At 72.4% G+C, this 45037-nt stretch carries 42 protein-coding genes and 1 other RNA gene; 22 read left to right on the forward strand and 21 right to left on the reverse strand.

The features are described 5' to 3' along the window. Positions 1-175 precede the first annotated feature (175 nt). The 7 genes from E1212_RS19775 to E1212_RS19805 all read left to right on the forward strand — a co-directional run bounded on the left by E1212_RS19775 (position 176) and on the right by E1212_RS19805 (position 9696). Positions 176-445: a (2Fe-2S)-binding protein gene (locus E1212_RS19775; protein WP_131985603.1), complete on the forward strand. Its 270-nt coding sequence runs from the start codon at positions 176-178 to the stop codon at positions 443-445. Continuing rightward, positions 426-1853 carry a (2Fe-2S)-binding protein gene (locus E1212_RS19780; RefSeq protein ID WP_131985605.1) on the forward strand — a complete coding sequence of 476 codons (1428 nt, stop codon included), beginning with the start codon at positions 426-428 and terminating at the stop codon, positions 1851-1853. Before E1212_RS19775 ends, E1212_RS19780 begins: the two co-directional genes overlap by 20 nt. A gap of 108 nt (positions 1854-1961) precedes the next feature. Continuing rightward, positions 1962-3398: an aldehyde dehydrogenase (NADP(+)) gene (locus E1212_RS19785; RefSeq protein WP_238992417.1), complete on the forward strand. Its 1437-nt coding sequence runs from the start codon at positions 1962-1964 to the stop codon at positions 3396-3398. 77 nt (positions 3399-3475) lie between these two features. After that, positions 3476-4384, forward strand: coding sequence for a dihydrodipicolinate synthase family protein (locus tag E1212_RS19790; protein WP_131985609.1), 909 nt, complete (start codon positions 3476-3478; stop codon positions 4382-4384). A 27-nt stretch (positions 4385-4411) separates the two neighbouring features. Continuing rightward, on the forward strand, positions 4412-5413 hold the full coding sequence (locus E1212_RS19795; RefSeq protein WP_131985611.1) for a proline racemase family protein: 1002 nt from the start codon (positions 4412-4414) through the stop codon (positions 5411-5413). A gap of 80 nt (positions 5414-5493) precedes the next feature. After that, positions 5494-6168 carry a GntR family transcriptional regulator gene (locus E1212_RS19800; protein ID WP_131985613.1) on the forward strand — a complete coding sequence of 225 codons (675 nt, stop codon included), beginning with the start codon at positions 5494-5496 and terminating at the stop codon, positions 6166-6168. A 510-nt stretch (positions 6169-6678) separates the two neighbouring features. Then, positions 6679-9696: a beta-L-arabinofuranosidase domain-containing protein gene (locus E1212_RS19805; protein WP_162605552.1), complete on the forward strand. Its 3018-nt coding sequence runs from the start codon at positions 6679-6681 to the stop codon at positions 9694-9696. 66 nt (positions 9697-9762) lie between these two features. Here the strand turns inward: E1212_RS19805 and E1212_RS19810 are convergent, their stop codons facing one another. Beyond that, positions 9763-10407 (reverse strand): TetR/AcrR family transcriptional regulator, encoded by a 645-nt coding sequence (locus E1212_RS19810; RefSeq protein ID WP_203417022.1) that lies wholly within the window; start codon positions 10405-10407, stop codon positions 9763-9765. A gap of 115 nt (positions 10408-10522) precedes the next feature. Between E1212_RS19810 and E1212_RS19815 the strand changes: the two genes are divergently transcribed. From E1212_RS19815 to E1212_RS19825, 3 genes are read left to right on the forward strand one after another with little or no spacing between them, the layout of a single operon-like run. Next, positions 10523-11332 (forward strand): alpha/beta fold hydrolase, encoded by an 810-nt coding sequence (locus tag E1212_RS19815; protein ID WP_131985617.1) that lies wholly within the window; start codon positions 10523-10525, stop codon positions 11330-11332. A gap of 2 nt (positions 11333-11334) precedes the next feature. Beyond that, positions 11335-11901: a dihydrofolate reductase family protein gene (locus E1212_RS19820; protein ID WP_131985619.1), complete on the forward strand. Its 567-nt coding sequence runs from the start codon at positions 11335-11337 to the stop codon at positions 11899-11901. A 9-nt stretch (positions 11902-11910) separates the two neighbouring features. Beyond that, positions 11911-12105 carry a hypothetical protein gene (locus E1212_RS19825; RefSeq protein ID WP_131985621.1) on the forward strand — a complete coding sequence of 65 codons (195 nt, stop codon included), beginning with the start codon at positions 11911-11913 and terminating at the stop codon, positions 12103-12105. Here the strand turns inward: E1212_RS19825 and E1212_RS19830 are convergent. The 5 genes from E1212_RS19830 to E1212_RS19850 form a co-directional block, all read right to left on the reverse strand. Continuing rightward, positions 12102-12845, reverse strand: coding sequence for a nucleotidyltransferase domain-containing protein (locus E1212_RS19830; RefSeq protein ID WP_131985623.1), 744 nt, complete (start codon positions 12843-12845; stop codon positions 12102-12104). The genes E1212_RS19825 and E1212_RS19830 overlap by 4 nt on opposite strands. A 16-nt stretch (positions 12846-12861) precedes the next feature. Continuing rightward, the gene (locus tag E1212_RS19835) at positions 12862-13635 is read right to left on the reverse strand and encodes an SDR family NAD(P)-dependent oxidoreductase (RefSeq protein ID WP_131985625.1); all 774 of its coding nucleotides are present in this window, start codon (positions 13633-13635) and stop codon (positions 12862-12864) included. 105 nt (positions 13636-13740) lie between these two features. Further along, entirely contained in the window at positions 13741-14226 is a 486-nt protein-coding gene (locus E1212_RS19840; RefSeq protein ID WP_131985627.1) for a hypothetical protein, read from the reverse strand. A gap of 9 nt (positions 14227-14235) precedes the next feature. Then, entirely contained in the window at positions 14236-15585 is a 1350-nt protein-coding gene (locus E1212_RS19845; RefSeq protein WP_131985629.1) for an aminotransferase class V-fold PLP-dependent enzyme, read from the reverse strand. A gap of 38 nt (positions 15586-15623) precedes the next feature. Beyond that, positions 15624-16076 carry a YbhB/YbcL family Raf kinase inhibitor-like protein gene (locus E1212_RS19850; RefSeq protein WP_131985631.1) on the reverse strand — a complete coding sequence of 151 codons (453 nt, stop codon included), beginning with the start codon at positions 16074-16076 and terminating at the stop codon, positions 15624-15626. A 278-nt stretch (positions 16077-16354) separates the two neighbouring features. Between E1212_RS19850 and E1212_RS30070 the strand changes: the two genes are divergently transcribed. The 11 genes from E1212_RS30070 (at position 16355) to E1212_RS19900 (ending at position 28560) form a co-directional block, all read left to right on the forward strand. Then, on the forward strand, positions 16355-16771 hold the full coding sequence (locus E1212_RS30070) for a hypothetical protein (RefSeq protein WP_203417023.1): 417 nt from the start codon (positions 16355-16357) through the stop codon (positions 16769-16771). Between the two features lie 11 nt (positions 16772-16782). Beyond that, positions 16783-17022, forward strand: a complete 240-nt coding sequence (locus E1212_RS30075; protein ID WP_203417024.1) for a hypothetical protein — start codon at positions 16783-16785, stop codon at positions 17020-17022. A gap of 700 nt (positions 17023-17722) precedes the next feature. Continuing rightward, positions 17723-18745: a LacI family DNA-binding transcriptional regulator gene (locus E1212_RS19860; protein WP_131985633.1), complete on the forward strand. Its 1023-nt coding sequence runs from the start codon at positions 17723-17725 to the stop codon at positions 18743-18745. Between the two features lie 133 nt (positions 18746-18878). After that, positions 18879-19886, forward strand: coding sequence for an ABC transporter substrate-binding protein (locus E1212_RS19865; protein WP_131985635.1), 1008 nt, complete (start codon positions 18879-18881; stop codon positions 19884-19886). Between the two features lie 100 nt (positions 19887-19986). Continuing rightward, on the forward strand, positions 19987-21531 hold the full coding sequence (locus E1212_RS19870) for a sugar ABC transporter ATP-binding protein (RefSeq protein ID WP_131985637.1): 1545 nt from the start codon (positions 19987-19989) through the stop codon (positions 21529-21531). Beyond that, on the forward strand, positions 21528-22592 hold the full coding sequence (locus E1212_RS19875) for an ABC transporter permease (protein ID WP_131985639.1): 1065 nt from the start codon (positions 21528-21530) through the stop codon (positions 22590-22592). The genes E1212_RS19870 and E1212_RS19875 overlap by 4 nt, the downstream gene beginning before the upstream one ends. Beyond that, entirely contained in the window at positions 22589-23644 is a 1056-nt protein-coding gene (locus E1212_RS19880; protein WP_131985641.1) for an ABC transporter permease, read from the forward strand. Before E1212_RS19875 ends, E1212_RS19880 begins: the two co-directional genes overlap by 4 nt. A gap of 221 nt (positions 23645-23865) precedes the next feature. Next, complete coding sequence (locus tag E1212_RS19885; RefSeq protein WP_131985643.1) at positions 23866-25755, forward strand: TPM domain-containing protein; 1890 nt, start codon at positions 23866-23868, stop codon at positions 25753-25755. Between the two features lie 62 nt (positions 25756-25817). Further along, positions 25818-26555: a PspA/IM30 family protein gene (locus E1212_RS19890; RefSeq protein WP_131985645.1), complete on the forward strand. Its 738-nt coding sequence runs from the start codon at positions 25818-25820 to the stop codon at positions 26553-26555. 212 nt (positions 26556-26767) lie between these two features. Then, positions 26768-27577, forward strand: a complete 810-nt coding sequence (locus tag E1212_RS19895) for an SDR family NAD(P)-dependent oxidoreductase (RefSeq protein ID WP_131985647.1) — start codon at positions 26768-26770, stop codon at positions 27575-27577. Positions 27578-27606: 29 nt separating this feature from the next. Next, the gene (locus tag E1212_RS19900) at positions 27607-28560 is read left to right on the forward strand and encodes an NAD(P)-dependent alcohol dehydrogenase (RefSeq protein WP_131985649.1); all 954 of its coding nucleotides are present in this window, start codon (positions 27607-27609) and stop codon (positions 28558-28560) included. A gap of 79 nt (positions 28561-28639) precedes the next feature. Here the strand turns inward: E1212_RS19900 and E1212_RS19905 are convergent, their stop codons facing one another. The 11 genes from E1212_RS19905 to ssrA all read right to left on the reverse strand — a co-directional run bounded on the left by E1212_RS19905 (position 28640) and on the right by ssrA (position 40394). Continuing rightward, the gene (locus E1212_RS19905; protein ID WP_131985651.1) at positions 28640-29452 is read right to left on the reverse strand and encodes a bifunctional allantoicase/(S)-ureidoglycine aminohydrolase; all 813 of its coding nucleotides are present in this window, start codon (positions 29450-29452) and stop codon (positions 28640-28642) included. Then, positions 29449-30783: an allantoinase AllB gene (gene allB, locus E1212_RS19910; RefSeq protein ID WP_131985653.1), complete on the reverse strand. Its 1335-nt coding sequence runs from the start codon at positions 30781-30783 to the stop codon at positions 29449-29451. Before allB ends, E1212_RS19905 begins: the two co-directional genes overlap by 4 nt. After that, positions 30773-31075 (reverse strand): hydroxyisourate hydrolase, encoded by a 303-nt coding sequence (gene uraH, locus E1212_RS19915; RefSeq protein ID WP_131985655.1) that lies wholly within the window; start codon positions 31073-31075, stop codon positions 30773-30775. Before uraH ends, allB begins: the two co-directional genes overlap by 11 nt. Next, positions 31072-31515 (reverse strand): 2-oxo-4-hydroxy-4-carboxy-5-ureidoimidazoline decarboxylase, encoded by a 444-nt coding sequence (gene uraD / locus E1212_RS19920; protein ID WP_238992418.1) that lies wholly within the window; start codon positions 31513-31515, stop codon positions 31072-31074. The genes uraH and uraD overlap by 4 nt, the downstream gene beginning before the upstream one ends. An 8-nt stretch (positions 31516-31523) precedes the next feature. Next, positions 31524-32417, reverse strand: a complete 894-nt coding sequence (pucL, locus tag E1212_RS19925; RefSeq protein WP_131985659.1) for a factor-independent urate hydroxylase — start codon at positions 32415-32417, stop codon at positions 31524-31526. Between the two features lie 9 nt (positions 32418-32426). Continuing rightward, positions 32427-33731, reverse strand: coding sequence for a DUF6986 family protein (locus tag E1212_RS19930; RefSeq protein ID WP_131985661.1), 1305 nt, complete (start codon positions 33729-33731; stop codon positions 32427-32429). After that, on the reverse strand, positions 33718-34518 hold the full coding sequence (gene xdhC, locus E1212_RS19935; RefSeq protein WP_131985681.1) for a xanthine dehydrogenase accessory protein XdhC: 801 nt from the start codon (positions 34516-34518) through the stop codon (positions 33718-33720). The genes E1212_RS19930 and xdhC overlap by 14 nt, the downstream gene beginning before the upstream one ends. 17 nt (positions 34519-34535) lie before the next feature. After that, positions 34536-36836 (reverse strand): xanthine dehydrogenase molybdopterin binding subunit, encoded by a 2301-nt coding sequence (gene xdhB, locus E1212_RS19940; protein WP_131985663.1) that lies wholly within the window; start codon positions 36834-36836, stop codon positions 34536-34538. Continuing rightward, positions 36833-38263: a xanthine dehydrogenase small subunit gene (locus E1212_RS19945; protein ID WP_131985665.1), complete on the reverse strand. Its 1431-nt coding sequence runs from the start codon at positions 38261-38263 to the stop codon at positions 36833-36835. The genes xdhB and E1212_RS19945 overlap by 4 nt, the downstream gene beginning before the upstream one ends. 56 nt (positions 38264-38319) lie before the next feature. Then, the gene (locus tag E1212_RS19950; RefSeq protein ID WP_131985667.1) at positions 38320-39600 is read right to left on the reverse strand and encodes a guanine deaminase; all 1281 of its coding nucleotides are present in this window, start codon (positions 39598-39600) and stop codon (positions 38320-38322) included. A 423-nt stretch (positions 39601-40023) separates the two neighbouring features. Continuing rightward, positions 40024-40394, reverse strand: a transfer-messenger RNA (tmRNA) gene (gene ssrA, locus E1212_RS19955). Between the two features lie 218 nt (positions 40395-40612). Here ssrA and E1212_RS19960 point away from each other — a divergent pair. Further along, complete coding sequence (locus E1212_RS19960) at positions 40613-42541, forward strand: acyl-CoA dehydrogenase family protein (RefSeq protein ID WP_203417026.1); 1929 nt, start codon at positions 40613-40615, stop codon at positions 42539-42541. Positions 42542-42554: 13 nt separating this feature from the next. Here E1212_RS19960 and E1212_RS19965 read toward each other — a convergent pair whose 3' ends face one another. The 4 genes from E1212_RS19965 to E1212_RS19980 all read right to left on the reverse strand — a co-directional run. Beyond that, the gene (locus tag E1212_RS19965; protein WP_131985671.1) at positions 42555-43052 is read right to left on the reverse strand and encodes a tetratricopeptide repeat protein; all 498 of its coding nucleotides are present in this window, start codon (positions 43050-43052) and stop codon (positions 42555-42557) included. Positions 43053-43083: 31 nt separating this feature from the next. Further along, the gene (locus tag E1212_RS19970) at positions 43084-44103 is read right to left on the reverse strand and encodes a DUF3048 domain-containing protein (RefSeq protein ID WP_131985673.1); all 1020 of its coding nucleotides are present in this window, start codon (positions 44101-44103) and stop codon (positions 43084-43086) included. Positions 44104-44110: 7 nt separating this feature from the next. Next, the gene (gene smpB, locus E1212_RS19975) at positions 44111-44584 is read right to left on the reverse strand and encodes an SsrA-binding protein SmpB (RefSeq protein ID WP_131985675.1); all 474 of its coding nucleotides are present in this window, start codon (positions 44582-44584) and stop codon (positions 44111-44113) included. Positions 44585-44626: 42 nt separating this feature from the next. Further along, positions 44627-45037, reverse strand: a 411-nt coding sequence (locus tag E1212_RS19980; RefSeq protein WP_131985677.1) for a M23 family metallopeptidase, incomplete at its 5' end; no start/stop codon positions are given.

Raw genomic sequence — 45037 nt, forward strand, 5'->3', positions numbered from 1 at the left:
GCCCCCGCCCCCGCTGCCCCCGCCTCGGCGGGAGCGGGGCGATGGGTCGCGGCCGGCGCGACTGCGGCCGCGGGCCGCGTTCCCCACCTGGGCGGTGCGTATCGGTGCTCATCGCCACGTGCCCAGTACCACCGCCTCCGCAGCGCGTTCGTGCCTCACCCACGAGGGGCCGCCGATGAGTGAGTTCGAGTTCGACGGCCGGACCGTCCCGTTCACCGACGGGCAGAGCGTCGGCGCGGCCTTGGTCGCGGCCGGCGTGCGCTCGTGGCGGACCACGCGCCGCGAGGGCCGCCCGCGCGGCGTCTTCTGCGGCATCGGCATCTGTTTCGACTGCCTGCTGGTGGTCGACGACGTGCCCAACCAGCGCGCCTGCCTGGTCCCGGCGACGCCGGCCATGGTCGTGCGCACGCAGGAGGGAGACGGCCGTGGCCACCTCGCCGTATGACGTCGCCGTCGTCGGGGCCGGGCCCGCCGGGCTGGCCGCGGCGGGAGCCGCCCTCGCCCACGGGGGGCGGGTCGCGTTGATCGACGCCGGGCGGCAGCCCGGCGGCCAGTACTGGCGGCACCGGCCCGGCGATCTGGGAGCGGTCGCCGACCTCCACCACGACCTGGGCGCCTTCCGTGCGCTGGTCGCCGGTGTGGCCGGTGCCGTCAGGTACTTCGGCCATCACGTGTGGAACGTCTCCGGCTCGGTGGCCGACGGCTTCACCGTCCGGTCCGTGGCCGGTGACTCCGAGCAGTCCGAGCAGGAGATCGCCGCCACCAGCCTGGTGCTCGCCCCCGGCGCGTACGACCGGCAGGTCCCGTTCCGCAGCTGGGACCTGCCGGGCGTGTACACCGCCGGGGGCGCTCAGGCCCTGCTCAAGGGGAACGAGGTCGTCGTGGGCCGGCGCGTCGTGGTCGGCGGCACCGGGCCGTTCCTGCTGCCGGTCGCGGCCGGCCTGGCCGCACGCGGCGCCCGGGTCGTGGGCGTGTACGAGGCCAACGGGCCCCTGGGCTGGGTCCGGCACACCGGCGCGGTCCTGCCCGTCGCGGCCAAGCTGACCGAGGGCGCCGGGTACGCCGCCGCGCTGGTCCGCCACCGGGTGCCGTTCCGGTCGCGCCGAGCGATCGTCGCCGCGCACGGCGACGGCGCGCTCGAGGCGGTCACCGTCGCCCGGCTCGACGCCGAGTGGCGCATCGTCGCAGGAACGGAGCGCGTCGTCGAGTGCGACGCCGCCGCCGTCGGCTGGGGGTTCACGCCGCAGCTCGAGCTGCCGCTGGCACTCGGCGTCGCCACCCGGGTCGACGCCGACGGCTCGCTCGTCGTCGCCGTCGACGAGCACCAGCTCACGTCCGTGCCGGGCGTGTTCGTGGCCGGCGAGGCCTGCGGCGTGGGCGGCGCGGCGCTCGCCGTCGCCGAGGGCGAGATCGCCGGAGCGGCCGCGGCGGTCACCGCGACCGGGGGCACGCCCGCCCCGGCACCACCGCGCCTGCACCGCCGGCGCCGGGCGTTGCGCCGGTTCGCGACCGCCATGCACACGGTGCACCCGGTGCGCGACGGCTGGCAGACGTGGCTGCGCGACGACACGCTCGTGTGCCGCTGCGAGGAGGTGACGGCCGGCGAGGTGAAGGCGGCCGTCGACGACCTCGGCGCCACCGACGCGCGCACGGCCAAGCTGTTGAGTCGGGCCGGCATGGGATGGTGTCAAGGACGGGTGTGCGGGTACGCCACCGCATGCCTCACCGCGTCGGCCCGTGAGTCAGCCTCTGCGTCGGCGCCCGATTTACAGGGGGTGAGCGAACGGCCGATCGCCGCACCGATCTCGCTCGGCCGGCTGGCTGGCGACGCCGGTCACATCGGACAACAGTGACATTTCACATGTCACTAAGATATTCTGCAGGAAGCACTCGACGACGGCGTCCGGCGCCCGGCGTCCGATCGTCCACGACTCACCCCGTCCCGGATGGAAGGCTCACGCATGTCTGACGTCGATCACGCCGTCGGCGCGGCCGTCGAGGCGGCCGCGCCATTCGAGCAGGCCGGCCGCGACCGCCGGGCCGCGGGCCTCGACGCCGTCGCCGACGCGCTCGAGGACGACCGCGACGCCATCGTCTCCACCGCCGACACCGAGACCGGCCTGGGTGCCACGCGCCTCAACGGCGAGCTCACCCGCACCACGTACCAGCTGCGGCTGTTCGGCGAGGTGCTGCGCGAGGGCTCGTACATCGAGGCCACCATCGACCACGCCGGCGACACCCCCATGGGCCCCAGGCCCGACCTGCGCCGCATGCTCGTGCCGATCGGCGTCGTGGGCGTCTTCGGCGCCAGCAACTTCCCGCTCGCGTTCAGTGTGCCCGGCGGCGACACCGCGTCGGCCCTCGCTGCCGGCTGCCCCACCGTCGTCAAGGCGCACCCGTCGCACCCCGAGACCAGCCGGCGCGCGTTCGCCGCCATGCGGGCCGGGCTGGCCGAGGCGAAGCTGCCCGAGGGCGCGCTCGGCCTCATCGAGGGCCTCGAGGCCGGCGCCGACCTGGTGCGCCACCCCGACGTGCGCGCGGTCGGCTTCACCGGCTCCACCCGGGGCGGCCGGGCACTGGCCGACATCGCCGCCGCGCGGCCGCAGCCCATCCCGTTCTACGGTGAGCTCGGCAGCCTGAACCCCCTGGTCGTGACGCCCCAGGTGGCCGCCGGCCGGGCCGACGAGTTCGCCGCCGGCTACATCGGCTCCGTCACCATGGGCGTCGGCCAGTTCTGCACCAAGCCGGGCCTGCTGTTCGCCCCCGCCGGCGCCGACGGCGACGATCTGCGCGCCGCTCTGGGCAGCAAGGTCGCCGAGGTCCCGGCCGGGCGCATGCTCAACGACGGCATCCGCGACGCCTTCCAGAGCGAGATCGAGCGCCGACGGTCCGACTCCCGGCTGCGGCTCCTCGGCGACGGCCGGGGCGACGACCCCGCGCTCGGCCGCCCGGCGCTGTTCGCCGTCGACGCCGCCGACCTCGACGCCGAGCTGCTCGAAGAGACCTTCGGCCCCGCTGCCCTGGTCATCGAGTACCGCGACACCGACGAGCTGCTGAGCGCGCTCGACCGCCTCGACGGGCAGCTGACCGCCACCGTCCACGCCGGCGACGGCGAGACCGAGCTGGTCGACCGGCTGCATGCGGTGCTGCGCCGGCGCGCCGGCCGGCTGCTGTTCGGCGGCTTTCCCACCGGCGTGGCCGTCACCTGGGCCATGCAGCACGGCGGGCCGTACCCGTCGGCCAGCCTCAGCGCACACACCTCCGTCGGGCCGACGTCGATCCGCCGGTGGCTGCGCCCCGTCTCGTACCAGAACGCACCAGAACACGTTCTCCCCGAGGAGCTTCGCGATGCCGATCCCGGTATTCCGCGGCGAGTGGACGGCATTCTGCAGACCTGAGATTCGGCCATTCGCCCCAGTTGTCCAGTTCTTCACACATAAGTGAAATGTTATATAGTATAGAAATGGAGCCCCGCATGAACCGTCGTGAAAAGCCCTGGCACGGCGTTCTGGTTGCTACTCCCACATTCTTCCGTGACGACCTGTCGGTCGACTTCGACCGGTACGCCGACCACGTGCGCTGGCTCGCCGACGGCGGCTGCCACGGCGTGTGCGTCAACGGGTCGCTCGGCGAGTACCAGGTCCTCACGGACGACGAGCGGGCCAAGATGGTCGAGGTCGCCGTCGAGGCGGCACCCGAGGGCTTCACCGTCATGGCCGGCGTCGGCGCGTACGGCGCCCGCGAGTCGCGCCAGTGGGCCGAGCAGGCCGGCGAGGCCGGCGCCGAGGTCGTCCTCGCGCTGCCGCCCAACTCCTACCGGGCCGACGATCGCTCGGTCGTCGACCACTACCGCGAGGTCGCCAAGGCCGGCCTGCCGGTGTCGGCCTACAACAACCCCATCGACACCAAGGTCGACCTCACCCCCGCATTGCTGGCCGAGCTCTACCACGAGGGTCTCATCGTCGGTGTCAAGGAGTTCACGGGCGAGTCGCGGCGCTCGTACGAGATCGGCGAGCTCGCCCCCGGCCTCGACGTCCTCATCGGCACCGACGACTCCGTCGTCGAGGTCGGCCTGGCCGGCGCCAAGGGCTGGATCTCCGGCTTCACCAGCGTCTTCCCGCGCGAGAGCGTCCGGCTGTACGACGCCACGCTGGCACACGACCTCGACACCGCGCTGCCGCTGTACCGCACGCTGCACCCGCTGCTGCGCTGGGACTTCCACACCGAGTTCGTGCAGGCCATCAAGCTGTCCATGGACGTCCTCGACCTCGGCGGCGGCCCCGTCCGGCAGCCGCGGCAGCCTATGCTCCCCGAGAGCGCGGCCGTCGTGCGCGACCTCACGCGGCGCATCGCCGCGGAGTTCTCCACGGCGAACGTCGCCTGAGAGCCGGACCACCGAGGAGCTCCGACGATGCGGTCCAAGCGGATCTTCCACACCGTGGAATCGCACACCGAGGGCATGCCGACGCGCGTCGTCACGGGCGGCGTCGGCACCCTCCCAGGCGCCACCATGGAGGAGCGGCGCCAGTGGTTCATCGAGCACTCCGACCACCTGCGCCGGCTGCTGATGTTCGAGCCGCGCGGGCACTCCGCGATGAGCGGTGCGATCCTCCAGCCCCCCACCCGGCCCGACGCCGACTGGGGGGTCGTCTACATCGAGGTGTCCGGATGCCTGCCGATGTGCGGGCACGGCACCATCGGCGTGGCGACGGTGCTGGTCGAGACCGGCATGGTCGAGGTCACCGAGCCCGTCACCACCATCCGGCTGGACGCCCCGGCCGGGCTGGTGGTCTGCGACGTCGCCGTCCGCGACGGCGCCGCGGAGTCGGTGACCATCCGCAACGTCCCCTCCTACACCGACCGGCTCGACGCGAAGGTCGACGTCCCCGGCTGGGGCACCGTCACGTACGACCTCGCCTACGGCGGCAACTTCTACGCGATCCTCGACGCCGGCCAGCTCGACCTGCGGGTCGACGTCGCCCAGAAGGACCGGCTGCTCGAAGCCGGGCTGGCGATCATGGACGCCATCAACGAGCACGACGCGCCGGTGCATCCGGAGAACCCGGACATCAACGTCTGCCATCACGTCCAGCTGGTCGACCCCGGCTCGGACGCTCGCAGGTCACGGCACGCCATGGCCATCCACCCCGGCTGGTTCGACCGGTCACCGTGCGGCACAGGGACCTCGGCCCGCATGGCCCAGCTCTTCGCCCGCGGCGAGCTCCCGCTCGACACCGATTTCGTCAACGAGTCGCTGATCGGCAGCCGATTCGTCGGACGGCTCGTCGGCGAGTCGAGCGTGGGGGATCATCCCGCGGTGATACCCACAGTCACCGGGCGCGCCTGGGTGACCGGAACGGCACAGTACTTCCTCGACCCCACGGATCCCTTTCCCGAGGGCTTTCTCCTTTAGGGTTGAAGAGGTGGGATATCTCGCACGAACGCGACGTCGCAGTGGCGCTCGGCCGCCGTGCTGCACCGGAAGGACCACAGATGGCTGAACTGCGGCAGTTGGCTCTGCCGTCATTCGCACGGCGGATGAGCGTCAGAGAAGAGGTCGCCGACGCATTGCGTGGCGCCATCGTGTCCGGCGAGATGAAGCCCGGGGAGCTCTATTCCGCCCCAGGGCTGGCCGAGCGCTTCGGCATCTCCGCCACCCCGGTGCGCGAGGCGATGCTCGACCTCGTCAAGCAGGGGCTGGTCGAGGTCGTCCGCAACAAGGGCTTCAAGGTCACCGACATGTCGGAGACCGACCTCGACCAGATCACCCAGATCCGCGAGCTGCTCGAGCCGCCCATCGCGGCCCAGGCGGTCGCGCTGATCTCCGAGCAGGAGCTCACGCACCTGCGCAACCTCGCCTCGGCCATCGTCGACGCCGCGGCCGACGGCGACCTCATCAGTTACATCGGCGCCGACCGCGAGTTCCACGTCCGGTTGTTGACGGCCAGCGGCAACCAGCGGCTGGTCCGCATCGTCGAGGAGCTGCGCGCGCAGACGCGCCTCTACGGTCTGTCGTCGCTCGCCACCTCGGGCCGGCTGGTGGCCAGCGCGCGCGAACACCTGCAGATGTGCGACCTCATCGAGGCCGGCGAGGCGCAGAAGCTGCAGGAGCTCATGCGCACCCACATCGGCCACATACGCCGCGAATGGGCCGGCCGCGAGGGCTGACGTCCCGTGGCGGGTCCGTGAGAGCGCTCTCACCGCACCCTTACCGAAGACTCAGACGCCGGCGCAATGCTGGTGTCAGCGCAGGGGGTGACACGACTCCCCCCAGCGTCGGGTGCCCCCCGGGCACGAGGCCCGACGCCGCCGGCCGAGCCCCCCTCCGCCGTGCGGCGCGGGCCTCGTGGCGTTCCGGCGACCTCGTAGCGCTCCCCACCCAAGTCGATCTTGGAGTGACTGCGGGTTCATCGGGCATTTCGGCCCCCGCTTCCGCGGTTACTCCAAGATCAACATCGGCGTGGGGTGAGGGCCCCTGCCCTTGACGGCCCCTCGAACCGCTCAGTACCATGCCACATCACACACGGTTGTTACCGGTAACCGCATTCACGGCGCGCAGATCGCCGCCCGGACGGCGGCCGCGGCGTCCCGAACCAGCCGGGCGCGACACCGACCGCATGCACCGAACTCCGTCGCGCCTCGACGGAGAACCGCTCCTCCTCGGACAAGGAGAACCACATGAAGAAGGACCTGTCCCGGCGCTCCGTCCTGCGCCTGGGGGCCCTGGCGGCCGCAGCCCCGGCAGTCGGCACCGTGGCGGCCGGGGCTGCCGGCGCCGCGACCGGCGGTGCCGCAGCGGCCGCCGGCGTGGCGGCCGGCCCGCTCGAGACCAGCCTGCCCAGCCTCCCCGTGGCGGACAGCTGGCAGGTGCGGCCGTTCACGCTGAGCCAGGTGACCCTGGGCGACGGCGTCTTCAAGGAGAAGCGGAACCGGCTGCTCAACTACGCCCGCGAGTACGGCCCCAGCGTCGTCAACGGCGTTCGCGACGACAAGCGCGGTCCCGACCGCATGCTGCGCAGCTTCCGCGTGACGGCCGGCCTGGACCACAAGGGCGTCAACCCGATCGGCAGCTGGGAGTCCCCCGACGGCAACCTGCGCGGCCACTTCAGCGGCCACTTCCTCACGCTGCTCGCGCAGTCGTGGGCGTCGACCGGTGAGCAGATCTTCAAGGACAAGCTCGACTACATGGTCAATGGGCTCGGCGAGTGCCAGGACGCGTTGGCCGCGCAGGCCGCGCAGCCGACCCCGCGGGTGGCGGGGCGCAACGGCACGGCCATCCGGTTCTCCGGCACCCCGAACGGCCACATCACCGGCGACGCCGACGTCATCAAGCTGCCGGCCGGGATCGTCGCCGGGCTGAGCGACTTCACCGTCGCCGCCTGGGTCAACCTGGCCGTCCGCGACGACAACGCGCGGCTGTTCGACTTCGGCCACCCCGGCGACGCGGCCTCGGACACGCTGTCGCGGATGTACCTGTCCGTGCACAACGGCGGTGGCCCGCGGTTCGGCATCACCACCAGCGGCTCGGCCGGCGAGCAGCGCATCGAGGCGACGACGGCGCTCACGGCGGGCCAGTGGGCGCACGTGGCGATCGTGAAGTCCGGCGGCACCGGCACCATCTACGTCAACGGGGTCGCGGCCGGGACGAGCGCGCTGAGCCTGTCGCCGTCGGACCTGGGCAGCACCTCGGACAACTGGATCGGCCGGGCGCAGTACCCGCAGGTCAACATCAAGTTCCTGAACGGCCTGGTGGACGACTTCCAGATCTTCGGCCGCGGCCTGAGCCCCGAGGAGATCACCGCCGTCGTCGCCGACGCCGCGTCCGCCGGGGCCGACTCGCGGGTCGCCTGGTACCGCTTCGACGAGGCCCCGGGCCCGACGATCACCGACTCGTCCGGCAACGGCCGGCACGGCGAGTTCTTCGGCGCCACCGACGGCCGCCGCCACCCCGGCTTCCTGTCTGCCTACACCGAGGCGCAGTTCATCAGGCTCGAGGAGTTCACCACTTACAGTGGCACCGGCATCTGGGCGCCGTACTACACGCTGCACAAGATCATGCGCGGACTCATCGACGCGCACCACCTGACCGGCAACGAGCGCGCCCTCGAGATCGTCAAGAAGATGGGCGACTGGGTGCACAGCCGGCTGTCCACGGTCTCGCGCGACCGCCTCAACCGCATGTGGTCGCTGCACATCGCCGGCGAGTACGGCGGGTCGAACGAGAACCTGGCGCACCTCGCCGCCATCGAGACCGACCCCGAGCGGTCGGCCCGGTATCTCGTCGCCGCCAAGGCGTTCGACAACCGGCGCACCGTCCTGCCGGCCGCCATCGAGGACCGCGACGTCCTGACCGGCATCCACGTCAACCAGCACGTGCCGCAGTTCACCGGCTACCTGCGCATCTACGAGCAGGACACCGAGGCCAACGCCGAGTACTACACCGCGGCCCAGAACTTCTGGAACATGATCATCCCGCAGCGGATGTTCAGCCACGGCTCGGCCGGCGGCCAGTACGGCGCCGCGCCCGGCCGTCCGGCGAACACCAACCCGGAGCTGTTCCAGCCGCGCGGCGACATCTCCGAGTCGCTGCACTACCAGAGCGCCACCTCGGGCTCCTCGAGCGGCGGCGGCGAGACCTGCTCGACGTACAACCTGCTCAAGCTGACCCGCAACCTGTACTTCCACGACCCGGACCCGGCGTTCATGGACTACTACGAGCGCGGGCTCACCAATCACATCCTGGGCTCGCGCCGCGACAACGACAGCGCCAGCGACCCGCAGGTGACGTACTTCCTGCCGGCCCACCCCGGCGCCACCCGCGGCTTCGGCAACAACGGCACCTGCTGCGGCGGCACCGGCATGGAGAACCACACGAAGTACCAGGAGACCATCTACGCGCAGTCGGCCGACGGCTCGACGCTGTACGTGAACCTCTACATCGCCTCGACCCTGACCTGGGCGGAGAAGGGCTTCACCGTCACCCAGGTGACGGACTTCCCGCGCCAGGACTCGACGTCGGTCACGATCGACGGCAGCGGCCCGCTGAAGGTGCTGCTACGGGTGCCGTTCTGGGCGACGCGCGGCTTCACGATCAAGGTCAACGGCGCCGCAGTGGCAGGCACGCCCGAGCCGGGGACGTACTTCGCCCTGGACCGCACCTGGGCGGCCGGCGACCGCATCGACATCTCGATGCCGTTCGGCCTGCGTACCGAGCGCGCGCTGGACGACCCTCAGGTCGAGAGCATCTTCAACGGCCCGGTGGTGCTGCCGGCGCTCAACGCCCAGCGGGCGTGGCGGACCTTCTCGTTCTACTCCCGGCTCAAGCTCGACGGCGACCTCACTGCCGCCGTCACGCCCCTGGAGGAGCCGAACTTCTTCGCCACGCACGGCCACACGCTGCGCCCGCTCTACGTCGGCATCAACGAGGCGCACCACGTGTACTACAAGCGGGTCGAGCCGAAGGTCGTGTTCGGCTCGATCGACTCGGGCGTCTCCAACGAGGCCCGCGACGACGACGGCGACAGCTTCCTGGACAAGGTCTGGGCGGCGGCGCCCTTCCAGGGCCACGGCGAGTTCGTCGCCCGCGTCGAGGCGGTCGCGTCGGACTGGCAGGCGGCCGGCCGGTTCACCCGCCGCGAGCGGCAGAACGTCATCGTCGCGGCCTCGAAGGCGCAGTCGGAGCTCCGCGTGGAGTGACCGCGCCCACCTGATCAGGCGGAGGTGCGCCGGCCCGGGACCGCAGCCCGGGCCGGGGTACCTCCGTCACTCCTTCCGGGGTCCGTAGGCCGCCAGGAAGACGTCGGCGGCGCTGTCGGCGAGGTGCTCCAGCTCGTCCGGGGGCGTCACCGCGGAGGAGCCGGCGAACATCATCCGGTTCATCGGCTTGTACATGACGAGCCCGGCGAAGTGGTAGGCCGCCAGGGTGGGGTCGGGCAGCTCGCGCAGCAGGCCGCGGCCGGCCATGCGCTCCATCGCCTCGCCCAGCAGCACCAGCGACGGGTGGAAGGCCTGCTGCCACCAGGTGCCGGACACGTCGGGGAACCGGTCGGCCTCGGCGATGACCAGCCGCCGGAGCTGGAGCACCTCGGGCCGGCTGAGGCTCTGCAGGAGCTGGCGGCCGACGTCGCGGAGCGCGGGCAGCGGATCGGTGGCGTCGTCGAGCGTCGCGTACGCGCGGGCGAGCTGGTCGCCCAGCACCGACGTGCGGCCGAGGATGATCTCGGCGAACAGGTGCTCCTTGTCGGCGAACTGCTTGTAGACCGTCTGCTTGGACACCGCCGCCTTGGCGGCCACCTGGTCCATGCTGGCCCCGATGTAGCCGTGCTGCAGGAACACCTCGGCCGCCGCCTCGATGATGGCCCGCCGTTTGCGCGCTGTGCGGCCTTCCTCGACGTCCTCCAGAACCACGGTTCCTCCTCGGTCGCTGCCAACAGAGTACTAGACAGTTCCGTACTCGTGTGAGTACTGTACCGTCTAGTTCTAATCCACCGCATCGCACACCCCGAGATCGAGGAGTACGGACATGAGCACGGTCACCTCCAAGGACGGCACCACCATCGCCTTCGACGCCGTCGGCAGCGGCCGGCCGCTGATCATGATCGACGGCGCCACGGCCTACCGCGCCGTGAACCCGCTGAACGCCCAGACCGGAGAGCTGCTGGCCGACGAGTTCCGCACCTACGCCTACGACCGCCGCGGCCGCGGCGAGAGCACCGACACCGCGCCGTACGCGATCGAGCGTGAGATCGAGGACGTCGCCGCGCTGGTCGAGGACGCCGGCGGCGGCCCGGCCGTCATCTTCGGCTGGTCCTCCGGCGGCGTCCTGGCCCTGGACGTGGCCGCATCCGGCCTGGTGCCGGTCAGCCACGTCGCGGTGTTCGAGCCGCCGTTCGTCGTCGACGACACCCGCCCGCCGCTGCCGTCCGACTACGTCGAGAAGCTCGACGCCGCCGTCGCCGCCGGGGACCCGGGCGAGGCGGTCGCGATCTTCATGACCGACGCCTCCGGCGGCAGCCGCGAGGACGTCGAGGGTCTGAAGCAGAGCGACTTCTGGCCGATCATGCTGGGCATCGCGCCCACCATCGCCTACGACGGCCGCATCATGGGCACGACGATGTCCGGCAACCCGCTGCCGGCCGACCGCTGGGCGTCGATCACCGTTCCCGTCCTGGCCATGCACGGCATCGACACCTGGCCGACGCTGATCCCGGGCCCGAAGGCGCTGGCCGAGCTGCTGCCGACGGCGACGCTGAAGCCGGTGCCGGGCGAGAACCACGCCACCACCCCCGAGGTGCTCGCGCCCACGCTGCGCGAGTTCGTGCGGGAGGCCTGACCGTGGGCCGCATCGTCGTCACCGAGTTCATCAGCCTCGACGGAGTCGTGCAGGCGCCCGGCGGCGAGGACTTCGAGTACCAGAACTGGAGCTTCGAGTTCGACCGCGGAGACGAGGGCGAGCAGTTCAAGACCGACGAGGCGCTCGCCGGCGAGGCGCTGTTGCTCGGCCGCGTGACGTACGAGGGCTTCGCCGACGCCTGGCCCAAGGAGGAGGGCGTCCTGGCCGACAAGCTGAACGGCATGCGCAAGTACGTCGTCTCCAGCACGCTCACCGACCCGATGTGGAACAACACCCAGGTGATCAGCGGCGACGTCGCCACCGAGGTCGCGAGGCTCAAGGACGAGGTCGACGGCGAGCTGCAGGTCGCCGGCAGCATCCGGCTGGCGCAGGAGCTCCTCGAGCGCGACCTCGTCGACGGGCTGCACCTCATGACGTATCCGGTGCTGCTCGGCCACGGCCGCAAGCTGTTCGGCGAGACCCCCGACCGGACGCGGTGGCGGCTGACGGAGTCGCGTCCCGTCGGCGAGGGCGTCCTCATCACCCTGTTCGAGCGGGACCGTGCCTAGAGTGGTCGCATGAGTGACGATCCTGTCGGCGTGGTGATCCGCTGGGAGGACGCGGGTGGCGAGTGGCGTGTCGTCGCCCGCACGGCGACCACGGCCACCGTCGCCCTCTGCCGCTGCGACGGCGGAGAGGAGGTCGACCGGTTCACCTCCGCCGACCCGGCGCTGCTGGACTTCCTGGCCGCCCGCCGCAGCGGCTCGGACTAACCCCGGTTCAGCGCGCGGAGCGGGCCGGAGAGCCGGTCGGCGAGGGCGGGATCGACGTGGGTGGCCTCGGTGAGCAGGGCCTCGGTCGCGGCGGCGAACGCGCGGCGCAGGGTGGCGTCGTCGAGCCCGCCGACGAGGGAACCCAGCAGAGGCTCGAGTACGGCCGGCGGCAACCGGTCGACGCCGCGGCCCTGCCAGGCGGGGAGGTCGTGATGGAGGCAGGCCAGTGCGATCACCTGCTCGCGCAGCCCGTCGATCATGTGCACCGCCTGCCAGGCCCGGCCGCGCTCGATGCTCGACCGCGCGTGCAGGGCGTACAGCCAGCCCATGCTGACCAGCCCGGCGGCCTCGGGCGGCGCGGCCGCCGGCTGCTCGCGGGCGGTGCCGAACAGCAGCCGGAACGTGGGGGCGATGGCGCCGAACTCCGCGGCCGGCGCGAACGCGACATCCACCTGCAACGTGTTGGCCAGCAGGAACACCCGATAGATCGTGCCGTCGCGCGGGACGTCGTGGTGGGCGACGGCGCCGTGCGCGTCGTACATCGCCGCGGTCCAGCCGGCGATGACCGCGGCCTGGTCGGCGCCCTCGGCGAGGCCGAACGCGAGATCGATGTCGGACCAGCGGTCCTCGGCACCCGCGGCGGCGGACCCCGTCAGTGCAACGCCCTCGATGCGGTCGTCGGCACGAGCGGCGGCGATCAGCGTGTCGCGCAGCGCCGAGCGCTCGTCCGGAGTGAACACGACTGGTCAGACTACGTCAGCCGAACACCCAGCCACCGTCGACGGTGAGCACCTGGCCGGTGACGAACGCGCTCTCGTCGCTCGCGAGGTAGACGAAGGTGCCGGTGAGGTCGTCGGCGTTCCCTCGGCGTTTGAGCGCCTGTACGGCGGTGATCTGCGCGAACACGGCGTCGGCGTCGGGATCGAGCTCCTGTTCGTGCTCGGTGCGGATGGCGCCGGGCATGACGGCGTTGACGCGGACGCCGTCGGGCCCGGCCTCGCGGGCGAGTGCCCGGGTGAGGCCGATGATGCCGGCCTTGCTGGCGGTGTAGTGCAGCGCGCCGGTCTGTCCGGTGCGGGCCATGACGCTGCTGACGGTGATGATCGAGCCGCGGCCGCCGGCGACGAGGTCGGGGTAGGCGGCGCGGGCGAGCAGCCAGCTCGCCCGCAGGTTGACGGCGAACACGCGGTCCCAGTCGGCGACGGTGATGTCTCGCCACGGCGTGCGAGCCGAGAGCGCGGCGTTCGCCACCACGATGTCGAGCGGGCCGAGGTGGGCGCGGGTGCCGGACACGAGGTCGTCGACGGCGGCGGGGTCGGCGAGGTCGGCGCCGAGGGCGACGGCCTTCGTGCCGGCCGTGCGCAGCTGCGCGGCGAGGTCCTCGGCCGGTCCGGACATGGCGGCCACGGGCTCGTGCGCCAGCGCGAGGGAGGCGCCCTCGGCGGCGAACGCCCGGGCCACGGCCGCGCCGATGCCCCGGGAGGCGCCGGTGACCAGTGCCACCCGCCCCGCCAACCGGCCGTGGTCCATTCCTCGCGCTCCGTTTCAGCAGACGCAACGGTCGGTTCGAATTGTCCGCAGCGCGACTATCCGGTGTCAACCGGAACGGCCTCGGAGCGCCGGAGGCGTGCGGAGCTAGCGGGGCGTGCGGTCGGCCAGCAGCGCCGCCACGCCGGGCGCGACCGGCCGCCACGCTCCGTCGCTCCAGCTCAGGGTGCCGGTGTGCACCCAGACGACCGGGTGGTCGCCGTCGCCGTCGCCGTCGCCGGCTCGGGCGCCGGCTCGGGCGTCGGCTCGGGCGTCGAGGCACCACGCTCCGCCACCGCCGTCGAGCGCGATCGGGACGGCGGCGGGCATGTAGCTGTCGAACGCGTAGCCCTCGTAGTGCGCCGGCATCCGGCTGCCGAGCCACTCGAACTCGACCTCGGCGCCGTCGACGGTCCGGACACAGGACTCGACACCGGCGGACAGCAGGGCGGCCAGCGCCGGCGGCAGCCGGAACGGCCCGCCACGGCCGAGCAACCGACCCAGCTCGCGCTCGACGGCGGCCAGCGCGTCCGCGGGCACGGCGGCCCCCGTGTCGACGACGTCGAAGCCGGCCGCCCAGGGTCGCCCGCTCATGCCACCACGCTAACGGGCCAGTCCCGCGACCGCCTCGACGGCCGCGTCGACCTGCTCGGGCGTCGTGACGATGCTGGCGCCGAACCGCACGTACGGCTCGCGGTACGGCGTCACTGTGGCGACGATGCGCTGGTCACGCAGGCGATCGACGACCTCGAACGGGTCCTGGCCGGCGACCTCGACGCAGACCAGCCCGGCGGACAGTTCGGGGTCGCGGGGCGTGACCACCCGCACGCCGCTGGTCTCGGCGAGGCCGTCCTTGAGCCTGGTCGCCAGCTCCTGTGTGCGGGCGGCGACGCGGTCCGGGCCGATCTCGCGGTGGAACGCGAACGCCTCGGTGACGGCCCAGCGGTGTTCGAACGCCTGGTAGCCGCCGGGTGTGTTGCCGACGCCGAACGGGCTGGGCTGGTCGTCGCCGGTGAGCCAGTTGACGAAACTGGGCGCGGTGAACGACGGGATGGCCGGCGCGACGCCGGCACCGGTGGCCGCCGCCGCCCAGACGATGCCGGTGCCCCGCGGCCCGAACAGCCATTTGTGGGTGCCCGACACGAACACGTCGCAGCCCAGGCCGCCGGGCGACGCGGCATCGGCGCCCAGGCCGTGGACGGCGTCGAGCACGACGATCGCGCGGTCCTCCTCGGCCCGCCCGGCGTTGGCGGCCGCGACGGCGTCGGCGATCGCGCGCACCGGGATCTTCACCCCGGTGCCCGAGTGCACCCAGGTCAGCGCGACGACCCTGGTCTGCGGGCGGATCGCGGCGGCGACCCGGCCGGCCATCTCGTCCGCGCCGGTCGCGGCGGGGTCGTCGTAGAGCGGGACCTGCTCGACCTCGGCACCGGTGCGCGCGGCGGACAGGCGGAGCGCCTCGTGGGTGGCGTAGAAGTCGTGCGTGGTGGTGAGCACGTGGTCGCCGGGATTCAGGGCGAGCCCGTGGTAGACCAGGCCGAGGCCCATGGTCGTGCTGTCGGTCAGCGCCACGTCGGCCGGTTCCACGCCGAGGTAGCCGGCCGCTGCGGCCCGAACCTCCTCGTCGCGGGCGACCTCGTCGGCGACCGCTGCGGCAGGGTCGGTGTCCAGTGCCTCACGCCACCGCTCGACGGCCGCTCGCACGGGCGCCGGGTGGCTCGCCAGCACGTAGGCGGCGAAGTGGGCGAGCTCGGGGTCGAGCGCGAACTGGGCGCGAACGGCGTCCCAGTCGCCCAGATCGGACTGGGGTGCCTGGCTCTCGCCGGCCGGCGACGAGGCGCCCTCGGCCGGGTCGTCGCGCGACGAGCACCCGGCGAGCAGTGCCGGAGCACCGGCGGCCAGGAGCGCGCCTCCGGCCAGCACCGTCCTGCGGTTCACCTGCGCAAGCGCCATGACGCGACGCTACACGCCCGGCGGACGCGCGGACGCCCTCAGCGCTGGTAGAGCCCGACCAGCGTGCCGCGCGCGAGCATGGCGCCGTCCGCAGCGCGATACACGTCGTCGACGGAGGGATCGGCCGGCAGCTCCGGCGCCCGGGCCAAGGCGTAGAGGCGGAAGACGTATCGGTGCGGACGCTCACCCGGCGGCGGTGCCGGCCCGCCCCACCCCTCCTCGCCGAAGCCGTTGCGCCACTCCCGCCCACCGGTCGGGCGGCCGTGCTCGGGGACGCCGGCACTGTGCGGGTCGATCCCGGTCACGAGCCAGTGCAGGAAGTGGCCGCGCGGTGCGTCCGGATCCTCGCAGAGGAGCAGCAGCTCGGTCGCCTCGGGCGGGACGCCGACCCACTCCAGCGACGGCGACACGTTCTCGCCGTCGTGCGCATGACGGGCGGCGATGAATGCCTGGTCCTCGAAGTCGGGGCTGCGCAGTTCGATCACGGCCATGGGTGTCCCCTACCCGCGCAGCCCCTGCCGACACACCGGCCCGACCCTGTCGGACCCCCTACCTACTCTCAATCCATGCCCTCCAGCCCACACGAAGGTCTCGTCGAACTGTTCCGCCAGCGGCCTGCCCTGGCGGCGGAACTGCTCGCCGAGCCCTTCGACGTCGACCTGCCGCCGTACGAGCAGATCCGCATCGAATCCGGCGACCTCGGCGACTTGGTGCCGACGGAGTACCGTGCCGCCTGGTCATCGCGCTGCGCGATGACCAGGACCAGCCCGTGCTCGCCATCGTGGTCGAGGCACAGCTGGCGATCGACAGGGGCAAGGAGTGGAGCTGGCCGGTCTATCTCGCCACACTGCGAGCCCGGCTGAAGTGCCCCGCCATCCTCCTGGTGGTGTGCACGCACCCCGCCGTGGCTCGGTGGGGCATCACGCCGATCCCCATGGGACAGCCAGGCTGGGTGCTCACGCCGCTGGTGCTGAGTCCGGGTCTGGTGCCCACCATCACCGATGCCGAGGAGGCCGCCAGAACCCCCGAACTGACGATCCTCTCGGCCATGGCGCACGGCAGCGGGCCGCACGGATCCGCGGTGCTCAAGGCGTTGATCAGCGCCTTCGAGACACTCGATGAGCCCTTTGCCACCCTGTATTCTGACGTTGTGCACAGGTCGCTGCCCCAGGCAGCGCGGCACTGATGGAGGCCATCATGACCACCACGAGCTACGAGTACCAGAGCCCGTTCGTCCGCCGCTTCGTCAACCAGGGTCGAGCCGAAGGCGAGGCCAAGGGCGAGGCCAGGGCCCTCCTCACCGTGCTCGCTGCTCGTGGCCTCGAGGTCGGCGACGACACCCGCGCCCGGATCGACGACTGCGACGATCCCGATCAGCTCAACCTGTGGATCAGCCGAGCGGTCACAGCCGAGTCCGTCGACGACGTCTTCGTCTGAACGCTCTCAGAGGAGGGCGGGGAGGCGGGCGCCAGGAGCTCGAAGTCCCGCGCGCAGGTGTAGGCGTGCGCCGACAGGCGCATGACGGCCCGCCCGCCGAACATCGTGACGCTCGCACGCAGAATCACGGCCGGCCTGCTGGGCGCGCTCACCGTGGTGGCGCTACGGCCCGCCGTGGCCGCCGCCCCCGCCTGACCACACGTCGCCGGCCGTCACGACAGGACTGAGCGGCTGGTCGGAGTCTCCGCCGACCGGCCGCTCAGTCGTGCGCCGCCCCCGGGGGGTCTGACGGATGTCGGGCCGCCTCGGTCGTCGGTGACGAGGAGGCGGACGCGAGATCGGCGATGTCATGGCCCGAGTCGCGCTCTCGTCTGCGCGACGACACTCGTCAGCGCCGTTCCGAAGACAATGGGAAGGGCCGCACCGCTACGCCTGGAAAGGCGGAGGGAATTCCTCCGTCCATGCGCTGTCATGGGTGGTGATGTGCCGGTTGACTGCCGGATTCAGGCCCGGTCAGGGGGCGGAGAAGGGGATGAATCGCCCGGCGGCCGCGGCCGGGGGCGCCCCCGCCCCGACGCCACGGGATTGTCGCGGGCACTATGTTCCCGGTAACGTCGCGGCGCTGAGACGTAGGATCATTCCGGCGTCGGCCGGGGTCCCGGCACCGTTGCCGCCGTCATGTACTCGCGTGGGAGGAAAGATGAGCGCCGGGAACTCGGACGACAAGCCGAACCTCCGGTCCATCGCGTCCCTCGCCGGCGTCTCGCACATGACCGTGTCGCGCGTCCTCAATGGTCACCCCAACATCCGCCCGGCCACCCGCGAGAAGGTGCTGCGGGTCGTCGAGGAGCTGAACTACCAGCGCAACAGCGCCGCCCGGGCGCTGGCCACGCGCAAGTCGCGGCGCATCGGCGTCATCGTCGACCGCCCGGTCGAGATCGGGCCCGACAGCACGCTGCGGGCCGTCGAGCACGCCGCCCGCGAGGCCGGCTACTCGGTCAGCTCGGTCGCCGCCTCCCCCGACGACGACGGCGTCATGCCGCGCGAGGCGGTCGACTACCTGACCGCCCACGGCATCGACGCGCTGTGCGTCATCGCGCCGCGTGCGTCCTCGGTCGACGTCCTGCGCGAGCTGACCGACGGCATCCCCACGCTCATCGTCAAGGCCGACGACGACGCCAACTTCCTCACCGCCTCGGTCGACCAGCGCCTCGGCGCCACGCTCGCCGTCCAGCACCTGATCGACCTCGGCCACCGCGAGATCGTCCACGTGGCCGGCCCGCTCGACTGGCTCGACGCCCGGGCTCGCGAGCGGGGCTGGCACGCGCGGCTGAAGCGGGCCGGGCTGCACATCCCGCCGGCGTTCGTCGGCGACTGGTCGGCCGACTCCGGGTACGAGTTCGCGGTCGCCTTCGACGAGCTGCCGCCGTTCACGGCGATCTTCGCCGCCAACGACCAGATGGCGCTGGGCATCCTGCACGGCTTCCGCGAGCGCGGCATACGGGTCCCCGAGGACGTCAGCGTCGTCGGGTTCGACGACCTGTCGGTCTCGCGACACTTCCTGCCGACGCTCACGACGGTGCGGCAGGACTTCCACGCCCTCGGAACGCTCGCCGTCGAGATCCTGGTGGCGGCACTCGAGGGCGACAGCACCGAACGGCGTTCTCGGATCGCACCGGAGCTCATCATCCGGGAATCCACCGCCAGCCCTCGCGTGATGTAGCTGTGAACCGTACAATTTCACATCTTGCGTGGCCTTCTTGTTCCCGGTAACATCTCCGCCGTTCTCCCGACATGTCCCATGTCGGCACACTCACGAACCACGCCGGAAGGCACGGGTCTCAAGGAGGAGATCGATGCGCAGCATCCCACGAGTCGCACGGGCCTTCGCGGTCACGGGGGCTCTCGCCCTCGGTCTGGCCGCGTGCGGCGGCGGCGACGACGACACGGCCAGCGGTGACGGCGGCGGCGAGGGCGGCGACGAGATCGTCACCGTCGGCTTCGTCGCGGTCGGCCCCGAGGGTGGCTGGCGGCAGGCCAACGAGGCGAACGTGCAGGACACGTTCACCGAGGAGGCCGGCTTCGAGCTCAAGTACGCGCCGGCCACCAACCTCGACCAGCGCTCGCAGATCGACGCGTTCACCTCGTTCGTCGACGAGGGCGTCGACGTCATCCTGCTCTCGGCGACCGAGGGCGCGGGCTGGGAGGACTCCCTGCGCCGGGCCCAGGAGGCCGAGATCCCGGTCATCCTCGTCGACCGGGGCATCGAGCCGGACGACACCAGCCTGTACGTCACCCGGATCGCGCCGGACAACTACGAGGTCAGCACCTCGGTGGCCGAGTGGGCCGTCTCGGCGTTCCCCGACGGCGGCAACTACTTCGTCCTCGAGGGCCCGGCCGGTGTGTCGGTCGTCAACGAGCGCAACCGCGGCTGGGACGACACCGTCGGCGCGGTGCCGAACCTGGTGAAGGTCGGCGCGCAGACCGCGAACTGGTCGACCGAAGAGGCCAAGAGCGTCTTCGAGACCGTTCTGCGGGCCAACAACAACGACATCCAGATCGTGTTCGCACAGAACGACGAGATGGGCCTCGGCGCCGCCATCGCGGTCGAGGAGGCCGGCCTGACGCCGGGTGTCGACGTCCAGATCGCCACGATCGACGGCACCAAGCCCGCGCTCGAGGCGCTGGCCGAGGGCCGCCTGAGCTTCGTCGCCGAGTACAACCCGCTCTTCGGCGAGACGTTGCTCGAGGTCGTGGACAAGGTGCTGAACGGCGAGGAGGTCGAGCCGTACATCGTCGTCCCGAGCGAGACCTTCGACTCGCCCGAGGCGGCCGCGGCCGCTCTGCCCGACCGCAAGTACTGATCCGCAGACGACGCGGGGTCCCGGCACCATCGGGGCCCCGCATCGCCGCAGGTTCCACCGTCCGTCCGTACCGACTCGCACCAACGATGGGGGCCCGTCAATGACCGGAGCGCCACCGATCGTCGAGATGAAGGACATCTCGATCTCGTTCCCCGGGGTCAAGGCCCTCGACGAGGTCGACTTCCGGCTGTTCCCCGGCGAGGTGCACACCCTCATGGGCGAGAACGGCGCCGGGAAGTCGACCCTGATCAAGGCCCTCACAGGGGTCTACAAGATCGACTCCGGGGAGATCCTGGTCGACGGCGAGGAGCGCCGGTTCGGCGGCACCGCCGACGCCCAGGCCGCCGGGATCGCCACCGTGTACCAAGAGGTCAACCTCTGCAGCAACCTGTCGATCGGCGAGAACGTCATGCTCGGCCACGAGGTCCGCGGCCCGTTCGGCATCAACTGGAAGGCGACGCACCGCGCCGCCGCCGAGGTGCTGTCCACGCTCGGCCTCGACCACCTCGACCTGCGCCGCCCGCTGTCGACGCTGTCGCTGGCCGTCCAGCAGCTGGTCGCCATCAGCCGGGCGATGATCACCAAGCCGAAGGTGCTGATCCTCGACGAGCCGACGTCCAGCCTCGACGCCAACGAGGTCGCCAACCTCTTCACCGTGATCAGGCGGTTGCGCGGCCAAGGCGTGGCGATCCTCTTCGTCACCCACTTCCTCGACCAGGTCTACATGATCAGCGACCGCATCACGGTGCTGCGCAACGGCGCCTTCGTCGGCGAGTACCCGACCCGCGAGCTCGATCGCACGACGCTGATCTCGAAGATGATCGGCAAGGACTTCGCGACGCTGCGCTCCCTGGGCAGCGAGCGGCAGTCGCACCACTACGAGCCCCGCGGCGAGCCGCTGCTCAGGGCCGAGGATCTGGGCCGCAAGGGCTCGACGGAGCCGACGGACCTCGAGCTGCACCAGGGTGAGGTGCTGGGTCTGGCCGGCCTGCTCGGCTCCGGCCGGACGGAGCTGGCCCGGCTGCTGTACGGGGCCGACCGGCCCGACAGCGGCACGGTGTGGCTGCGCGGCAAGAAGACCGACATCCACAACCCGACGTCAGCGCTCGGGCACCGCATCGCGTTCTCCAGCGAGAACCGCCGCGACGAGGGCATCATCCGCGACCTCACCGTCCGCGAGAACCTCGTCCTCGCCGTCCAGGCCAAGCGCGGCTGGTTCCGGCCGCTGACGCGCAAGGAGCAGGACGCGCTGACCCGCAAGTACCTGACCGAGCTCAACGTGCGCCCCGCCGACCCGGAGCGCCCCATCAAGTTCCTCTCCGGCGGCAACCAGCAGAAGGTGCTGCTCGGCCGATGGCTGGCCACCGAGCCCGATCTGCTCATTCTCGACGAGCCCACGCGCGGTATCGACGTCGGCGCGAAGGCGGAGATCCAGGCCGCCGTCGCGGCGCTGGCCGCCAAGGGGGTGGCGGTCGTGTTCATCTCCTCCGAGCTGGAGGAGGTCGTCCGCCTGAGCGACCGCATCATCGTGATGAAGGACCACCGCAAGCTCGCCGAACTCGAGAACGGCCCCCATGTGACGGCGGAGACCATCGTCGCCGTCATCGCCGACGAGGGCGACGACGAGGAAGGTGACACGGAATGACCGACGTGGCGTCGCGGATCGCCGCCAACCGAGGGGCGATCGTACGCAACCAGGCCTTCTGGGGTGTCATCGCGATCGTCCTGCTGCTGGCGATCAACGTCATCAAGGACCCCGGCTATCTCGCCATCGGCTACAACGACGAGACCGGGCACCTGTCCGGCAACCTCATCGACATCCTGCGCGCCTCCGCCCCGATCCTGATGATCGCGGTCGGCATGTGCCTGGTGGTCGCCACCAGCGGCATCGACCTCTCGGTCGGCTCGATCATGGTGGTGGCCGGCGCGGTGTCGATGGAGCTGCTGCGCGGCATGGACGGCACCGCCGGGAACGCCGCGCTGACGCTGGCGATCGCCCTCGGCATCGCGACGGCGCTGGGCGCGGTGAACGGCATCCTCGTCTCCGTCGTCGGACTGCAACCGTTCATCAGCACGCTGGTGATGATGCTGGCCGGCCGCGGTATCGCGAAGGTCATCACCGGCGGGCAGAACACCACCGCCGACAACGACTCGTTCGCCTGGCTGGCCAACGGCTACGTCGTCGGCATCCCGGTGGTGTTCCTCCTCTCGATGGCCATCGTCGCCCTCGTGTGGGTCCTGGTGCGCCGCAGCGCGTTGGGGCTCATGCTCGAGGCGATCGGCATGGACTCGCGGGCGAGCCGGCTGGCCGGCGTGAAGCGGCGCAGCCTGCAGCTGACGGTGTACTCAGCCAGCGGCCTGCTGGCCGGGGTCGCCGGCGTGTTCGCGACGGCGAGCGTCATGACCGTCGACGTCTCGCGGACCGGCTACCAGCTCGAGCTCGACGCGATCCTCGCGGTCGTCATCGGCGGGACCTCGCTGGCCGGTGGCAAGTTCTCCATCGGCGGCGCCGTCATCGGCGGCCTGCTCATCGCGACCCTCGACAAGACGGTCGTGTTCCTCGGCGTCCCGGCCTCGGCGACGCCGGCGTTCAAGGCGATCGTCATCGTCGTGCTCTGCCTGCTGCAGTCCGAACGTGTCCGCAACCTGTTCCGCAATCGCCGAGCCCTCCGGGCCCAGTCGCAGAAGGAGGTCGTCCCGGCATGACCGTGACCACTCGGCCGCCGACGGGGTCCGCTCCCGGCCCGGCATCGTCGCGCCCCTCGCTCTCGGACCGGCTGGGGGCGCGGCTCTCGGCCCTGCCCACCGTGGCCGCCCTGCTCATCTTCGTCGGGATGATCATCTACGGCGAGGCCGCCTACGGCCGCATCGTGCAGTTCAACACGCTGTCGAACCTGCTGGTCAACAACTCGCACCTGATCATTCTCGCCGTCGGGCTCACGTTCGTGATCCTCACCGGCGGCATCGACCTGTCCGTCGGCGCCGTCATCGCCTTCAGCAGCGTCGCCGGCGTCATGCTGTCCAACGCCGGCTGGCACCCCGTGGCGGCCGTGCTGGTGATGGTGCTCATCGGCTCCGCGCTGGGGCTGGTCTCGGGCGTGCTCATCCAGTACTTCGGGGTCCAACCCTTCATCGCGACCCTGGCGACGATGTTCCTCGCCCGCGGGCTCGCGTCGATGCTCAGCACCGTCCCCGAGCGGCTGGCCGACGACTCCGCCATCCGCGACCTCGCGGCCCAGCTCAAGATCGTCGACGGCGACAAGGTGAACGACCTGGTCATCACGCCCGGCGTGATCGCCGCCATCGTCATCGTGGTCGTCGGCTTCACGGTGCTGCACCGGACCCGCTTCGGCCGCACGGTCTACGCCATCGGCGGCTCGGAGCAGTCGGCGACGCTCATGGGCCTGCCCGTCACGGCCACGAAGCTGGGCATCTACGTCATCAGCGGCACCCTGGCCGGCATCGCCGCCGTCGTCTACACCTCGCGGCTGGGCAGCGCCCAGAACATCACCGGCATCGGCTGGGAGCTCGACGCCATCGCCGCGGTGGTCATCGGCGGCACGCTGCTCACCGGCGGGACGGGGTTCGTCCTCGGTTCCGTGGTGGGGGCGCTGGTGCTCGGCCTGATGAACGTCCTCATCACCCGCGACGGCGGCATCCGCCCGGAGATGACGACCATCATCACCGGCGGCATCCTGCTGGTGTTCGTCATCCTGCAGCGTGTCCTCGCCGCCCGGCGCCGAGGGGAACAGGCCTAGCCTCGGCTCGTTCCGCGATCATCCGGGATCGGCCACACCATCACGTGGTCGGTTCTGGATGACCGCCGATTCGATTGTGCAACCCCCACCTACCAGGCAGGATGGCACTCGTGAATGCCACGCGCCGGCGGGGCGGGGGCGTTGCGCTCTTCGTGATTGCGTTCACCTCCCTCCTCGCCTCGGCTCCGGCTGCGGCCGAGCCGCCGTTCAACGTGCCGGGAATGATCACGGACCGGGCCGGCGCCTTGTCCGGCGACGACGAGCAGCGCATCCAGCGGTCGTTCGACCGGCTGACCGACGAGTCGGGGCTGCAGATGTTCGTCGTCTACGTCGAGACCTTCGACGGCCTGGACGGCCAGACCTGGGCCGACGAGACCGCCACGGCCTCCGGCCTCGGCACCGACGACATCCTGCTTGCCGTCGCCCTCGAGGACCGCTCGTTCGGCATCTCGGTCACCGACGAGCTGGACCTGACCGACGACCAGCTCGACGACGTCCGGCAGAACGACATCCGGCCGGCGCTGAGCGACGAGGACTGGGCCGGCGCCGCCATCGCCGGCGCCGACGGGTACCGCGAGGCCGCCACCGGCTCCGGCGGCGGCTCGGCCACCCCGTGGGTGGTCGGCGGCATCGCGGTGGTCGGCGCAGGCGCCGCGGGCTGGTGGGTGCTGCGCCGTCGCGCGCGGGCCGGCCAGGCCGGTGCGGCCGGCCCGGACGGGCAGCCGGTCGACGAGCTGGCCGGGCTCTCGCTCGACGAGCTCGACAAGCGGGCCAGCCAGGCGCTGGTCGAGATCGACGATGCGCTCAAGACCTCCGAGCAGGAGCTCGGGTTCGCCCAGGCCCAGTTCGGCACCGAGGCGACCACGGAGTTCGGCGAGCTGCTCGCGGCGGCGACGACGAAGGTCGCCGAGGCGTTCACGCTGCGGCAGCGCCTCGACGACTCCGAGCCCGAGACCGAGCAGCAGGTCCGGGCGATGACCCGGCAGATCATCGTGACCTGCCGCGAGGTCAGCGACGCCCTCGACGCCCAGGCCGAGGCGTTCGACCAGTTGCGCGACCTGCACGCCCGCGTTCCCCAGGTGCTCGACGAGACCGCCCGGCGCGCCGCCGAGGTCGGGCAGCGGCTGCCCACCGCCCGTGCGCAGCTCGAGCAGCTCGCGCTCGGCTATCCGGTGGCGGCCCTGGCCTCGGTGAGCGGCAACCCCGACCACGCCGAGCGGCTGCTGACGGCCGCGCGCGAGGCGGTCGCGGCCGGTCAGGCCTCGGTGCAGGGCGACGACCGGTCAGCCGCCGTCGCCCAGGCCCGGGCCGCCGAGGACGCCGTCGCCCAGGCCGCCAAGCTGCTCGACGCCGTCGCCGGCGCGAAGGACGAGCTCGCGACCGCCGGCCGGCGCATCGGCACGGCCATCGAATCGGTCTCCCTCGACATCGCCGACGCCGACCGGCTCGCCCCGTCCGACCCCGCGATCGGCGCCGCCAGCGGTGTCGCGCAGCAGGCGGTGACCGCGGGGCGGTCCGTCACCGGCGGGCAGGGCGACCCGCTCGCCGTGCTCCGGCAGCTGGCCGAGGCCGAGACCGCGCTGGACGACCTGCTGGCTCCGGTGCGGGCGGCGGCCGACGAGGCCGAGCGCGCCCGCGCCGCCCTCGCTGAGACGCTGGGCCGGGTGGCGTCGCAAGTCCAGGCCATCGCCGACTTCATCGAGACCCGCCGCGGCGCCGTCGGCACCGAGGCCCGGACCCGGCTCTCCGAGGCGGCGCGGCACCTGGCGCAGGGCCAGTCGCTCGCGTCGTCGGACCCCGCGGCCGCACTCGACGCCGTCCGGCGGGCCGCCGAGCTGTCGCGGCAGGCCCAGAGGCTGGCCGAGCGCGACGTCCAGGAGTGGGAGCGGCAGCAGAGCGCCGCCCGCGGCGGGGGCGGCGACCTCACGTCGATGATCCTCGGCGGGATCCTCATCAACCAGATGGGCCGCGGCGGCGGCGTGTTCGGCGGCGGTGGCGGATTCGGCGGCGGTAGGCGCACGGGTGGAGGCTTCGGCGGCGGACGCCGGTCGCCGGGGAGCTTCGGAGGGGGCGGCACCCGTGGCCGCCGGGGAGGCGGTGGACGGTTCTGACCCTGCTCGATCCACATTCGGACTCGCGGCTCCACGGGGGCCAGGAGCAAAGGACGACACCCATGGCTGAGAAGCAATCGATCCTCGGACGCATCTCGCAGCTGGCGAAGGCCAACATCAACTCGCTGCTCGACCGCGCCGAAGACCCCGAGCTGATGCTGGACCAGATGGTCCGCGACTACACCGCCAACATCGCCGAGGCCGAGCAGGCCGTGGCGCAGACCATCGGCAACCTCCGGCTGGCCGAGCGGGACCACGCCGAGGACGTCCGGGCCGCCGGCGACTGGGGCAACAAGGCGCTCGCCGCCTCGCAGCGGGCCGACCAGCTCCGCGCCGCGGGCAACACCGTCGACGCCGACAAGTTCGACAACCTCGCCAAGGTCGCCATCGGCAAGCAGATGAGCTTCGAGAGCGAGGCGCGGACCGCCGAGCCCATGATCGCGTCGCAGCGCGAGGTGGTCGAGAAGCTCAAGGCCGGGCTGGCCGGCATGAAGGACAAGCTGTCCGACCTTCGCAACAAGCGCGACGAGCTGGTCGCGCGGGCCAAGAGCGCCCAGGCGCAGGCCCAGGTCCACGAGGCCGTGCGGTCCATCGACATCTTCGACCCGACGAGCGAGGTCTCGCGGTTCGAGGAGAAGGTGCGCCGCGAGGAGGCCAAGGTCGCCGGCGCCGCCGAGCTCGCCGCGTCGTCCATCGACGCGCAGTTCGAGGAGCTCGAGGACGCCTCGACCTCGGTCGAGATCGAGGCCCGGCTCGCCGAGCTCAAGGGCGCCGGCCAGGCGCCCGCCATCGGCAGCTGACGCCGTCAGTGCCCGTGATCATGTTCCCGTGGCGACCGCGAGGGAACATGATCACGGGGTTCGCGGCGTCGCGAGCGCAGCGGCGCGGACCAGCAAGCGGCCGCCGAAGGGGATGCCCGCCAGCCTAGCGCAACGATAAGTTGCACATGGGTCGCCGCCTGTGGCAGAGTGAGACGCAACATCTGGTTGCTTGTGAACCCTGGAGGACATCGATGAGCGGGTTGCTGCTCGAGGACAGGAACGCTGTGATCTACGGCGGTGGGGGCGCCATCGGCGGCGCCGTCGCGCGGGTGTTCGCCCGCGAGGGGGCGAGGGTCTTCCTCGCCGGACGGACGCCGGCCACGCTCGACGCCGTGGCACACGACATCGCCGGCGCGGGCGGGAAGGCCGAGACCGCGCAGGTCGACGTCTTCGATCAGCAGGCGGTCGAGGAGCACGCCGACGCGGTCGCGGCGACGGCCGGCGGCATCGACGTCGCCCTCAACGCCGTGAGCGTCATGCACGACCAGGGGACGCTGCTCGCCGACCTCTCGCTCGACGAGTTCATGCGGCCGATCGACGGCTTCCTGCGGACGCTGTTCATCACCAGCAAGGCGGTGGCGCGGCACATGGGCCGCGAGCGTCCCGGCGTCGTGCTGACCCTGTCCGAGCCGGGTGCCCGGCTCGCGGTGGGCGGCATCCTGGGGCACGGCGTCAGCGCGGCCGGCAAGGAGGCGTTCTCGCGGCTGCTGGCCGCGGAGCTCGCGCCACGCAACATCCGGGTGGTCGGCCTCCGCCCGCACGCGGTCGTCGACGCGCCGGCGGCGGGCTCCTACACCGCGGAGCTCTTCGCCCCGATGGCGGCGGCGGGCGGTCAGTCGGTCCAGCAGTTCCTCGAGGACGGGCTGGCGCAGGGCACGCTGCTCCGGCGGCTGCCGACGCTCGCCGAGATCGCCGAGACGGCCGCCTTCCTGGCATCGGACCGCGCCGGCGCCATGACCGGGACGGTCGCCAACCTGACCGCCGGGGCGCTCGTCGACTGATCCGGTCCCTGCCCCTACGCTCAGGAGGCATGAGGGCCGTCGTCCGTGACCGGTACGGCTCGCCCGACGTGCTGCGGGTCGAGGAACTGCCCGTACCGTCGCCGGGTCCCGGGCAGGTGCTGGTGAAGGTCGTCGCGACGTCGGTCAACCTGTCCGACTGGGAGGGGCTGGTCGGGCGCCCGGCCTATGCGCGGTTCAACGGGCCGCGCCGGCCGCGGCTGCGCGTCCTCGGCTCGGACATCGCCGGGCGGGTCGAGGCCGTCGGCCCCGGCGTCACCTCGTTCGGCCCGGGCGACGAGGTGTACGGCGACAACCTCGCCCTCATGGGCGGCTTCGCCGAGTACGCCGTGGCACCGGCCACAGCACTGGTGCGCAAGCCCGAGGGTCTGTCGTTCGCGCAGGCATCGGCGCTGCCCCAGTCGGGCGCCATCGCGGTCACCGGGACGGCGGTCGCCCGGCCGGGGCTGCGGATGCTGGTCAACGGCGCCGGCGGCGGCTCCGGATCGTTCGCGATCCCGCTCGCCAAGCGTGCCGGCGCGCACGTGACCGGCGTCGACAACGCCGGCAAGCTCGAGTTCATGCGCTCGCTCGGCGCCGACGAGGTGATCGACTACCGCGAGCACGACTTCACCCGCACGGGGCCCTACGACGCGATCCTCGACCTGGTCGCGCACCGATCGGTGTTCGCGTATCGGCGTGCCCTCGCCCGCGGCGGCCGGTACCGATGCGTGGGCGGGCCGGTGCGGACGCTGCTACGGGTCCTGACGGCCGGCGCCGTCGCCGGGTGGCTCACCGGCCGCCACCTGGGCGTCCTGGTGGTCCGGCAGGGACCGGCCACGTTCGAGCCACTGGCCCGGCAGTGTCTCGCCGGCGACGTCGCCATCCACATCGACCGCACCTTCGCGCTCGACGAGGTGCCCCAGGCGCTCGCCCACGTCGGCGAGGGCCGCGCGCTCGGCAAGGTCGTCGTCGAGATCGGCTGATGCCACGACACGGCCACGCCTGTTGCCCTGACGCGACGTCGTCCTCCGGCGCGACGTGGAACATCTCACGGTCCCCCCGTCAGAGCGAGACGTGCCGGTTGACGTCCTTGTAGAGGAGATAGCGGAACGGCCCGGGTCCGCCGGCGTAGCAGGCCTGCGGGCAGAAGGCCCGCAGCCACATGAAGTCGCCGGCCTCGACCTCGACCCAGTCCTCGTTGAGCAGGTAGACCGCCTTGCCCTCCAGGACATAGAGGCCGTGCTCCATCACGTGCGTCTCCGGGAACGGGATGGACGCGCCGGGCCGGAAGTTCACGATGTTGACGTGCATGTCGTGGCGCAGGTCCGCGACGTCGACGAATCGGGTCGTCGACCACGCGCCGCCGGTTCCGGGCATGTCGGCCGGGGTGACGTCCTGCTCGCGGGTGACGAAGGCGGGCGGCACCTCGAGACCCTCGACCCGCTGGTAGGCCTTGCGGATCCAGTGGAACGTCGCGGTCGCCCCGGTCTCGTTCGCGATCGTCCAGGAGGTACCGGGTGGGAGGAAGGCGTACGAGCCCGGCCCCAGCGCATGCTCACCGCCGTCGACGGTGAGGGTGAGGGAGCCGTCCACCACGAACAGCACGCCCTCCGCCTCCGGGTCGGGCTCCGTCCGGTCGGAGCCGCCCCCGGGGGAGACCTCGACGACGTACTGGCTGAACGTCTCGGCGAAGCCCGACAGCGGTCTGGCCAGCACCCAGAGGCGGGTGTTCACCCACCCGGGCAGGAACGACGCGGTGATGTCACTGAGCGTGCGGGCCGGGATGACGGCGTAGGCCTCGGTGAAGCGCGCGCGATCCGTGGTGAGTGCGGTCTGCGGCGGCAACCCGCCTCTCGGGACGTAGTAGTCGCTCACCGCTCGTGCCTCCTCAGCAGTCTCCCGTGCGGCATGTCACCGACCGGCCGGCCGCGCAGCCACGTCTCGCGGACCACCCCCGCCAGCCGGCGCCCGGCGTAGGCCGAGACCGGGTTGCGGTGGTGCAGCTTCGTGACGTCGACGACGAACTCCTCGCCGGGCGCGAAGCGCACCAGGTCCGCGTCGGCCCCGGCCGCGATGCGGCCTTTGTGGCGCAACCCGATCCGGTCCGCCGGCGCGGTGGCCATCCACCGCACCACGTCGACCAGTGCGTGGCCGCGGGCCCGGGCGGCCGTCCACACCGCAGGCAGCCCCAGCTGGACCGACGCGATCCCGCCCCACGCCACGCCGAAGTCACCGCCGCCTCGCGCCTTGAGGTCCGCGGTGCACGGCGAGTGGTCGGAGACGACGAAGTCGAGGTCTCCGGCGGCCAGCGCGGCCCAGAGCGCCTCGCGGTTGGCCGAATCGCGGATCGGCGGGCAGCACTTGAGCTCGGTGGCGCCGTCGGCGATGTGCTCGGCGTCGAAGGTCAGGTAGTGCGGGCACGTCTCGACGCTCACGTCGACGCCGGCCTCTCGGGCCTCGCGCAGGGCCGGCACGGCCCCGGCGCTGCTGAGGTGGACGATGTGGGCACGGCAGCCCGTCGCGCGGGCCTGCGCGATGACCAGCTCAATGGCGGCCGTCTCGGCCGCGTCGGGGCGGGAGGCGAGGAAGCCGGCGTAGTGCACGCCGTCGAGCGCGGTCTCGTCGAGCAGCCGGCCGTCCTCGGCGTGGACGATCATCAGCGCGCCCAGCCCGGCGCAGTCGCGCATCGCCAGCGCGAACTGCGCGGGCTCGAGGTGGCCGAACTCGTCGACCCCGGAGTCGAGGAGGAAGCACTTGAAGCCGAACACCCCGGCACGGTGCAGCGGCTCGAGGTCGGGCCGGTTGCCCGGCACGGCGCCCGCCCAGAAGCCCACGTCGACCCAGACCTGGCCCTCGGCCGCCCGCCGCTTGACCTCCAGCGCGGCGAGGGTGGTCGTGGGCGGGACGGAGTTCAGCGGCATGTCGACGATCGTCGTAACGCCACCCGCGGCGGCCGCACGGGTCGCCGTCGCGAATCCCTCCCACTCCGATCGGCCCGGCTCGTTGACGTGCACGTGGGTGTCGACCAGGCCGGGCAGCAGGACCTCGTCGTCCTCGAGCGTGACGGTCCGTGCGGCCGGCGGCGCGTCGTCGAACGTCGTGACGACGGCGATCCGGCCGCCCGCGACGCCCACGGCGGCGGGCACCTCGGCGCCGTCGACGACGGCCCGCCGGGCGCGGATCACGAGGTCGAGGTCAGCTGCCACGGTAGGTCGTGTAGCCGTAGGGGCTGAGCAGCAGCGGCACGTGGTAGTGCTCCTCGGCGTCGGCGACGGTGAAGACGACGACCACCTCCGGGTAGAAGGAGCCCGCCGTGGCGAAGCGGAGCACGTAGTCGCCGGCGTCCAGCCGGTCCGGGCCGAGCGCGGCGATCCTGCCGTCGGAGCTCGTCACGCCCTCGCCGAGAGGGTCGCCGGCGCGGGTCTCGAGGGTCACCCGGATGCCCTCGGCCGGCCGGCCGGCGGCGGTGTCGAGGACGTGCGTGGACAGTGTGCTCACAGCGACGCATCCAATCGCAGCAGCGCGATCTCGCGCAGGTTGTCGACGACCTCGGCCCGCTCGGCGCGGTCGTCGTTGTGCAGCCGCCGGTCGAGCTCGCCGAGGATCTCGTCGGCGTCGCGGCCGGCCGCGCGGATCAGGAAGACCCGGCCGAACCGCTGCTCGTAGGCCGCGTTGCCGGCGGCCAGCCGCTGTGCGGTGTCGCCGGCCGCCGGGTCGACACCGGACTGCTCGCTCTGGGACCGCGCGCCACCGCGCTCACCGATCCGCGGGTGGCTCGCCAGCGCCTGGTCGAGCTCCTCGTCGGTGAGCTCGCGGGCGGCGGAGTTCGCCGCCAGCAGCAGCGCCTGCCGGTCGGCGTACGGCTGGCCGGCCAGCACGTCGTCGGCCCAGCGCGGCACCGACAGGCAGCCGAGCAGCGTCTCTCGCGTCGTCGTCACGCCGGGCATCAGCAGAACCCCGGCACGGCCAGCCAGGCCTCGTCCGCCGCTGCCGCGCCGTCGCGAGTCACCTGCGCCTCGATCAGCCCGTACGGCCGGTCCGCGGCGACGAACACCTCGCCGTCGTTGCTGAGCCCATCGACGTCGAAGCCGCTGAAGTCGACCAGGTGGTGATGCACGTTGGGCGCCGAGAACCTGATCTCGGCGAGTCCCGGCTGCGCGTCGAGCACGGCGCTTCCCATGGCGTACAGCATCTCCTGCAGGGCGCGCGAGTAGGTGCCGGCGAAGGTCCGCAGGAGCGTCGCGGTGACGGCCTCGTGGGAGGCGTTCCAGTCGATGCCGCCGCCGTCGGCATCGGTGTGCCGCCACCTCGCCACGAGCGAGGTGGCGAGGACGCGGTCATCGGTCTCGGGCAGCGTCGTGAACTCGTCCTCGAGGAAGCCCTTGAACTCCGAGTCCGTCGAGTTGAGCAGCACGAGGTCCGAGATCCCCGACAGCACGTGCGTGGCGTCGTGCCCGACGGTCACCACGGCCGTGCGAACGGCGCCTCCCCGGCGGACGAACGAGTGGTCCCCGATGCGGTCCCAGCCGTACTCCTCGACCCGCACCTGCGCCGCATCGGCGGCAGGACACGCCTCGAGCAGTCGCGAGCCCAGCGCGAGCGCATAGTCCTCGGCCGAGGTGACGCCGTGCAGCTTCGCGTAGGCGAACGCGGTGTTCTTCTGCGTGTCGGTCGGCAGCACCGCGGCCTGGTCGCCGGTGATGTGCGCGTCGGCGAAGTCGCCACGCAGCGACGTCGACACGTTCAGGTCGCGGATCTCGTGCCGCGGCGTGTCCCGGACGATACGGACCACGCGGCACTCCGCCTTGCCGTACTGGTTGGCTCCCAGCCTGTGCGCCATCGGCTGCTCCTAGTGTCTCGGGTCGGCCAGCGAGTGGAGGGCATCGGTCCCGAGCGTGGTGCCGTCGACGACCTCGGCCTCGTCGACGGCACCGCAGTCGACGGCGCGCAGCAGGAACGCCGCCAGCGCCCTGGCCGTCGCGGGCTCGTCGGCGATGCCGCTCATCGTGTTCCGCGTGTAGTCCGCCAGCCGGGCCGTCGCGCGGGCGAGTCCCTGCCGGTAGAAGGCGTAGGTCGCGGCGTACCTCGTCGGAAGCTGACCCGGGTGCAGGTCCCAGCCCTGGTAGAAGCCCCGCTCCAGCGAGCGGCGGACGAGGCGGTGGTGGTTGGCCCAGGCGGCGCCGACGTCGTCGGCGCCGCCGACCGGAAGCAGGTTGGTCGAGCCGTCGGACAGGCGTACCCCGGTGCCCGCCGCGGCCGCCTGCATCACCAGCTTGGCGTGATCGGCCACCGGATGCTCCAGCGACTGCTGCCCGGCGGCGATCCCGCAGGACGCCGAGTAGTCGTAGGTGCCGTAGTGCAGTCCCGCCAGCCTGCGTCCGGCCGCCTGGATCATGCGCGCCACCAGCGCCGTCCCGTCGGGCCCGAGGATCGACTGCGGCGTCTCGACCTGCACCTCGAACGCCAGCGCTCCCCGGCCGAGGCCCAGCTCGGTCTCGAGCACGTCACAGGCATGGACCATCGCCTCGACCTGGTCGACGCTCGTCACCTTGGGCAGGGTCACGACCCAGTGGTCGAGCCCGGCTCCGGCGCCGGCTCCGGCTCCGGCGCCGGCTCCGGCTCCGGCGCCGGCTCCGGCCAGCGTGGCGACGTACGACGTCAGCGTCTTGATGCTGCGCGCCCGGGTCGGTGCCTCCAGGCTCTTGATCCGGATGCCTCCGAACGGCGCCGCCTCGCCCTTCGCCCTGCTCTCCGCCAGCGCCGTGGCGGATCGGACGACGTCGGCGTCCTCGTCGGCGTCGGTCCTGCCGGCGTACCCGTCCTCGAAGTCGACCCGGAGGTCCTCCACCGGTTCGGCGGCCAGCTTGTCACGCACGCGCGCCACCAGGTCGGGGTCGCGCACGATCGCCGCGAATCGGTCCGCGTGCTCGTCCAGCAGGTCCAGTGCCGCGGCGCCGTAGGCCGGGATCAGCCCGGCGGTGTGGCGGTGCGCCGGGACGTACACCGTGTGGACCGGCTGCCGGCCCGGCCTCTCCCCGGGGTACGCCCTGGCCAGCGCCGCGTCCGCCGCCGCCAGCCGCGCGTCGAGCTCACCGAGCAACGACGCCGCCAGCACCGCCGGGTCCGCGACCCCGGACGCCTCACCCTCCGGCATGGGCCCCCTCGCGCTCGATCGCCGCCAGCAGCGCGGCGGCGGCCGACACCGCGATGGCGGCCGGGTCCTTGCTGGTGGAGAGGCCCGCGAGGCCGATCGGCGTCTCCACCCGGTCCACGACCTCGGCGGGAAGTGACTCGAGGAGCCGCGACCGGAACCGCGCCCACTTCGCCGACGACCCGATGAGCCCGATCGCGCCGAGGTGATCGCAGCGCAGCGCGGCTTCGACGATCGCGAAGTCCTCGGCGTGGTCGTGCGTCAGCACCAGCACCCGGGCGCCGGCCGGCAGCTCGGCCAGGACGAGCTCGGGGATCACCGGGATGTGGTGGACGTGCACGGCCGCGACCGCGTCGCGCAGCGGTGCGAGGGCGGCCTCGGACAACGACTCCTCGCGCGAGTCGACCAGGTGCAGATCGAGGTCGTGCCGCGCCAGGATCCGGGCCAGCTCCAGCCCGACGTGGCCGATCCCGAAGATCGCGACGGCGGGCACGACGGGCAGCGGCTCCAGCAACACCGTCACCTCGCCACCGCAGCACTGGACGCCGTGCGGCGCCGGCGCCCGGTCGGACAGGCTCACCGTGTAGGACTCGGGGACGACGCCCCCGGCCGACAGCAGGGCGCGCGCCCGGGTGACCGCCTCGGCCTCCAGATTGCCGCCACCGATGGACGCCCAGCGCGACGATGCGGAGACGACCATCTTGGCGCCCGCCTCGCGCGGCGCGTGGCCGCGCACGTCGGTGATGGTCACGAGCACGCCGGGCTCCCGCGCCGCCCGGAGCCCGGCCATCCCCGCGAACCAGGTCGTCACGACGCCCTCCCGGCGGCGCGAGCTGCGCAGAGGGCCCAGTAGACCGCCTCCGGCGTCGCCGGCGAGGCGAGCTCGACCGAGTGCCCGGCCGGGCCGAACGCCGCGCACGCGTCGCGCAACGCCTCGCGGACGCTGAGCGCCAGCATCAGCGGCGGCTCGCCCACCGCCTTCGACCCGTAGACGACGCCGTCCTCGTGCGCCTCGTCCAGCAGGGCGACGTGGAACTGCTCGGGCAGCTCCGAGAACGACGGCAGCTTGTAGGTCGAGGCCGCCTGCGTGGTGAGCCGGCCACGGCCCGGCCCGTCGGACACGTCCCACCGCAGGTCCTCGAGGGTCAGCCAGCCGGCACCCTGGACGAAGCCGCCCTCGATCTGCCCGAGGTCGACCAGCGGGGACAGACTGTCGCCGACGTCATGGACGATGTCGACCCTTCGGGTGGTGTACGCCCCGGTGAACCCGTCGACCTCGACCTCGCTCACCGCGGCGCCGTAGGCGAAGTACTTGAACGGATGGCCGGACATCGCGGCGGCGTCCCAGCTCAGTCCCTCGGTCTTGTAGAAGCCGGCCGCCCAGAGCTGGACGCGCTCGCGGTACGCCGCCGCGACCAGCTCCTCCCACGACGGGTCTCGCAACTGGTCGCGGATCGGCTCCAACCGGCCCAGGATCTGTTCGCAGGCGTCTTTCACGGCGCCACCGTTCAGGTCGGCACTCGCCGACGCCGCAGTGGCGGACGTGTTCGGCACCTTGTCGGTGCGCGTCGGCGCCAGCCGGACCCGCTCCAGCGGTACCCGCAGCGCGGTCGCCGCGACCTGCAGCATCTTGGTGTGCAGGCCCTGGCCCATCTCGGTGCCACCATGGGTGACCAGCACCGAGCCGTCCTTGTAGACGTGCACCAGCGCGCCGGCCTGGTTGAACGCCGTGAGGTTGAACGAGATGCCGAACTTCACCGGCGTGATGGCGATGCCGCGCTTGCGGTGCCGCTCGCGCCCGTTCCACCGATCGATCTCGGCGCGCCGGGCCGCCAGCGACGAGGTGCCGGCCACCTGCTCCCAGGCCGCGAGCAGCCGCCCCGGGTGCCGGACCGGCTGACCGTACGGCGTGGCCTGCCCCTCGGCGTAGAAGTTCCGGCGGCGCAGCTCGGCGGGGTCGATGCCCAGCGCGGGCGCGCACCGGCCGATGATGTCCTCGATCACGAGCATCCCCTGCGGCCCGCCGAAGCCGCGGAACGCGGTCTGCGAGGTCTTGTGGGTCCGCGCGATCCGGCCGTGCACGGTGATGTCGGGGATCCAGTACGCGTTGTCGACGTGGCACATCGCCCGCGACAGCACCGGCTCGGACAGGTCGAGGCTCCAGCCGCCGTCGGACGTGAGCGTGGCCTCGAGCGCGGTGAACAGCCCGTCGGCGTCGAACCCCGCCGTCCACGCCGCGTGGAAGCCGTGCCGCTTGCCGGTCATCGTCATGTCCTGCGCCCGGGTCAGCCGCACCCGCACCGGCCGGCCGGTGAGGGTCGCGCCGAGCGCCGCCACGGCGGCGAGCCCGTGCGGCTGCATCTCCTTGCCGCCGAAGCCGCCGCCCATGCGCAGGCACTGGACCGTGACGGCGTGGCTCGGAACGCTGAGCACGTGCGCGACGATCTCTTGGGTCTCGGTCGGATGCTGGGTGCTCGACTGGACGAAGACCTGGCCGTTCTCGTCGACCAGCGCCAGCGAGCAGTGCGTCTCGAGATAGAAGTGCTCCTGCCCCGCGAACGACGTCACGCCCTCGAAGACGCGAGCCGCTCGCCCCATCCCGGCCGCGGAGTCGCCGCGGGCGAGGGTCGGGCGCGCTCCCTGGAAGCTCGCCGCCGCGATCGCCTCCTCGACGGTGAGCAGCGCGGGCAGCTCCGCGTAGGTCGCCCGGACAGCCGCCGCCCCCTGCCGTGCCGCCTCGAGGGACTCGCCGAGCACCCAGCAGATGGCGTGGCCGTGGTACATGACCTCGGTCGGGAACAGCGGCTCGTCGTGCTTGACGCCGGCGTCGTTGGTGCCGGGCACGTCCGCGTCGGTGAGCACGCGGACGACACCGGGCACGTCGTACGCCGCGGCGACGTCGAGGCCCGTGATCGTCGCGTGGGCGTGCGGCGCCTGCACCGGGTGCGCGTGCAGCACGTTGCTGGTGCGTCCGACCAGGTCGTCGGTGTAGAGCGCCTGGCCGGTGACGTGCAGGACCGCGCTCTCGTGGGGCAGCGGCGTCCCGACGACGGGGTCGTCCGGCCGCCGGCTGAGCGGGGTGCCCACAGGGCGGGCGATGGTCGTCATGGCGTCGCCTCCGCGAACAGCTTGCGGATCGACTGCCCGAGCATCGCCGACCGATAGGCGGCGCTCGCCCGCTGGTCCGAGATCGGCGTGCCCTCGGCCGCCAGTACCGCCGAGGCCGCGTCGACGGTCTCGGCGGTCCACGGGCGTCCCTCCAGTGCCGCCTCGGTCGCGAGCGCCCTGATCGGCATCGCGGCCACGCCGCCGAGCCCGATCCGCGCTCTGCGGACCACGCCGTCGACGAGGTCGAGTGCGTAGCCGACCGCCACCGAGGAGATGTCGTCGAACGGCCGTTTGGCGATCTTGTGGAACGCCGTCAGCCCGCTCACCGGCCGGGGCACGACCACCTCGGTGATCAGCTCGTCCGGACGGCGCGTCGACTCCCGGTAGCCGGTGAAGTAGTCCGCCAGCGGCAGTGTCCGCGACCCCTCGGCCGAGGCCAGCACCACGGAGGCCTCGAGGGCGAGCAGCCCCGGCGGCGCGTCGCCGATCGGCGAGCCGGTGCCGAGATTGCCGCCGAGCGTGGCGCTGTTGCGGATCAGCCGCGAACCGAACTGCGCGATCAGCGCGGACACCAGCGGGAGCCGCCCCGCCAGACGCCGGTCGATCTCCGTCAGGGTCAGGGCCGCGCCCATGCGCACCTCGGCATCGGTCACCGAGAAGCCCCGCAGCTCCGGCAGCCGATCCACCGCGATCACCAACCCGCCACGGCGGCCGCGCAGGTTCACGTCGACGCCCCAGTCCGTGCTGCCGGCGACGACGACGGCGCCCGCGTCCTCTCCGAGCAGGTACAGCGCCTCGGCCAGGCTCGCCGGCCGGACATAGGTCGCCTCGTCGCCGCGGAGCTCCGTGGCCATCGCCGCCGGCGCGGCCGCCGTGCGCCGCAGCCCGATGACGTCGTCGGCCGGCGGGAAGCCGAGCGCGAAGGCGGCGTCCTTGATGGGCCGGTAGCCCGTGCAGCGACACAGATTGCCGCTGATCGCATGCAGGTCGAAGCCGTTCGCCCCGTGGTATTGGTCGCGCGGGCCGCCGTCGCCGGCCGGCGCCCGATCGGCCCGGTAGTACTCCGCGCCCATGGAGCAGACGAAGCCGGGCGTGCAGTATCCGCACTGCGAGCCGCCGCGCGCCGCCAGCTCCTGCTGGACCGGGTGCAGCGCCCCCGGCGCACCGAGGCCTTCCGCGGTGACGACCTCTTGGCCGTCCAGCGCCGCCGCCGGCACGAGACAAGAGTTGATCGCCGTCCATTCGGCGGCCTCCGAGCCGTCGGCAGCGGGCCGTGCGACCATGACCGCACAGGCACCGCACTCGCCCTCGGCGCAGCCCTCCTTGGCACCGGTCAACCCCGCGGCGCGCAGGAAGTCGAGGACGTTGGTGTGTGGCGGGACGCCGGTCAGGTCGCGCGGCCGGCCGTTGACCACGATCTCGGCCATCCGCCACCTCCAGGACGTGTCGCTGCGTCCATCATTCGCCGCCGGGTCGTTGCGGGTCAACGAACCACGGCGTCGCCGTCGATCCACACCGCGGCGACGTCGGTGGCGGTGCCGAGGGTGAAGGTCTTGCCCAGTGCGTCCTCCGGGCCGGTCGCGTTGCGCAGTGCCACGTCGTAGGTCGAGCCCGGCGCCGGCCGGAGCCACTGCGCGTCGAAGCGCTGCCCGACGGAGAGATGGCCCACATCGGGCAGGTCGAGGGCGGCCGCCCCGGCCGCGGTCGCCAGGTGGAGCAGGTGGGCGGGGGTGAGCGCATACCCGGCGTCGCCGAGCTGTCGTTGGGTGAAGTACGCCTGCAGGCCCTCTTTCAGCAGCGAGAAGCCCGAGCCCGCGCCGACGTCGGAGCCCAGGGCCACCCTGACGCCGTGTCGGACGTGCCGGGCCAGTGGGAACAGCCCGCTCCCCAGACCCGCATTGCTCGTCGGGCAGTGCGCGATCGACGCGGTCCGCGCGGCGAGCGCCTCGAGCTCGTCGTCGCCCGGGTGGACGTTGTGCGCGAGCACGCTGCGCGGGCCGACGAGTCCGTGCCGATCGTAGGTGGCGACGTACGTGCTCAGGTGGAACAGGCTCGCCACCTTCTCGATCTCCTCGAGGTTCTCGTTGACGTGGGACGTGAAGAACGCGCCGGGAACGTCGTCGAGCACGGCCGCGCATGCCGCGAGGAGCGGGTCGCTGCAGGACAGGGAGAAGCGCGGCGTGACCGCGTACCGAGCCCGGCCGGTGCCGTGCCAGCGGCGGGCGAGCCCGGCGCTGTCCTCGTACGCCTTCTCCGGCGAGGTGAGCAGCTCCCGCGGCAGGTTGCGGTCGCTGACGACGAGACCGGCGGTCACGCGGAGCCCGGCCGTGGCGGCGGACTCGAAGAGCGCATCGACCGCGGCCGGGAAGTGTGCCCCGAAGACCATCGCGGCGGTGGTGCCAGCCGTCACGAGGCCGGACACGAAGTCCGCCGCCACCTGGGCGGCGTAGGCGGTGTCCGCCAGCCGCTCCTCCTCGGGCAGCGCGCGGCGCTCCAGCCAGTCGAGCAACGGCAGGCCGATCCCGCCGATGACGTGCACCTGCGGGAAGTGGACGTGCGTGTCGACGAACCCCGGGAGCAGCAGCCCACCGTCCAGCGAGACGACGCTCTCGTCCGGGTGCGCGGGGCGCAGGGCGGCGAACGGGCCGCGCGCCACGATGACGCCGTCGCGCACCACGAGGCCCTCGTCCGAGCACGAACGCAGCGTGCCTCCGGCGAACGGGTCGTCAGGGGTGTCGAGCACCGCCCCGCGGAAGATCGTCATGCGTCAACACCAGTCGTTCGACAGATGCCGGCCTACGGGCCGGCTCCTTGACATCACACATCAGTGAAGCACGGAGGTACGGCGATGAACGCGTCCGAATATTTGAACACGGTGGAACACGTTGGCCGACTGGGTGCATGGCAGCGATGCGTCCGTCCCGGTGCCGACCCGCCCGAACTGAACGCTGGCCGACCTCGTCGACCGTGTCGGCGCTGTGCAGCACTGGTCGGCTCTCGTCATCGTCGTCCGAGCCCGCGGGGAGGATCTGCCCGAGATCGTCCGAGGGCTCGGTGACTGGTGGCGACACCGATGGGCGACACCGATGGGCCCGTTCGACGCCTCACCCTCGCAGTCCGGGTGAGGTGGTCGCGGCACGACGAAGCGGCTGGTCAGAATCGCTTCTGACCAGCCGCCTCGGCCGTTCTGTGGAGCTGCCGGGAATCGAACCCGGGTCCTCCGACGCTTCTCCAGGGCTTCTCCGGGCGCAGCCTGTTATGCCTCTACTCGGCTCCGGTGATCACACAGGCGAGTTCACCGTGACGAGCCCAGCCACGTAAGTGTCCCTACCGGTCCCGTGACCGTACCGGTCGGTGAGTCTCCTTGATGATGCCGAACACCGGGGCGGAGACATCCCCGGGTCGACAGACTTCTTACTCTGCCTCAGGCGGCGAGAGTGAAGTCAGTGCGCTTAGCGTTGGCACTTGTAACGTTTGCCGCGAGCGTTAACGAGTTAACGCGGCCTCCTCGGCCCGCTTCCCCTGGTTCGACGCACAGAGTCGAAACCGCTCAGCCCCTCTGGAGTTGTCAATCCCTCGAGCGAACCCGATGGTCCGTCCAGGTTACCGTGTTCAACGCCTGGCAGGCGAGCGAGATTCCCGCAGCCCGGCTCCCGGCCGGGCGGCGACGACCAGTGTGGAGCCCGAACAGGTCCAGGTACGAACCGTTCGTACTCCCGAGCGAGGGCTACTTGCGGGTAACATGGGGTATGACGCCACCGACGAAGGAGGCGCGCATGACCAGCACGCAGCCCCAGCCCCGCACCCAGCACGTCGACGAGCGCGAGGCGAGGCGAGTCGCCGAGGCCGCACGCGAGACGCGGTGGGAGAAGCCGTCGTTCGCGAAGGAGCTCTACCTCGGCCGGTTCCGGCTCGACCTCATCCACCCGCATCCGTCGCAGTCGGCCGAGGACGAGGCGACGACGACGGCGTTCCTCGCCCGGCTGCGGAGCCTCTGCGAGGAGCTCGACGGCGCTGTCATCGAGCGCGAGGCGCGCATCCCGGACGAGTACGTGAAGGCGATGGCGCGGGCTGGCGTCTTCGGCATGAAGATCCCGCGCGAGTACGGCGGCGCCGGACTCACGCAGGTCGGCTACAACCGCGCCCTCATGCTGCTGGGCGGCGTGCACCCGTCCATCGGCGCGCTGGTGTCGGCGCACCAGTCCATCGGTGTGCCGGAGCCGGTGAAACTGTTCGGCACTGACGAGCAGAAGCGCGCCTTCCTCCCCCGCTGCGCCGCGGGCGCCATCAGCGCCTTCCTGCTCACCGAGCCCGACGTCGGCTCCGACCCGGCCCGGCTGGCCGCGGAAGCAGTCCCGACGGACGACGGTCGGTTCTACGAGCTCAGCGGCACCAAGCTGTGGACCACCAATGGCGTCATCGCGGAGCTGCTGGTCGTCATGGCCCGGGTCCCGAGGCACGACGGCGGCCGGGGCGGCGTGACGGCGTTCGTCGTCGAGGCCGACTCGCCCGGCATCACCGTCGAGCACCGCAACGCCTTCATGGGGCTCAAGGGCATCGAGAACGGCGTCACCCGGCTCGACCGCGTCCGTGTGCCCGCGGCGAACCGCATCGGCCGCGAGGGCGACGGTCTCAAGATCGCCCTGACGACGCTGAACACCGGCCGGCTGTCCATCCCGGCGCTGTGCGCGGCGGCGTCGAAGTGGTGCCTGAAGATCGCCCGCGAGTGGTCCGCCGAGCGGGTGCAGTGGGGTAGGCCGGTCGGCCGGCACGCCGCCGTCGCGCACAAGCTGTCCTACATCGCGGCGACGTCGTTCGCGCAGGAGGCGGTCCTCGACCTGTCGGCGCACCTGGCCGACGAAGGTCGGCGCGACATCCGCATCGAGGCGGCCATCGCGAAGCTGTGGTGCAGCGAGACGGCGTGGCAGGTCGCCGACGAGCTGGTGCAGATCCGCGGCGGTCGCGGCTACGAGACCGCCGAGTCGCTGCGGGCCCGCGGCGAGCGCGCCGTCCCCGCCGAGCAGATCCTCCGCGACCTGCGCATCAATCGCATCTTCGAGGGCTCGACCGAGATCATGCACCTGCTGATCGCCCGCGAGGCCGTCGACGCCCACCTGCAGGCCGCCGGCGACATCGTCGACCCCGAGGTGGCGCTGCCCGAGAAGGCGAAGGCCGCCGTCAGGGCGACCGGGTTCTACGCCAAGTGGCTGCCGCAGCTGGTCACCGGCGCCGGACAGCTGCCCACGTCGTACCAGGAGTTCGGCACGCTGGCGCCACACCTGCGCTACGTCGAGCGAGCGTCGCGGCGGCTGGCGCGGTCGACGTTCTACGCGATGGCCCGCTGGCAGGGGGCGCTGGAGAAGAAGCAGGGCTTCCTCGCCCGCGTCGTCGACATCGGCGCCGAGCTGTTCGCCATCGCCGCCTGCTGCGTGCGCGCCCGCATGCTGGCCGAGCAGGGCCAGCCGGGCGCCGGCCGGCTCGCCGACGCGTTCGCGCGGCAGTCGCGGTTGCGGGTCGAGCGGCTCTTCGACGCGCTCTGGCACAACAGCGACGGCTCCGACGAGGCGCTGGCGAAGGCCGTCCTGGCCGGCGAGCACACCTGGTTCGAGGCGGACATCCTGGACCAGAGCGAGGGCACCGGCCCCTGGATCGCGCCACCGCCCAGCGGCCCGCCGGCCGAGAACGTCGCCCGCCGCGTGCTCTGACCGGGCGACGCTCCTAGGGCTCCGGCTCGACCAGCGCCCGGGCGTACGCGGCCATCGAGCGCTGGTAGCGCGGCAGGTGCCGGGCCAGGGCGCCGACGGCGACGGAGACGGCCTCGCGCTCGCGGCCGGCGTCGGTGAGTGCCAGCGCGAGCACGGCCCGCAGGGCGTCGTCGAGGTGGTCCGAGCCGCGATCGAGCTCGGCCGTCAGCAGCTCGACGCCCTCCTGCGGCCGGCCGAGGTTGCGCACCGAGCTGGCCAGCTGGATCACCGCCCGGCGACGGCGCTCGCCCGGCAGCTCGCCGGTCAGGGCCTGCCGGTACAGCGGCTCGGCGAGATCGGGCCGGCCGGTCGAGTCGAACGCGGAGGCCCGCTCGAACGCCGCGACGGCGCTTCCCTCGGGCAGCTCGGCGGCGAGCCCGTCGATCAGCGCGACGAAGCTCACCTCGTCGTGGTCGTCGATCAGCGTCCAGGCCGCGGCGACCCGGCCTTCCCAGTCCTCGTCAGTGCTCACCCCGCCAGCCTCGCACGCCCCGGACGGCGGCTCAGCGCAGGGTCACCGAGCCGGAGTCGGGGACCAGCTCGATCCACACCCGGCCCGGCGGCACGTGCAGCGGCGCGCCGGCGGCGTCGGTGAGCAGCAGCGGCGCGCCCGGAGCGGCCTTCGACCACTGACCGTCGACCGCGGTGCCGGCGATGAGCAGCGTCGCGGCACCGGAGCCGGCCAGCACGGTCTCGGGGACGGGGTTGCCGGCCGGGTCCTCGTAGCCGGCGTCGCGGACCGCGACCCGCAGCACCAGGACCGTCGCCGGCCCGAAGACGTCGCCGGAGGCCGCGCGGTCGCCGTCGAGCACCCAGAGCCCGTCGTTCCAGGTCCAGCTCGAGGTGTGGGCGCCGGAGAACCGGACGTCCACCCCAGCCACGGACCGGCCGCCACCAGGAGCCGGGCCCCACGGCAGGTACGACCCGGCCGGCACCCCGGTGCCCGCGGGCACGCCGGCCAGCGCCTCGGCGGGGTCGAGCATGACGTTGTACGGCGCCTCGCGGTCGTGGTCGCGGGCGAGCCCGTTGCCGCCGCCGGTCAGCACCGTCACGCCGGCGTCGTCCAGGGCCCGCAGCACCCGCTCCGCGCCGCCCGACGCGACCAGCACGCCGCCGGCCGGCAGCGCGATGCCGGCATCGGTGGTCCGCACCGAGCGCACCGGCCCGGCCACCGGCGGCACGGCCGACTGGTACAGCGCCGCCAGCCGGGTCAGCCCTCCCTCGACCAGCTCCTCGACCACGAGGTCGGCGGCGGACAGGCCGAGCTGCGGCGCCGCCGCCCCGGTGTTGTCGATCTTCACGACCAGCGCCGGCCGGGCGGCGTCGGCCGCCGACGCCGCGGGCAGCCCGGTGAGCGGCCAGACCGGCGCGGGAGTCGGCGACGGCGTCACCGTGGCCGACGGCGTGGGCGGTGCGGTGGACGGCGACGGCGCCGGCGTGGCCGACCCTCCGCAGGCGGCGAGCAGCAGCACCGCCGCCAGACCGCAGGCTGCCGCCGTCGGGACCCGCCGGCGCAGGCTCACGCCGCGGTCAGCCGCGCCGCCGGGCGCGCGCCATGGCCCGCTCGGCCTCGCGCTTGGCCTCGCGCTCGGCGATGGTGTGCCGCTTGTCGTAGCTCTTCTTGCCCCGGGCCAGCGCCAGCTCGACCTTCGCGTAGCCGTCCTTGAAGTACAGCGACAACGGCACCAGTGTGAAGCCGGTCTCCTTGGTCTTGCCGATGAGCCGCTTGATCTCCTCTTTGCGCAGCAGCAGCTTGCGCGAGCGTCGCGGCGCGTGGTTGTTCCAGGTGCCGAGGTCGTACTCGGGGATGTGCACGTTGCGCAGCCAGACCTCGCCGTCGCGGACGTCGGCGAACCCGTCGACCAGCGACGCCTTGCCCGCCCGCAGCGCCTTCACCTCGGTGCCGGTGAGGACGATGCCGGCCTCGAAGGTGTCGTCGATGTGGTAGTCGTGGCGGGCCTTGCGGTTCTGGGCCACCAGGGTGCGTCCGCGCTCTCGTGCCATGCCCCAAGGATCGCATTTCCGGGGCCTCCGAGACGACTGCGTTTACCGCCCGAGGTAGTTCATCGGGTTCACGCGGTCGCCGCCCACGTAGAGCATGAAGTGCAGGTGGCAGGCGGTCGAGCTGCCGGTCGTGCCGGAGTACCCGATGATCTCCCCCTGCGAGACGCTCTCGCCGTCGCGTACCGCGAACCGGGACAGGTGGCTGTAGGTCGTCACCATGCGCCGATGGGCGACGGCGACCTGGTTGCCGTAGGCGCCCCGGTAGTAGGCCCACTCGACGGTGCCCGCGGCGGCCGCGCGGATCGGCGTTCCGCAGTAGGCGCGGAAGTCGGTGCCGTCGTGCAGCTTGTAGACCCCGGTGACCGGGTGGACGCGCATGCCGTAGGGCGAGGTCACGTACGGGTTCGCGGTGGGGAAGGCCAGCGTGACCGCGGAGCCGCCGCCACCGCCGCC

Origin of the sequence: Jiangella ureilytica (assembly GCF_004348545.1) — a bacterium.
Taxonomy (GTDB): Bacteria; Actinomycetota; Actinomycetes; order Jiangellales; family Jiangellaceae; genus Jiangella; species Jiangella ureilytica.

What these genes read in the sequence shown, in the direction of transcription:
- pucL (WP_131985659.1), bottom strand. Translation starts at nt 32,417, where the DNA reads ATGGCGCACAGGCTGGGAGCCAACCAGTACGGCAAGGCGGAGTGCCGC.
- E1212_RS19815 (WP_131985617.1), top strand. Translation starts at nt 10,523, where the DNA reads ATGAGCACGGTCACCTCCAAGGACGGCACCACCATCGCCTTCGACGCC.
- E1212_RS19960 (WP_203417026.1), top strand. Translation starts at nt 40,613, where the DNA reads ATGACCAGCACGCAGCCCCAGCCCCGCACCCAGCACGTCGACGAGCGC.
- xdhC (WP_131985681.1), bottom strand. Translation starts at nt 34,518, where the DNA reads ATGGCCGGGCTCCGGGCGGCGCGGGAGCCCGGCGTGCTCGTGACCATC.
- E1212_RS19895 (WP_131985647.1), top strand. Translation starts at nt 26,768, where the DNA reads ATGAGCGGGTTGCTGCTCGAGGACAGGAACGCTGTGATCTACGGCGGT.
- E1212_RS19890 (WP_131985645.1), top strand. Translation starts at nt 25,818, where the DNA reads ATGGCTGAGAAGCAATCGATCCTCGGACGCATCTCGCAGCTGGCGAAG.
- E1212_RS19950 (WP_131985667.1), bottom strand. Translation starts at nt 39,600, where the DNA reads ATGACGATCTTCCGCGGGGCGGTGCTCGACACCCCTGACGACCCGTTC.
- E1212_RS19825 (WP_131985621.1), top strand. Translation starts at nt 11,911, where the DNA reads ATGAGTGACGATCCTGTCGGCGTGGTGATCCGCTGGGAGGACGCGGGT.
- xdhB (WP_131985663.1), bottom strand. Translation starts at nt 36,836, where the DNA reads ATGACGACCATCGCCCGCCCTGTGGGCACCCCGCTCAGCCGGCGGCCG.
- E1212_RS19805 (WP_162605552.1), top strand. Translation starts at nt 6,679, where the DNA reads ATGAAGAAGGACCTGTCCCGGCGCTCCGTCCTGCGCCTGGGGGCCCTG.
- E1212_RS19785 (WP_238992417.1), top strand. Translation starts at nt 1,962, where the DNA reads ATGTCTGACGTCGATCACGCCGTCGGCGCGGCCGTCGAGGCGGCCGCG.
- E1212_RS19845 (WP_131985629.1), bottom strand. Translation starts at nt 15,585, where the DNA reads ATGGCGCTTGCGCAGGTGAACCGCAGGACGGTGCTGGCCGGAGGCGCG.
- E1212_RS19835 (WP_131985625.1), bottom strand. Translation starts at nt 13,635, where the DNA reads ATGGACCACGGCCGGTTGGCGGGGCGGGTGGCACTGGTCACCGGCGCC.
- E1212_RS19885 (WP_131985643.1), top strand. Translation starts at nt 23,866, where the DNA reads ATGATCACGGACCGGGCCGGCGCCTTGTCCGGCGACGACGAGCAGCGC.
- E1212_RS19865 (WP_131985635.1), top strand. Translation starts at nt 18,879, where the DNA reads ATGCGCAGCATCCCACGAGTCGCACGGGCCTTCGCGGTCACGGGGGCT.
- E1212_RS19875 (WP_131985639.1), top strand. Translation starts at nt 21,528, where the DNA reads ATGACCGACGTGGCGTCGCGGATCGCCGCCAACCGAGGGGCGATCGTA.
- E1212_RS19880 (WP_131985641.1), top strand. Translation starts at nt 22,589, where the DNA reads ATGACCGTGACCACTCGGCCGCCGACGGGGTCCGCTCCCGGCCCGGCA.
- E1212_RS19775 (WP_131985603.1), top strand. Translation starts at nt 176, where the DNA reads ATGAGTGAGTTCGAGTTCGACGGCCGGACCGTCCCGTTCACCGACGGG.
- E1212_RS19860 (WP_131985633.1), top strand. Translation starts at nt 17,723, where the DNA reads ATGAGCGCCGGGAACTCGGACGACAAGCCGAACCTCCGGTCCATCGCG.
- E1212_RS19945 (WP_131985665.1), bottom strand. Translation starts at nt 38,263, where the DNA reads ATGGCCGAGATCGTGGTCAACGGCCGGCCGCGCGACCTGACCGGCGTC.
- E1212_RS30075 (WP_203417024.1), top strand. Translation starts at nt 16,783, where the DNA reads ATGACCACCACGAGCTACGAGTACCAGAGCCCGTTCGTCCGCCGCTTC.
- E1212_RS19850 (WP_131985631.1), bottom strand. Translation starts at nt 16,076, where the DNA reads ATGGCCGTGATCGAACTGCGCAGCCCCGACTTCGAGGACCAGGCATTC.
- smpB (WP_131985675.1), bottom strand. Translation starts at nt 44,584, where the DNA reads ATGGCACGAGAGCGCGGACGCACCCTGGTGGCCCAGAACCGCAAGGCC.
- E1212_RS19800 (WP_131985613.1), top strand. Translation starts at nt 5,494, where the DNA reads ATGGCTGAACTGCGGCAGTTGGCTCTGCCGTCATTCGCACGGCGGATG.
- E1212_RS19930 (WP_131985661.1), bottom strand. Translation starts at nt 33,731, where the DNA reads ATGCCGGAGGGTGAGGCGTCCGGGGTCGCGGACCCGGCGGTGCTGGCG.
- E1212_RS19795 (WP_131985611.1), top strand. Translation starts at nt 4,412, where the DNA reads ATGCGGTCCAAGCGGATCTTCCACACCGTGGAATCGCACACCGAGGGC.
- E1212_RS19790 (WP_131985609.1), top strand. Translation starts at nt 3,476, where the DNA reads ATGAACCGTCGTGAAAAGCCCTGGCACGGCGTTCTGGTTGCTACTCCC.
- E1212_RS19900 (WP_131985649.1), top strand. Translation starts at nt 27,607, where the DNA reads ATGAGGGCCGTCGTCCGTGACCGGTACGGCTCGCCCGACGTGCTGCGG.
- E1212_RS19840 (WP_131985627.1), bottom strand. Translation starts at nt 14,226, where the DNA reads ATGAGCGGGCGACCCTGGGCGGCCGGCTTCGACGTCGTCGACACGGGG.
- E1212_RS19870 (WP_131985637.1), top strand. Translation starts at nt 19,987, where the DNA reads ATGACCGGAGCGCCACCGATCGTCGAGATGAAGGACATCTCGATCTCG.